Source organism: Longimicrobium sp. (assembly GCA_036389795.1).
In the GTDB taxonomy this organism is placed as follows: Bacteria; Gemmatimonadota; Gemmatimonadetes; order Longimicrobiales; family Longimicrobiaceae; genus Longimicrobium.
The window spans coordinates 57,121-106,970 of sequence record DASVWD010000070.1 but is presented as its reverse complement, the minus strand read 5'-3'; the positions used below and the strand labels follow the sequence as shown (position 1 = coordinate 106,970).

44 protein-coding genes and 1 tRNA gene (1 of these 45 running past the window's edge) are annotated in these 49,850 nt (G+C 68.3%); 16 read left to right on the top strand and 29 right to left on the bottom strand.

All coding sequences use genetic code 11. From position 1 onward, the window contains the following. Positions 1-300: 300 nt before the first annotated feature. The 13 genes from VF746_08975 to VF746_08915 form a co-directional block, all read right to left on the bottom strand. The gene (locus VF746_08975; protein HEX8692537.1) at positions 301-1,593 is read right to left on the bottom strand and encodes an N-acetylmuramoyl-L-alanine amidase; all 1,293 of its coding nucleotides are present in this window, start codon (positions 1,591-1,593) and stop codon (positions 301-303) included. Continuing rightward, positions 1,586-2,071, bottom strand: a complete 486-nt coding sequence (gene smpB / locus VF746_08970) for an SsrA-binding protein SmpB (GenBank protein HEX8692536.1) — start codon at positions 2,069-2,071, stop codon at positions 1,586-1,588. The genes VF746_08975 and smpB overlap by 8 nt, the downstream gene beginning before the upstream one ends. 378 nt (positions 2,072-2,449) lie before the next feature. Continuing rightward, positions 2,450-3,040: a L,D-transpeptidase gene (locus tag VF746_08965; protein HEX8692535.1), complete on the bottom strand. Its 591-nt coding sequence runs from the start codon at positions 3,038-3,040 to the stop codon at positions 2,450-2,452. A 160-nt stretch (positions 3,041-3,200) separates the two neighbouring features. Next, the gene (locus VF746_08960) at positions 3,201-4,109 is read right to left on the bottom strand and encodes a YihY/virulence factor BrkB family protein (GenBank protein HEX8692534.1); all 909 of its coding nucleotides are present in this window, start codon (positions 4,107-4,109) and stop codon (positions 3,201-3,203) included. Positions 4,110-4,243: 134 nt separating this feature from the next. Further along, on the bottom strand, positions 4,244-4,762 hold the full coding sequence (locus VF746_08955; protein HEX8692533.1) for a YtxH domain-containing protein: 519 nt from the start codon (positions 4,760-4,762) through the stop codon (positions 4,244-4,246). A gap of 22 nt (positions 4,763-4,784) precedes the next feature. Further along, entirely contained in the window at positions 4,785-5,213 is a 429-nt protein-coding gene (locus VF746_08950; GenBank protein ID HEX8692532.1) for a response regulator, read from the bottom strand. 252 nt (positions 5,214-5,465) lie between these two features. Continuing rightward, entirely contained in the window at positions 5,466-7,031 is a 1,566-nt protein-coding gene (locus VF746_08945) for an ATP-binding protein (GenBank protein ID HEX8692531.1), read from the bottom strand. A 2,028-nt stretch (positions 7,032-9,059) separates the two neighbouring features. Beyond that, positions 9,060-10,013 carry a site-specific DNA-methyltransferase gene (locus VF746_08940; GenBank protein HEX8692530.1) on the bottom strand — a complete coding sequence of 318 codons (954 nt, stop codon included), beginning with the start codon at positions 10,011-10,013 and terminating at the stop codon, positions 9,060-9,062. Positions 10,014-10,298: 285 nt separating this feature from the next. Then, entirely contained in the window at positions 10,299-12,350 is a 2,052-nt protein-coding gene (htpG, locus tag VF746_08935) for a molecular chaperone HtpG (GenBank protein HEX8692529.1), read from the bottom strand. 373 nt (positions 12,351-12,723) lie between these two features. Continuing rightward, a tRNA-Pro gene (locus VF746_08930) sits at positions 12,724-12,797 on the bottom strand. A 67-nt stretch (positions 12,798-12,864) separates the two neighbouring features. Beyond that, a complete protein-coding gene (locus tag VF746_08925; protein ID HEX8692528.1) occupies positions 12,865-14,670 on the bottom strand; it encodes a PDZ domain-containing protein in 1,806 nt (601 codons plus the stop codon). Continuing rightward, positions 14,667-15,728: a proline dehydrogenase family protein gene (locus VF746_08920; GenBank protein ID HEX8692527.1), complete on the bottom strand. Its 1,062-nt coding sequence runs from the start codon at positions 15,726-15,728 to the stop codon at positions 14,667-14,669. Before VF746_08920 ends, VF746_08925 begins: the two co-directional genes overlap by 4 nt. 37 nt (positions 15,729-15,765) lie before the next feature. Beyond that, the gene (locus VF746_08915; GenBank protein HEX8692526.1) at positions 15,766-16,140 is read right to left on the bottom strand and encodes a hypothetical protein; all 375 of its coding nucleotides are present in this window, start codon (positions 16,138-16,140) and stop codon (positions 15,766-15,768) included. A 162-nt stretch (positions 16,141-16,302) separates the two neighbouring features. Between VF746_08915 and VF746_08910 the strand changes: the two genes are divergently transcribed. Both VF746_08910 and VF746_08905 read left to right on the top strand, forming a co-directional pair. Further along, positions 16,303-17,328, top strand: a complete 1,026-nt coding sequence (locus tag VF746_08910) for an ADP-ribosylglycohydrolase family protein (GenBank protein ID HEX8692525.1) — start codon at positions 16,303-16,305, stop codon at positions 17,326-17,328. Positions 17,329-17,428: 100 nt separating this feature from the next. Next, a complete protein-coding gene (locus VF746_08905; protein HEX8692524.1) occupies positions 17,429-18,454 on the top strand; it encodes a zinc-binding dehydrogenase in 1,026 nt (341 codons plus the stop codon). Positions 18,455-19,769: 1,315 nt separating this feature from the next. On the opposite strand, the gene VF746_08900 is transcribed toward VF746_08905, so the two are convergent. Together VF746_08900 and VF746_08895 are read right to left on the bottom strand one after the other, a co-directional pair. Further along, positions 19,770-19,988, bottom strand: a complete 219-nt coding sequence (locus tag VF746_08900; GenBank protein ID HEX8692523.1) for a cold shock domain-containing protein — start codon at positions 19,986-19,988, stop codon at positions 19,770-19,772. A 114-nt stretch (positions 19,989-20,102) separates the two neighbouring features. Further along, positions 20,103-20,963 carry a metallophosphoesterase gene (locus VF746_08895; GenBank protein HEX8692522.1) on the bottom strand — a complete coding sequence of 287 codons (861 nt, stop codon included), beginning with the start codon at positions 20,961-20,963 and terminating at the stop codon, positions 20,103-20,105. A gap of 189 nt (positions 20,964-21,152) precedes the next feature. Here VF746_08895 and VF746_08890 point away from each other — a divergent pair, with 189 nt between their 5' ends. The 3 genes from VF746_08890 (at position 21,153) to VF746_08880 (ending at position 25,236) form a co-directional block, all read left to right on the top strand. Continuing rightward, a complete protein-coding gene (locus tag VF746_08890; protein ID HEX8692521.1) occupies positions 21,153-22,625 on the top strand; it encodes a class II fructose-bisphosphate aldolase in 1,473 nt (490 codons plus the stop codon). 356 nt (positions 22,626-22,981) lie between these two features. Beyond that, positions 22,982-23,740: a histidine kinase dimerization/phospho-acceptor domain-containing protein gene (locus VF746_08885; protein ID HEX8692520.1), complete on the top strand. Its 759-nt coding sequence runs from the start codon at positions 22,982-22,984 to the stop codon at positions 23,738-23,740. A 131-nt stretch (positions 23,741-23,871) separates the two neighbouring features. After that, on the top strand, positions 23,872-25,236 hold the full coding sequence (locus VF746_08880) for a sigma-54 dependent transcriptional regulator (protein HEX8692519.1): 1,365 nt from the start codon (positions 23,872-23,874) through the stop codon (positions 25,234-25,236). 494 nt (positions 25,237-25,730) lie between these two features. Here the strand turns inward: VF746_08880 and VF746_08875 are convergent, their stop codons facing one another. From VF746_08875 to VF746_08865, 3 genes are all read right to left on the bottom strand, one after another. Then, positions 25,731-26,162, bottom strand: a complete 432-nt coding sequence (locus VF746_08875) for an HD domain-containing protein (GenBank protein HEX8692518.1) — start codon at positions 26,160-26,162, stop codon at positions 25,731-25,733. Positions 26,163-26,241: 79 nt separating this feature from the next. Continuing rightward, a complete protein-coding gene (locus tag VF746_08870) occupies positions 26,242-26,865 on the bottom strand; it encodes a hypothetical protein (protein ID HEX8692517.1) in 624 nt (207 codons plus the stop codon). A 125-nt stretch (positions 26,866-26,990) separates the two neighbouring features. Next, positions 26,991-27,233, bottom strand: a complete 243-nt coding sequence (locus tag VF746_08865) for a hypothetical protein (protein ID HEX8692516.1) — start codon at positions 27,231-27,233, stop codon at positions 26,991-26,993. A 257-nt stretch (positions 27,234-27,490) separates the two neighbouring features. Here VF746_08865 and VF746_08860 point away from each other — a divergent pair, with 257 nt between their 5' ends. After that, positions 27,491-28,399 (top strand): hypothetical protein, encoded by a 909-nt coding sequence (locus VF746_08860; GenBank protein ID HEX8692515.1) that lies wholly within the window; start codon positions 27,491-27,493, stop codon positions 28,397-28,399. A 239-nt stretch (positions 28,400-28,638) separates the two neighbouring features. Next, positions 28,639-28,947, top strand: coding sequence for a hypothetical protein (locus tag VF746_08855; protein HEX8692514.1), 309 nt, complete (start codon positions 28,639-28,641; stop codon positions 28,945-28,947). 15 nt (positions 28,948-28,962) lie between these two features. Here the strand turns inward: VF746_08855 and VF746_08850 are convergent, their stop codons facing one another. From VF746_08850 to VF746_08800, 11 genes are all read right to left on the bottom strand, one after another. Next, a complete protein-coding gene (locus VF746_08850) occupies positions 28,963-29,610 on the bottom strand; it encodes a hypothetical protein (protein ID HEX8692513.1) in 648 nt (215 codons plus the stop codon). A gap of 117 nt (positions 29,611-29,727) precedes the next feature. Beyond that, complete coding sequence (locus VF746_08845) at positions 29,728-30,402, bottom strand: SOS response-associated peptidase (GenBank protein HEX8692512.1); 675 nt, start codon at positions 30,400-30,402, stop codon at positions 29,728-29,730. 184 nt (positions 30,403-30,586) lie between these two features. Further along, complete coding sequence (locus VF746_08840; protein ID HEX8692511.1) at positions 30,587-30,988, bottom strand: VOC family protein; 402 nt, start codon at positions 30,986-30,988, stop codon at positions 30,587-30,589. A gap of 315 nt (positions 30,989-31,303) precedes the next feature. Beyond that, complete coding sequence (locus VF746_08835) at positions 31,304-32,338, bottom strand: alpha/beta fold hydrolase (protein HEX8692510.1); 1,035 nt, start codon at positions 32,336-32,338, stop codon at positions 31,304-31,306. 205 nt (positions 32,339-32,543) lie between these two features. Continuing rightward, positions 32,544-32,981 carry a VOC family protein gene (locus VF746_08830; protein HEX8692509.1) on the bottom strand — a complete coding sequence of 146 codons (438 nt, stop codon included), beginning with the start codon at positions 32,979-32,981 and terminating at the stop codon, positions 32,544-32,546. 323 nt (positions 32,982-33,304) lie between these two features. Further along, positions 33,305-34,609, bottom strand: coding sequence for a serine hydrolase domain-containing protein (locus VF746_08825; protein ID HEX8692508.1), 1,305 nt, complete (start codon positions 34,607-34,609; stop codon positions 33,305-33,307). A 264-nt stretch (positions 34,610-34,873) separates the two neighbouring features. Beyond that, positions 34,874-35,338, bottom strand: a complete 465-nt coding sequence (locus VF746_08820) for a glycine-rich domain-containing protein-like (protein HEX8692507.1) — start codon at positions 35,336-35,338, stop codon at positions 34,874-34,876. A gap of 339 nt (positions 35,339-35,677) precedes the next feature. Further along, positions 35,678-37,300: a hypothetical protein gene (locus tag VF746_08815; protein HEX8692506.1), complete on the bottom strand. Its 1,623-nt coding sequence runs from the start codon at positions 37,298-37,300 to the stop codon at positions 35,678-35,680. 219 nt (positions 37,301-37,519) lie between these two features. After that, entirely contained in the window at positions 37,520-37,918 is a 399-nt protein-coding gene (locus VF746_08810) for a hypothetical protein (protein HEX8692505.1), read from the bottom strand. A gap of 887 nt (positions 37,919-38,805) precedes the next feature. After that, positions 38,806-39,648 carry a helix-turn-helix domain-containing protein gene (locus VF746_08805; protein ID HEX8692504.1) on the bottom strand — a complete coding sequence of 281 codons (843 nt, stop codon included), beginning with the start codon at positions 39,646-39,648 and terminating at the stop codon, positions 38,806-38,808. A 356-nt stretch (positions 39,649-40,004) separates the two neighbouring features. Further along, positions 40,005-41,291: a hypothetical protein gene (locus tag VF746_08800; GenBank protein HEX8692503.1), complete on the bottom strand. Its 1,287-nt coding sequence runs from the start codon at positions 41,289-41,291 to the stop codon at positions 40,005-40,007. Between the two features lie 368 nt (positions 41,292-41,659). On the opposite strand from VF746_08800, the gene VF746_08795 reads away from it, so the two are divergent. The 9 genes from VF746_08795 to VF746_08755 all read left to right on the top strand — a co-directional run. After that, positions 41,660-42,115, top strand: a complete 456-nt coding sequence (locus VF746_08795; GenBank protein HEX8692502.1) for a hypothetical protein — start codon at positions 41,660-41,662, stop codon at positions 42,113-42,115. 359 nt (positions 42,116-42,474) lie between these two features. Further along, positions 42,475-43,407: a S1/P1 nuclease gene (locus tag VF746_08790; GenBank protein HEX8692501.1), complete on the top strand. Its 933-nt coding sequence runs from the start codon at positions 42,475-42,477 to the stop codon at positions 43,405-43,407. A gap of 119 nt (positions 43,408-43,526) precedes the next feature. Next, the gene (locus VF746_08785) at positions 43,527-45,146 is read left to right on the top strand and encodes a DUF5995 family protein (protein ID HEX8692500.1); all 1,620 of its coding nucleotides are present in this window, start codon (positions 43,527-43,529) and stop codon (positions 45,144-45,146) included. A 416-nt stretch (positions 45,147-45,562) separates the two neighbouring features. Further along, positions 45,563-46,720 (top strand): class I SAM-dependent methyltransferase, encoded by a 1,158-nt coding sequence (locus VF746_08780; GenBank protein HEX8692499.1) that lies wholly within the window; start codon positions 45,563-45,565, stop codon positions 46,718-46,720. A gap of 337 nt (positions 46,721-47,057) precedes the next feature. Continuing rightward, complete coding sequence (locus tag VF746_08775; protein ID HEX8692498.1) at positions 47,058-47,648, top strand: hypothetical protein; 591 nt, start codon at positions 47,058-47,060, stop codon at positions 47,646-47,648. Between the two features lie 95 nt (positions 47,649-47,743). Then, a complete protein-coding gene (locus VF746_08770; protein ID HEX8692497.1) occupies positions 47,744-48,487 on the top strand; it encodes a hypothetical protein in 744 nt (247 codons plus the stop codon). After that, positions 48,457-49,260: a M90 family metallopeptidase gene (locus VF746_08765; GenBank protein HEX8692496.1), complete on the top strand. Its 804-nt coding sequence runs from the start codon at positions 48,457-48,459 to the stop codon at positions 49,258-49,260. The genes VF746_08770 and VF746_08765 overlap by 31 nt, the downstream gene beginning before the upstream one ends. A 180-nt stretch (positions 49,261-49,440) precedes the next feature. Continuing rightward, positions 49,441-49,818: a hypothetical protein gene (locus VF746_08760; protein HEX8692495.1), complete on the top strand. Its 378-nt coding sequence runs from the start codon at positions 49,441-49,443 to the stop codon at positions 49,816-49,818. After that, positions 49,808-49,850: the 5' end (the start) of a hypothetical protein gene (locus VF746_08755; protein HEX8692494.1), read on the top strand. 1,103 nt of this gene lie beyond the right edge of the window; only the first 43 of its 1,146 coding nucleotides appear in the window; the start codon lies at positions 49,808-49,810; the stop codon falls past the right edge of the window. The genes VF746_08760 and VF746_08755 overlap by 11 nt, the downstream gene beginning before the upstream one ends.

The following is a 49,850-nucleotide window of genomic DNA, read 5'->3' as shown; positions in this document are numbered from 1 at the left end:
GCACCGCGCAAGGAAGCGGCCGACCGGTATGGCGGCAACGGGGGGCCACAGGGCAGAATTGGGCAGTCTGCCCCCGGGGATGATTTGCCCGGATCGCCCGGAGCTTGACAACGGTGGCCTCATAGAAGGGATGCGCGCCCGGAGGGCCGGAACGCCGCCGCGACTCGGGGTATCGTCGCGGCGGTGGCCCGGCGCCGTTGGGCACGGTCGTATCGTGCCCTACGGCGCGCGCAGCCCGGCCCGGAGCGCAGCGGAGGGACACGCCCAAACCGCAGTGCGAAGTGCGAAGTGCGAAGTGCGTCAGTGGTCGGAGGCCGGGCGGACGGCGGGGCGGTCGAAGTAGTCGCGGACGGCGCGGGCGAGCTGGCGGGCGAAGCGCTCCTGCGCCTCGTCGTCGGTGAGCAGCGCCTCTTCGCCGCGGTTGGAGATGAAGGCCATCTCCACCAGCACCGACGGCATGAAGGTGCCGCGCAGCACCGCGAACCCGGCCTGCTTGACGCCGCGGTCGGGGCCGGGGTGGATCTCGCGCAGGCGGTCCTGGATGATCTGCGCCCAGTCGCTGGACTCGCGCAGGTAGTGGTTCTGCCGGAGGTCGGCCAGGATGAAGCCCAGCGCCCCCTGCGGCGGCGCCTCTTCGTACTGCACGGCCGAGTTCTCGAACTGCTCCACCCGCCGGGCGTCGGCGGTGCGCGCCTCGGAGAGGAAGTAGGTCTCGAACCCCTTCTCGGAACGGCTCTCGTTGGCGTTGCAGTGGATGGAGATGAAGACGGCGGGCTGGCCCTCGCCCTTCCAGCGGTTGGCCAGGCGGGCGCGGTCGTGCAGCGCGATCAGCGTGTCGCGGTCGCGCGTCATGCGCACGTCGAAGCCGGGGTCGTCGCGCAGCAGCGCGGCCACGCGCCGGGCCACGCGCAGCGTGACGTCCTTCTCGCGCGCGCCGTTGGGCCCCCGCGCCCCGGGGTCGCGCCCCCCGTGCCCCGCGTCGACCACCACCAGCCGCCGCGCCGGCCGCGCCGACGCCGGCACGGCGACGGGGCGCGCGGGCGCGGCCGCGGGCGGCGCTGCGTCGGACGGAGACGGCCCGGCCGGCGCCGTGATGCCGGCTGTCCCCTGTCCCCTGTCCCCCGTCCCCTCGCGGCTCGCGAGCGCGGGGGGCGGGGCGACGTTGCCGACGCGGCGGACCACGCGGTCCGCGGGCTCCACCTCCAGCGCCCCGCCGGAGGCGTCGGCCAGGAAGCGCCGGAAGAAGTCGGCGGGGACGTACACCACGCCGTCCTCGGCGTAGACGGGGTTGGAGAGGGTGTGGGGCGCCGCGCCGATCCTCACCTCGGCCGAGCCGGGGCGGAAGCGCACCTCGGTGGCGGCCAGGCGGGCGACCACCTCCTCGCCCTCGTACGCCAGCTCGGCGCCCAGGCTCACCAGCGCGGAGGCCGGGAGCGCCGCGTAGCCGCGCGTGGCGGTCTCGGCCACGCGCACGGGCTCGAGCCCCGCCTCCAGCCGCCAGGCGGCGCCGCGGGACTGGGCGGAGAGGGTGGGGACGGTGAGGGAGAGGGCGGCGAAGAAGAGGAGGGCGGGGACGGCTCGCATCTCACGCATCGCGGTAGTCCTTGAAGCCACGCTGCATCTCGCGCTCCTGGTCGCGCTGGCGGAGGGAGTCGCGCTTGTCATGGAGCTTCTTGCCGCGCACCAGCGCCAGGTTCACCTTGGCGATCCCGCGGGTGAAGTGGATGTCCAGGGGCACCAGGGTGAGCCCCTGCTGCTCGACCTGCCCCACCAGCTTGCGCAGCTGGTTCCTGTGCATCAGCAGCTTGCGCGGGCGCAGCGGGTCGTGGTTGAAGCGGTTGCCGTGCTCGTACGGCGAGATGTGCAGCGCGTGGAGCCACAGCTCGCCGCGGTCGAACAGGGCGTAGGCGTCGGCCAGGTTGGCCTTCCCCTCGCGCAGCGACTTGACCTCGGTCCCCTGCAGCGCGATCCCCGTCTCCCACGTCTCCAAAATGTGGTATTCGTGGCGCGCCTTGCGGTTCTGCGCGACGACCCTGTCGCCCGAGCCCTGCTTTGTCGGTGGATTCACCATCTATGTATGACGTGTGGAAGCCGCGCAGTCAATGGTGGTGAATGCTACGGCGTCGTAAATCAGTGCGAAAGTGCGAGAGTGCGAAAGTGCGAGAGTACGGGGTACGGAGTACGAGGTACGGGGACGACATTGCCGCGAAACGCCAGCAGCAGCACCAATCTAGCGTCAAAGACGATGTCGTTCCGAGGGAGCCGCGGCGCGTGAGCCGTCATCACATCGATGCCGGGCGGCTCCCGAGGAATCTACTCACCCCCGCCTGGCGGCCTGCCGTCCACGACGACGGCGAGGCGGAGGCATCCCCAATCGCTGAGGCCCCGTGCGGCCCCCCTCCCCGGCCCTCCCCCCGCTGCGCGGTGGGAGGGAGAACGGCGGGCAGCTTCAGTAGATGAAGACGGGGGTGCCGACTTCGACGTCGTGGTAGAGCTGGCGGGCGGCCTCGTTGGTCATGCGGATGCAGCCGTGCGAGACGTCCTGGCCCAGCAGCTCGGGCTTGTTGGTGCCGTGCAGGGCGATCCCCTCGCCCAGGAAGAGCGCGGTGGTCCCCAGCATCCCCTCCTCCCAGCGCCGCGGGTCGTCGCGGTCGGGGATCCGCTCGCCGCGCTCGATGTAGGCCCAGTCGGGCACGTACCACCTGGGGTTCTTCTCCTTGCGCTGCACGCGGAACATCCCGCGCGGCGTGGAGAAGTCCCACTTCTGCCCGGCGCCCTCCAGCCGCGTCCCCGTCCCCGTGCCCACCAGGGTGGACCAGAGCACCCGGCTGTCCTCCATCACGTAGAGCCGGTGCTCTTGGAGCGAGATCACGATGTAGCGCCCCTCCACGTTCACCGGCGGGTCGCGGTAGCGCTCCGTCCCCTCCCCCTCCACCCCGTGCTCCAGCGCCAGCGGGCTCACCGGCAGCTGCGCCCGCGCGCTGCCCGCCGTCCCCGCCACCGCCAGCATCGCCGTCACCAGACCCAGCAACCGCCGCATATCCCCTCCGTGGTTAGCTCGCGAGCGCCTGAAGACGCCCGCTGGAACTACGGGAAGCCCTCCGGGCTGGGAAGGCTGCGTTCCGCGTCTGCACTTTCGCACTTTCGCACTTTCGCACTTTCGCACTTCCGTACCCCGTACTCCGTACCTCGTACCCACCCTACTCCAGCAGCTCCCGCTGCATCCGCCGCACCCTCAGCAAATCGTACACCTGGGCGACTTCGCCGCCCAGGATGAACACCACGCACGCGTAGTACACCCACAGCACCACCACCACCGGCCCCAGCGCCGCCCCCCAGGTGCGCCCCAGGTTCGGCGCGTTCTGCAGGTACAGCGCGAAGAGGTTCTTGAGCAGCTCCCACCCCACCGCCGCGAAGCCGGCCGCCACCAGCGACATCCTGAGCGGGGTGCGGCGCTTGGGGAGGAAGCGGTAGATGAGCAGGAACATCACGAAGATGGCCGCGAAGGCCAGGAACTGCGCCCACGCCCGCTGCGCCGTCTCCACCCACGCCGCCCCGCCCAGCCCCAGCCACTCGGTCCCGTAGCGCTGCGCCCCCTCCAGCACCACGCTGATCCCGGTGTTGGCGAAGAACAGCGTCCCCGCCATCACCACCATCTGCAGGTCGAACACCTTCCCCTCCACGATCCCGCGCTCCTCGGGGAGGTCGAAGATGGTCCGGAGCGCCGCCCGGAGCGTGCCGAACAGCGCCGTGGAGCCCCAGACGAAGAAGAGGACGCCGACAACGCCGAAGCCGGTGCGCCCGCCCACGATCTCGCCCACCAGCTCGCGGGTGAACTCCGCCACCTGCTGAGAGGGCGACAGCACCCGGAACACGTAGTCGACCGCCGCCTGCTGCGGGTCCTCGAACTGCGCCTTCAGCACCGAGCCGAAGACGGCGATCAGCATCAGGAGGAAGGGGACGGCCGCCAGGACCACGTTGTAGGCGATCCCCCCGGCCAGGAAGAAGATGTCGTCCTCGCCCGCCTTCACGTAGAGCCGCGTGACGAACTCCCCGCCGCCGCGCAACATGCGACGGAGGGCCGCACCGGCGGCCCTCGGGACGTTCACCGCGCGCCTCCACCGCCTGCGTTCGGTCATGCCCCTAAACTTATAGGGAACAGGGAACAGGTTACAGGGGACAGCCTGCAACTGCGCTCACGTGGCCGGCTGTCCCCTGTTCCCTGTCCCCTGTCCCCTGGGGTTCAGGCCAGGTCGCCCGCGTCCTCCTGGGTGGAGACCTCCTCGACCACCACCTCGGGGGCGGCGCCGTCGCCGCCGCGGCGGCGGGAGAGGCCCTCGCGGTAGGTGCGCTTGGCCTCGTCCACGCGGCGCTGCAGGTCTTCGCGGGCCTCGCGCGCGGCGCCGCGGCCGGCCTCCAGCGCGGCCTTCGCCTGGTCCACCCGCGTCTCCACCCGCTCGCGCACGGTGCCGATGCGATCCTCCACCCGGCCGCGCGCGCGGTCGATGCGCCCGGTGACCCCGGCGCGCGCCTCGCCCACGCGGCCGGCCACGCTCCGGCGGGCGCCGGTGACGCGCCCCTCCACGTCGTCGCGCAGCCGCCGGGCGGCGCCCGCGATCTCGGCCTGCGTCTCGGCGCCGCTCCGGGGGGCCAGCAGGAGCGCGGCGGCGGCGCCCACCAGCACGCCCAGCAGGAACGCGCCGGTGCCGCCCCCGCTCGTCTCGATGATGAAGGTGGGGGTGTCGTCGTCTTCGTAGCGCATGGGCGGGGGTCCGGTCCCGGGGTCAGTGGTGTGGCCGCAGCGCGTCCTTCACGTTGGCCAGGGCGCCCTTGCCGCCGCTGGCCAGCGCGCTCCCGATGCGCTGCAGCGCGCGGCGGAAGCGCGCCAGGTCGAGCGGCTTCTGGAAGAAGAAGTCGGCCTCGCGCTGGAGCTGCGACTCGGCCTCGGCGCCGCCGCACCCGGCGGTGATCACGATGAACGCCACCTCGCTCCCCGCCCGGTCGCGCACCTGCCGCAGGATCTGCAGCCCGTCGGTGTCGGGAAGGTAGAAGTCGCAGACCACCGTGTCCGGGCGGAACTCGGAGAGGCGCTTAAGGCCCTTCTCGCCGTTCTCGGCGGTGGCCACGGTGTAGCCCTCCTCCGACAGCAGGCTCTGCAGCGCCTCGCGCGCACCCGGCTCGTCCTCGATGACCAGAATACGTTGTGCCGCCATTGGCCTGCAACTCCCCCGATGCGCGGCGCGCCCGGCGCGCCGACGTGGACCCTCGCCTTCTGGCGGCGGGGCAATCGGCATGCCACGGGGGGAGGGGGAGCATCGGGAAAAGCATTTCGCTCCGAGTTCAGAGGCAGACGCTATACATAGCTTCGACATTGGGTTACGCGCGCGCCAGCCCGCCTTCGGATTACCGAGCAACTGTCGGCAGGAGCTTTAATTCGGCAAAGTTACCAGGCCCGCTCGCAAGTTTCACATGCGACGGAGGAGCTGATCCTTCACTCTAAGGAACGTATCTGCGCAATCCCCTTTGCCAAGGTTCGTGAGTATGTGGGCCGTCATCGCATCGTGAACACAGTTGCGGATGTGCTCTTGGTATCGTTCAGCTCTGCCCTCATCAACGTCCAGATCACCGATATACGGATGATTGTCGTTGATGAAGATGTCGACCTTGTCCTTCCCGGCTGCTTGAAACTTCATGTATTCCTGCTCTGCCTTCATACCTATGGGATGATAGATAGCGAAAGTCTTATCCCGTAGCTGAACCACTCGTGGTTCAAATGGCTGATCCCGAAGTACGTCTGCTTCTGCCTGCTTTACTTCTTCCTCGGGAAGCGGCGGAGGCCCCATCGCCTCCAGAATTTCGATCTCTGTGGCGAGGGCATCGCTATCGAGTGACTCGGCCACATCGTCGTTCGCAGCATACACAATTGTCGGAGGGACCCTGCCGTCACCTCCTTCCTGTGATGGACGGTATTTCTTCGCGAAGTTCACATAATCCTCAGCAGCTTTCTTTAGCTTTGCGTCAAATTCCTCTCTCCAGCCTTCCCATTGGAAATCGGATTTGAGATGGTTCACCGGGAACTCATCAAGGTGTAGTTCGCCGAATAACCGCTGGTTCAACAAGTTATTCGGTGCATCGGTCCCGAAAATCCCCTGCGGGCGATATCCTAGAGGACGCCCGAGAATCACGCGTCCGCGACGGAACAGATCGAAACCGGCTTTGTTTCGACCACCCGGCACCATTACCGCAATCCACCCCTTAACCTTGCCTGTCGCCCCAGTCTCACTGTCAATCTCAACATCGAACTCGACTTCTCGCTTCCAAGTATTGGTAACCTCGATCGTATTCCCATTCTCATCCTTGGCTTTGACGACGGTCTGCAATGGCGTGAGAACGGGGGGTTGGAGAATGTCTGTATTATACCTAAGTGTAAGCTGGCCGGACTCGATGTCCTTACGGTAAATCTCAGCCAAACGCCGCTTTAGCGTGCTGATGGCCGGACCTTGGAATTCCTGCCGAACCTTCTTGACTGTTAGGACTGTGTAATGTGCATCGACATCATCCACTTCCTTCACGGTGATAGGAAGTGTCTGTTCAGTCGAAATTGAGTGTTCGGGAATATTGATGAAGAAGCTGTACTCGTGTCTATCCCCGAGCTTCTTCGTCCGCACTCCCCACTCAGAGCCAAGCCAGCTGCACGCTGTCTTCATTCCCATTCCAAATTCGGAACGCCCCGACCTGTTTTCCGGTGGTTCTGCCAGCAGAACCGCTCGGCTTAAAGTCGGAAGGTCCATCCCAATCGAGTTGTCGGCGACTTCCAGTATCCGGGTGTCCGGATCAAACACAATGGAAACCTCCAGACCAGACCCTTCGCGCTCATAAACCTCATCGAGTAGCTCTTTATTGTTAAAATATTCCTGAGTACTGTTGTCTACTAGCTCTGCAACAGCATACCAAGCTTTATATGGATAGTTTTTGTAGGTCGACCAAATGCGATTACCAGTTGTGAACGGTATCTTGACCTGCTCAACCATGGATCATCCTCCGAGAGTGGGAAGTGGGTTCAGACACGCCGGCTGGTTCTGTTCGAACCGTAGCACGTAGTAGGACTGGCGACCAAGAATCTCGTAGAACTCCTCTGGGCCGAGAGAGAGCACCAGCCCTTGAAGATTGCGTTCGATTCGGCAACGAACAAGACGAGATCCGATCAACACTTGGTCTGTGTCCGCAGGAAGTGTAGAAGTTTCGAGAGAGCTCAGCCGAACCACAAAGGGATCATCCCGCATCTCCAAAACAATCCCTGTGGCTCGCGATCGAGCTCTGCGCGAGGGGAAGAATCCCTCGGCCGCTCCTGCATATAGATGTGCTGGAGTGCCGGACAGAAACGGTAAAACGTAGAGCACTTCGAAATCGTTTTCCTCAGCAACATTACGGATCAACGTTGAGCGATCATCTACTACCACCAGAAAGTGTGGCCGTACGTACTGCATGCGATCAAATAGGTCTACGTCTGCAGGATAACTCGAAGTCAGATATGCGCGTGAGGCGGTTGCGTAGATTCCATTCCGGAGTCGCTGTAGCTGAGACTCGACGTGGGACTGAATAGAGTGCCGCGCAAGCTCAATCTCAACGACCCACCATTCATCTCCGTCAGCGGATATTAGGGCCGCATCGGGATGAACAACGCCCTCAGGACTAAGGATCGCCGGCTTGAACGGGTACCAGCGATAACCGGGGAAAAGCTGAGGTGCCCATGCCCGCAGCAAGTTCTCGTAGTCAGCCTCGCTGAGCTCTACCCGATTGTAGAGATTGCGATGTGTCACCAGGTTTTTAGGCATTCTTGCGACCAGCCTCAAACCATCGAATTCGAGCTACTTCGCCAAGGTGTTTCGCTTCCTTCTCAAGTTGCCGCTGCTCTGCCTCTGTCGCGTAGAGTGTTATTACTGTGGCAGTTTTTTGTGGGTTCGATGCGCGCAGGACTCGTCCTAAACGCTGGATACGCTGACGTGTGCTTCTGCTGGAGGCCACCAGCATAGCGATAGATGCGTCGGGGACGTTCAGTCCCTCGTCGAGAGAGCGACAAGTAACCAAGGTGTCATATATTCCCATCCGAAACTGTCGCAAGCGCCCACGTCGCGTGGGGCCATACACCCGGGAGTGATATGTCGTAGAACGACGATTCCGCTGATTGAGGAGATGAGAGATCTGTTCTGCTGCCTTAATGCGTTCATGAAACACGATCGCTTTTCCGCGGGCCCGCTCTAGTGCAGCTACGGCGGTGGGAACACGCCACTTAGCAGACAGCGAGACACCTGCCCGCTTACGCAGAAGAGCCTCAATACCGTACTGCGACTCTTCAGAGGGTTGCCGCTGATGCCTCGCATATGCCCGCCTGACCCGGCGTGATAACTCCTCGTATTCACTCCGTTCCGAGTGTGTCAACGGGAAGCGGATGTTGTGAAGTTCAAACGATGCTATAACCCCATCTCGCCGCGCATCAGCATAGTCATACTCGAATATGACCGGGCCAAGCGCGGGCTCGATATATTCCGAGAACCCCTCGTCGTACTCGCGCTGAGGCGTTGCACTCACGCCAAGAGTGGCGACAAACTGCCCTTCCAACGCTTTCGCGTTGACAGGTGAGCCCACACGATGACATTCATCTACCACGAGCATCCAAGTACCGGTTTTTGTTAGCTCATGCACGAGTGTCCGGGCCGTATTCAGCACAGCGACATTTGCAACCGCGGGTTGCTGCGCCCGACTCTCGCCACTGTAGGTGCCAATCTGCTCAGGCCGCAGTCCTAAGTCGCACTCCAGCGTGACTACCCATTGGTCAAGGAGTGCGAGTGTAGGAACTATCACCAAGAGTTTTGAGCTAGGATACCTGTCTCGAAAACGGTCGAAACAGTAGATAGCAAATATCGTCTTCCCGCCGCCCGTGACAACGGAAACGATCCCGCGTTTGGATTCCCACCACTTCTCAAACGCTTCCTCTTGCCACTGTCTCAGTGAAACCATAGGTCCTCAGCTTCAGGAGTCCGTCAAAAATATCCGACAGATCAGGCCTGGAAAAGTTCAATCTCTGCCGTGAGACGGGCCCTCGTTAGACCGGTAAATCGTCCCACCCCCGATGCAGCGTAGCTCTCATTCGCTTCAATCGAGATCCACTTTCTACCTAGGCCTTCGGCTACCGCACCAGTAGTATTACTTCCGGCAAATGGGTCGAGCACCAAGTCACCTTCTTCTGAACACAGATTTATGAAGAACTCCGCCAACTCAGACGGCATACGAGCGGGATGCGGAGTCAGTCCATGTTCTTTACAATACTGCTGATATGGGTCATTGTTTCTCGTGTTTGAACCGACAAGAACGCTGTCCGGTAAGTGCTCTGCTTTGATTACGTTTGGCGGAATCGCGCCTCCATTGTCCGATAAGAACGAACTTTCTCCAATGCTGTGCTCTGAGGGACGCTTGCCTGCATTATACTTCTGGTTCTTCAGCAGGCTCTTCATGGAGCGACTATAGGGAACAAGCACTCTCTGATTGTCGGCCTTGGGTTTCGGATTAGGACTTAGCCACCAAAGACGGGTGAAAGAGTCTTTCACTCGAATGCGTTCCACCGTTACCCACTGAGCCGGAGTCGGGAGCTTGGCAGGGTTATGCCAAATAAATTCTTGACATAAATATAGGTCGGCAGCATCACGGAAGGCCAGAAGACTCTCAATCGCGAGCGTCGACATAACGGGTAGCCCGGGTTCCCACGCGTTCCCGACTTCAACCACGATTGAGCCGTCGGGTCGAAGGACCTCACGTAGGAGAGGGGCGAACTCCTTCAGCCACTCCTTGTACGCCTCGCCCTGTTTATTGCCATACCGTTTCTTGTTGTTAAGAGGGAACGGCGGAGAGGTAAATACAAGCTGTACTTGCTCCCTTAGGTCTTGTCCTGCTAAGCCTGACAGAATGGTCTCGCTGGTGCTCACCACTGATGCGCCAAGGTCAGTGGTGTACTGCACGGCGAGTTTATCGCGGTGGGTGTGCGCCCAGCCGCGAGGATCGAGCTTTGGAGTTAGCATGCGATAGTAGGTTGCGGCGGGTGATTCGTGGAAGCAACAGCGAAGGTACAAAACCCGCGAGACTGAGGCAAGATGCCAGGTCCACGATGCGCAGTAGCCGAGCGGTCAGGCCCTCGTGGCGGGCGCTCCGGGACCAGATCGGCGTAACGTAAGCAAACGAAGCCCTCCCACCGCGCCGGAAGAGGGCTTCGCGCTGTCGTGCGTAGGGCGCACCGAAGACCGACGTCAGTCCCCGCTCGTTGCGGTGGCTTCCTCGGTCGTCTCCTCAGACGGGCCGGAAGCGTCGGGCGGCGCCAACGCATCCGAGGACTCCGGCGCATCCGCTGCCTCTTGCGAAGCGGACGCCGACGACGACTCCGCCCTCGCCTCCGCCGCCTCGAGCCCCGTCTCCATCAGCCCGGCGACGAGCTGCGTGAAGCGCGCCGGGTCGTGCAGCTCGGAGCCCTCGGCCAGGAGCGACCACCCCAGCAGCAGCTCCGCGTAGTCGCCCACCACGGGGTCGCTCGCGTCGGCGTCGAAGCGGCGGCGGAGCCCCTGCACCAGCGGGTGAGCGGCGTTCAGCTCCAGGATGCGGCGCTGGCGGACGCCGCCGCGCCCCGCCGCCAGCAGGCGCTCCAGCTGCGGCGAGTAGTCGTGCTCGGCCACCACCAGCACGGCGGGCGAGCGGGTGAGCCGCCCCGAGAGGCGCACCTCCTTCACCCATTTCTCCAGGCGCTTCTGCAGGGCGCCCAGGAACGGCTCGAACTCCTTCTTCCGCTCCTCGGCCTCCCCCTTCTTCTCCCCCTCCTCCAGCTCCACCGCCCCCTTCCCCGCCGAGCGCAGCCGCTTCCCCTGGAACTCGGTCACCGACTGCACCACCAGCTCGTCCACCGGGTCGGTGAGGTAGAGCACCTCCCAGCCGCGGTCGCGGAACGCCTCCAGCGCGGGCGAGCCCTCCACCTGCTCGCGACTGGCGCCGGTCAGGTACCAGAGGTCGGCCTGCCCCTCGGGCATCCGCTCCACGTACTCCTGCAGCGTGGTGAGCGCCTCCGGGTCGCGGGAGGAGCCGAAGAGGACGAGCCCCAGCAGCGCCTCGCGGTTCTCGAAGTCGCTGTCCACCCCCTCCTTGACCGCCCGCCCCAGCTCGCGCCAGAACGCCTCGTACTTCGCCCGGTCGCCCTCCAGCATCCGCTTCAGAGCGTCCAGCACCTTCTTCGTCAGGGTGCGGCGGATCTGGCGGACGTGGCGGTCGCTCTGCAGCATCTCGCGCGAGACGTTGAGCGGCAGGTCGGGCGAGTCCACCGCGCCGCGCACCCAGCGCAGCCAGCGCGGGAGGAGCTCCTCCGAGTTCTCGCGCACCAGCATCCGCTTCACGTACAGCCGCAGGGAGGGCTTGAAGCCGGGGTAGTACAGGTCCACGGGCCCGCGCGAGGGGAGGAAGAGCACGGCCTGGAACTCCACCAGCCCCTCGCCGCGGGTGTGGATCGTCTCCAGCGGCTCCGACCAGTCGTGCGAGATCTGGCGGTAGAAGTCGGCGTACTCCTCCTTCGTCACCTCGGCCGGCGGCCGCGTCCAGATCGGCTGCATGGAGTTGAGCGGCCGCTCCGGCTCGGGCGTCTCGCCCTCGGGCACCTCCTCGGGCTTCTCGGCCGGCAGCAGGATCGGGTAGGTGATGAAGTCGGCGTGCTGCCGCACCAGGCGCGAGAGCACCCAGCGGTCGGTGTAGTCCTCGATCCCGTTCTCGGGGTCCGCTGGCTTCAGGTGCAGCGTGACCGTGGTCCCGGGGCGGTCGCGCCCGGCGTCCTCCACCGTGAACGAGCCGTCGCCGGACGACGCCCAGCGCACCGCCTGGTCGGCGCCGGCCCGGAGCGTGACCAGCTCCACCCGGTCGGCCACCATGAACGACGAGTAGAAGCCCACCCCGAACTGGCCGATGAGCTGCCCGGCCCCCTCGGCGGCCGCCTGCTTCAGCTGCTCCAGCGCCTCGCGCGTCCCCGAGCGGGCGATGGTGCCGATGTTCTGGACCACCTCCTCGCGCGTCATCCCGATCCCGTCGTCCTCGATGGTGAGGGTGCGCTTCTCCCGGTCGGGCAGCAGCCGGATCTTCGGGTCGAAGCCCTCCGGGAGGAGCTCGGGGCGGGTGAGCGCCTCGAAGCGGAGCCGGTCGATGGCGTCGGAGGCGTTGGAGACCAGCTCGCGGAGGAAGATCTCCTTGTGGGTGTAGAGCGAGTGGACCACCAGGTCGAGGAGCCGCTGCACCTCGGCCTGGAAGGCGAACTGCTGCGCCTGCTCGGGCACGCTTCCCTCCTGTCTCTGCGAATGGGTGGTTCCGGTCGACGATCAGCCGCGGCGCGCGGGGCGCCACGCGGCGAGGGCGGAAAAATAGTAAGCCCGCGGCGGGGACAACAAGTGGCGGGAGCGGGGTGCGCGAGGAGCGCCGGAGAGCCCAGGGGACAATGTACGTGCGGCGTCGCAGACGCCCGAAAGTCGGACAGGTGCGCTCGCGCCGTTGCCGAACACTGAAGAGACAAGAGTGCCGATGGACGGAGATGCTCTCCACCGGCTACGGACAGACGGCGGACCGGACCTGTAGCAGAACCTGTATCGGGACGGGCTGCAGAAACGAAGACGCCCTGCACGTAAACACGTGCAGGGCATCAACTTGGAAGAGTCGGGACGGCCGGATTTGAACCGGCGACCCCCTGAACCCCATTCAGGTGCGCTACCGGGCTGCGCCACGTCCCGAAAACCGGTGTCTCCGCCGTGGATCGAGCCCGCGCCGAAGAGCGGGAAACTTAGCGGAATCGGGCGTTTACGTCAACCCCGGCGGGCGGGGGCCGGGGACGTCCTCGCGCAGCCAGTCCTCCAGCACGGCGCGCTGCGCGGGCGTCGGCGCCTCCACCGGGCGCACCAGGAAGCGCGTGGGCGGGCCGGTCTCCACCTCCAGCGAGAGCGTCACCAGCTCGTCGCGGCGGAAGACGGTGAGCTGGGCGCGGCTCCCGGGCGGCTTCTCCTGCAGCCGCGCCACGAGCGTCTCCCCCCCGATGCGCATCCCGTCCAGCGCCACCAGCTCGTCGCCCGCGTTCACCCCCGCGCGCCAGGCGGCGCTGCCGGCCAGCACGTGCGCCACCAGCGTCCGCCACCCCTCCAGCTTGAACTGCAGCCCCGTGCGCACCTCGGTGCGCAGCCGCTCGGCCGAGGGGTCGCCCACCGGCCCCGTGGGGGCGGGCGCGCCCGGCGGCGGCGCGTGCGCCGGGCGCAGCGCGAGCCCCGCCGCCGCGAGCGGCTCGTCGTACTCCAGCTCCTCGGTCGAGCGCAGCGCCCGGTCGAAGAACGCCCGCAGGTCGGCGCCCGCCACCTCCTGCGCCACCTCCTCCACCGCGCCCTCGGGGAAGCCCCGGTCGCAGGCGCCCCAGCGCTCCCACAGCGCGCGCATCACGTCGTCCAGCGAGCGCCCGTTCCCCGTGGCCGCGCGGATCCTCAGGTCCAGCAGGAGCGCCACCAGGGCGCCCTTCTGGTAGTACGAGATGGTGGCGTTGGGGGTGTTGGCGTCGGGGCGGTAGAACTTGATCCAGGTGTCGAACGAGGCGTCGGCCAGCGGCTGCACCACCCGCCCCGGGAGCGTCTGCCAGCGAGAGATCATCTCCCCCAGCTTCTCCAGGTAGCGCGCCTGCGAGATGAGCCCGGCGCGGCGCAGCAGCAGGTCGGTGTAGTAGGTGGTGAGCCCTTCCACCACCCACAGCTCGCGCGTGTACGCCTCGCGCGTGTAGTCGAAGGGCCCCAGCACCGCGGGGCGGATGCGCTTGCCGTTCCAGGCGTGGAAGAGCTCGTGCGCCGCCAGCCCCAGGAAGCTCTCGTACGGCGGCCCCCGGAAGCTCCAGCGGTCGGCCAGCAGCTGCGTGGAGGCGCGGTGCTCCAGCCCCCCCGCCCCGCCGGGGGTGAGGTGGACGATGAAGGTGTAGTCGCGGTACGGCAGCGTGCCGAAGAGGGCGTGCTCGGCCCGCACGATGCGGGTGGTGTCGGCCACCAGGCGCTCGCGCTCCCAGTTGCCGCGCCCCCAGACGGCGTAGCGGTGCCGGCGGCCCTCCACCTCCCACTCGATCAGCTCGTGGGTGCCGATCTCCAGCGGCGAGTCGACCAGCTCGTCGTAGTCGGCCGCCAGGAAGGCGTTCGGCGCGCCGTCCTCGGCGAGCGAGGTGGTGGTGCGCCACCCCGGCGGCGCCTCCACGCCCAGGCGGTGCGGGGCGCTCTCGCGCCCGGCCAGGTACGGGAAGACGCTGGCGCCGTTGATGGAGGCGTGGGTGGCGTCCAGGTGGCTGGTGCGCACCGTCAGCTCGTCGGCGTAGACGATGAGCCGGGCGCGCAGCAGGCCGTCGGGCGGGGCGTCCACCAGCCAGGTGTTCTTGTCGGTCTTGCGGGAGGGGAGCTCGCGCCCCGCGCCGTCGACGGCCACGAAGTGCACCACGTTGCGCGGGAACTCGCGCATCAGGTACGACCCCGGCGTCCACGACGGCATCACCACGCGCGCGGGCTCCCGGACCTCCTCGGCCGTGAGCACCACCTCCAGGAGGTGCGTGTGCGGCTCCGGCATGCGGAGCCGGTAGGAGACGCCCGTCACCGGCGAGGCCGTCCGCGCCGTGCGCCGCCGCGGCGGCGTTTGCCCCGGCCGGTCCACAGGAAGGTGCCCACCGCCCCCGCGGCGATCCCCACGGCCGCCGCCGCCGGGCTCAGGAAGCGGCGGGCGCCCGACTCCTTCAGCACGCTCCCCGCCATGAAGAGCATGTTGGCGGGCCGCTCGGCCAGGCGCCGCATCAGGTACGGGTACCAGCTGTCGCCGAAGGGGACGTAGACGCGCACGTTGTACCCCTCCTCGCGCAGCCGCTGCTGCAGGTCGCGCCGCACCCCGTAGAGCATCTGGAACTCGAAGCTCTCCTTGCCGATCCCCCGCTCCCACACGTAGCGCCGGGCGTGGTCGATGATGGCCTCGTCGTGGGTGGCGATGGCCGGGTAGACGCCCGCCTCCAGCAGCCTCTCCATCTCCTGCACGTACGCCCGGTCCACGTCGTCCTTGTCGGGGTAGGCCACCGTCTCGGGCTCCATGTAGGCGCCCTTCACCAGCCGGATGCGCGAGCCCAGCGCGATCAGCCGCTCCAGGTCGTCGGGGGTGCGGCGGAGGTACGACTGGAGGACCGTCCCCGTGTTGCGGAAGCCGTCGGCCCAGAGCCCCTCCACCAGGGCGATGGTGCGCTCGGTGTAGTCGCTGGACTCCATGTCCAGGCGCACGAAGACCTCCCCCTCGCCGTCGCCCAGCTCGCGCGCCCGCTGCAGCACCAGCTCCACGTTGTCGCGGCAGAACTCCTCGTCGATGTCCAGGCCCAGCTGGGTGGGCTTGAGCGAGATGTTGGCGTCCACCCGCTCGCGGGCGATGCGCTCCAGGATGCGGATGGCCATGTCGGCGGCGGCCTCGGCCTCCTCGCGGCTCCCCACCGACTCGCCCAGGTAGTCGAGCGAGACGGAGAGCCCGGCGGCGTTGAGGGAGCGCGCGGCGTCGATGGCCTCGTCGAGGGTGTCGCCCGCCACGAAGCGGTGGGCGATGGCGCGCGAGACCGGCACGCGGGTGATCACCTTGCGGGCGGTGGGGCTCTCGCTGAGGAGGAGGAGGCTTTGCTTGAGCATGAACGCCGGGGTCGAGGGTCGGGTCGGTGGACGCGCCTCAGGCGTCGGCCTGGTCCGCGGCCTTGCGGCGGATCGTCTCGTCCAGGATCTCGCGCACGCGGGCCAGGGGGAGCTCCTCCAGCGCGGCGCGGGCCTGGTCTTCGGTGGGGGCGGTGGCCAGGTCGGGCGTCTCCAGGTGTCCCATGATGGCGGTGCCGGTCTGCGCCCAGCGGACGAACACCAGGTACGCCGACCAGGGGGCCGCGGGGTCGTCGCCAGGGTCGATCTCCACCGCCACGGTGTACGGCTCGCCGTCGCACCCCTGGAACGCCGCGGCCCGGCCGTGCACCGCCAGGTACCCGCCCAGCGTGGTGTCGGTGACCCCCTCGGGGGTGATCGGGTTCAGCCGGTCTTCCGCGCTGGCGTACTTCATGGGCGCCCAAAGTAAGTGCGAGAGTGCGAAAGTGCGAGAGTGCGAAAGTGGTGCCGGGGGGAAACGGTGCGAAGTGCGAGGTGCGAAGTGCGAAGTGCTGCTGGCCGATTGCTGATCCTCCCCTGGCCGTCTAGGTTGCCGCGGGAATCGAGGAGGGGGGCGATGGCGGACGTGCTGGGGCTGCTGCTGGCGGGGCTGGCGGCGGGGGACTCGCTGGGCTCCACGTCGGAGTTCTGCGACCGGGCGGGGGTGCTGGAGGCGTACCGTCGCCACGCGGCCCGCGGGTGGCCGTTCGCGCAGGCCGGCGGCGGGGCGTTCGGCCTGGCGCCGGGCGCGCCGACGGACGACACCGAGCTGGCGCTGTGCCTGGTGCGGAGCTTCCGCGAGCACGGCCGCTTCGACGGGGACGACGTGGCGCGCCGCATGGTGGCGTGGCTGCGCGCGGGGCCGCCGGACGTGGGCGGCACCACGCGGCGCGCGCTCGCCGCGGTGGCCGGCGGCACGCCGTGGTACGCGGGCGGCCGCGAGCGCTGGCGCGACGATCCGTCGTACGCGGCCAACGGCTCGCTGATGCGCAACGGGGTGGTCCCCGGGACGGCGGCGTCGCCGCACGAGGCGCTGCGCATCAGCGTGCTGCACGGGATCATCACGCACTACGCGCCGCTGTGCGTCCTCTGCTGCGCGGCCCAGTCGTGGCTGATCGGCGACGCGCTGGCGGGCGGGGCGGCGCGGCGCGGCGGCGGGGGTGCGTGGGTCCCCCATTTCCTGGCCGCGTGGGAGGAGTGGCGGGAGCGCTGCGGCGACGAGCACGTGCGCGGCTACCTGGCCGACGAGGGGGTGGAGCCGGCGCTCCGCGCGGCCGAGCGCACGCTGCGCGAGACGCCGTTCGGGCTCGACGGCTTCGACCCGTTCCGCGCGGAGTACGAGGGGCGCGAGGGCTCGGTGCTCCTCACGCTGCAGGTGGCGGTGTGGGCGGCGGCGATGAGCGTCTCCGACCTCCCCTTCCCCGCGCCGCCGCGGCTCCCGGCGGAGGTGTTCGAGCGCCGCGGTCCGTGGGTGCTGGGCTGGGTGCCGATGATCGGCTACGACAGCGACACCTACGCGGCCACCGCGGGCCCCCTGATCGCCGCGCTGCACGGCGGCCTCCCGGAGCCGCTCACGCGCGGCCTGCACGCGCTCGCGGAGTGATATCGAGCGTGGACCCGCGCCGGACGGAGCGGCACCGACGCACTAACGCACTGGCACTTCGCACTTCGCACTTCGCACCTCGCACTCCGCACTCGCAGTCATGAGAGCCGCCATCTTCCACTCGCACGGCGGACCCGAGGTGGTCCGCATCGAAGACGTCCCCCGGCCCCGGCCCGGCCCGGGCGAGCTGCTGGTCGAGGTGAAGGCCGCGGCCATGAACCACCTGGACCTGTGGATCCGCCGCGGGCTCCCGATCGACACCACCATGCCGCACGTCGGAGGCTCCGACATCGCCGGCGTCGTCGCCGAGGTGGGCGAGGGGGTGGACGCGGCGCGGATCGGCGAGCGGGTGGTGGTGAACCCCTCGCTCTGGGACGGCGCCTGCGAGTGGTGCCGCAGGGGCGAGGAGTCGATGTGCGTGGCTTTCAGGATCATCGGCGAGCACACCGACGGCGGCTTCCGCGAGCTCGCCCCCGTCCCCGCCGACCACGCCTACCGCATCCCCGACGAGATGCGCTTCGAGGACGCGGCGGCGCTCCCCATCTCCTACATGACCGCCTGGCGCGCCCTCACCTCCCGCGCCCGCCTCCAGCCCGGCGAGAGCGTGCTGGTGATCGGCGCCTCGGGAGGCACGGCCATCGCCGCGGTGCAGATCGCCCGGCTGATCGGCGCGCGCGTGCTCGCGGTGACGAAGGGGGCGGAGAACGTGGAGCGGGTGAGGGCGCTCGGGGCGGAGTTCGTCTACGACCGCGCGGAGGAGGACTGGTCGAAGGCCGTCTACCGCGACACGGGCAGGCGCGGGGTGGACGTGGTGGTGGAGAACGTGGGGGCGGCCACCTGGGCGGGGAGCGTGCGGGCGCTGGCGCGCGGCGGCCGCCTGGTCACCTACGGCGCGACCACCGGGCCGCAGGTGGAGATCGACCTGCGCCAGGTCTTCTGGAAGCAGCTCGCGGTGATCGGCACCACCATGGCCTCGCGCGCCGAGTTCGAGCAGATGCTGGAGGCGGCGTTCAGCGGCCGCCTGCGACCGGTGATCGACTCGGTGCTGCCGCTCGACCGGGCCCGCGAGGCCCACGAGCGCCTGGAGGCCGGCAGCCAGTTCGGGAAGATCGTCCTGGTGCCGTGACGCACGTCACACTCTGAAGCGCGGCCGTGCCGGGGTCGCGTCCAGCGCCAGACCGGGTGATTACCGGGTTCAAGAGACTTTCTCACGCACCGTCAGCAGAGTTGACAGAAGGGTCCTCTGCTGACTCTGCGACAGCAGGCCGCGTACCCAACGCGGCCGGTGCCATGCTGCGAAACAGAGCCTCAGCAGCAGTTTACGCCAGGCGGTGGGCGTGTTTGCCGGACGGGATAGAGAGTGGGAATAGGTTCACGCCGCGAGCGCATCCGGGCGTTCTGTCTCCTGCAGGTAGTTACTGTTGGTGGTCAAAACCGGTGATCCCGCCCCCCGCCCATGCGTGGGCGGGGGGCGCCGTATCGCCAAGCGGGCCGCCCGACGCATTGCCGGAGCGGCCGTGCTCTTCAGGAGTGGTTACGCCACAGATCCGTCGTTGCGGGACCCTGCTTCAGCACGGGGCGTCCCCGCACATCCTGATGTAGCACTGGCATCCGTACTCGGTGCACCTGCCGTAGTCGCCCCAGCCCATCATAGCGCAGTATTCGTTGCACGCGGCGTGGTCCGCCAGTGTGCACGCTAACGCCGCGTTCTCAGCAGGGGCGGCAGTGGCCTCCTTGATCCCGAAGATGAGGACTGCCGTGATCGCAAGGACGTACACCGGTGTCAGATCGAGGTGGAGACGACGAGTCATGGGAGGCCTCCGAACGAGAGAAGGTGAGCTGGAGCGTTCATGATAAGTCCCAAATGGCACGATTTGCAAGGGGCGAACCACGTCTCCGGGACGTTCGGCGGCCGGAACGGTTCACATGCGACGCGGACGCAAGCCTCAACGGATGCTCGATACGCGAGGAGGATAATTTACCAGACGCAACTCACATCAGCGAACAGATGCATACCTTGGCTCGGACCCATAACGGAGTAACAAACCGGCTGGGAATACCAGCGGGCCACGGTAGGTTCTCCGTGTTTGAGGGTGAATTTCAACGCCGCCGGTGTGTGATCATCACACTCCGGTGCCTTTGCAGGTCGGTAGGATCTGGGATAGGTTGGCCAGCAGAGTGGGGCATTTTGCCTGTAAGAGCCCGGCAGACCCTTTCCGGAACATCAAGTTATTCACATCGACTTACCGCGCTCTCTCTGATTCGATTGCTGACTCTGCTGAGGCCTGATGTTCGTCCGATCTGGTATCAGACCGGGGGATTGGACCCCGACCCAACGCCATCCGTTTACAAACCTTTTGCAAGCCCGGACAGACGAATCGGCGCCGCCCCCACGCGGGGGGGAGGCGCCGATCCGACCTCCATGCGGACGGGGGATGCGCTCAGGCGTCGTCGACCCTGCGGACGTCCTGCGCCCGCGGCCCCTTGGGGTCGTCCAGGATCTCGAACTCCACCCGGTCGCCGCGCTTGAGCGACTTGAACCCCTCCATCACGATGGAGGAGTGGTGGACGAACACGTCCTTGCCGCCGTTGTCGGGACGGATGAACCCGAACCCCTTGTCGTCCTTGAAGAACTCCACGATCCCGGTCTGCCTGGCCATTCTTGCCTCCGCTTGAGACGGTACCGGTCCCTTGGCATGCCGGCGCGTCGTCCCGTCCAACTCCGCTCCGGTCCAGTTTCGGCCCGGACCCCCCTCCGCAAAAGGTGTTCCCGCTCAGGGTTTCCGCGGCGGGCGCGGCTTCCCGGTGAGTTCCAGCACCGCCACCTCGGGGCGGCAGAGGAAGCGCACCGGCAGGTGCACCGTCCCCACCCCGCGCGACACGTACACCTGCGTCCAGGGCCGCCGCCGGAGACCCTCCTCGTACAGGTCGTCGCGGACCGCCGGGTTCTTCACCGCGCCCACGAACGGCAGCCGCACCTGCCCGCCGTGCGTGTGCCCGCTCACGACCAGGTCCACCGCGTCGTAGCCCCGCCGGGCGCGCTCGGCCTGGTCGGGGTCGTGCGCCAGCAGCAGGGTGAAGTCGCGCTCCTCGGGCGGCGGGAGGGCGTCCAGCGAGGGGTCGCCCTCGGTGAAGTCGTCCACCCCCGCCACGCAGAGCCGCGCGCCGTCCACGTCCAGCACCACCGCCCGGTTGGTGAGGTCCTCGACCACGGGGTGCGCGGCCACGTCGCGGTGCCACTTCCCGATCCCCACGATGTGGTCGTGGTTGCCGGGGACGGCCCACACCCCGTACGGCGCGCGCAGGCAGGCGAGCGCGTCCAGCACCCGCCGGAACCCCGGGGCGTCGTCGGCCGCGAAGTCGCCGGTGAGCGCCACCAGGTGCGGCCGCTCGTCCATCGCCGCGCGGCACGCCCGGCGGACGACGGACAGCGGCGTCCCCGCGCCCGCGTGCATGTCGGTCAGCAGGGCGACGCGGAAGCCCTCCAGCGCCGGGTGCAGCCCCCGCGCGTGGATCTTCGTCCGCGTCACCTGCAGCCAGCGGGGCTCCACCAGGAAGGCGTACGCCGCCCCGAGCGCCCCCGCCGCGGCCACCCCCGCCGCCGCCCACCCCAGCCTCCGTTCGTCCGTTCTCATGCCCGGCCGCCCGGAGCAAGCGCCAGACCAGAGGGAGGGAGGGGCCGCGGCGAAGTGTCCCGGGTCACCGCGCTCCCCGCGGGGACGCCCCGCCTTGCCGGAGCACGCCCTTTGCGGCACATTGGCCCCCGCCTCGGGGTGACCGACGGCGCTTCGCATGATAATCAACAAGGACAGGAGACTTCGATCGTGGCTACCGTCGCGCCCGCCGTCGACGACCGCGCGCTGCTCGCCGGCGCTCCCGTGCAGGCCCTGCTGGAAGAGGTCCGCGACTCCGTCCGCGTCGCGGACGACGGCGCGTTCCACCTCGTGGACGAGGAGGCGCTCCGCTCCCGCGGGATCGAGCGCCTGGCGCACGCCGCCGTCTTCGCAAGCGACGCCGACGTGCGCGACACCGCCCGCTGGCTGATCGGCGAGGCGGGGCGCGCGGTGGGGGTGGCGCCCGCGTCGATCCACGAGCTGTACCTGGCCCGCGGCCGCGGCGAGGTGTCGGGCTTCACCGTCCCGGCCATCAACGTGCGCGCCTCGGCCTTCGACACCGCGCGCGCCCTCTTCTCCGCCGCGCGCGAGCTGGACGTGGGGGCGCTGATCCTGGAGATCGCCCGCAGCGAGATCGGCTACACCGACCAGCGCCCGGCCGAGTACGTGGCGGCGATGACGGCGGCCGCCGTCCGCGAGGGGTGGAGGGGGCCGCTCTTCGTGCAGGGCGACCACTTCCAGGTGAACGCCAAGAAGTACAGGGCCGACCCCCACGCCGAGGTGCAGGCGGTCAAGGACCTGATCCGCGAGGCGCTGCACGCCGGCTTCTACAACATCGACATCGACACCTCCACGCTCGTCGACCTCGCGCAGGACGGGCTCGACCGGCAGCAGCATACGAACTACCGGCTCTCGGCCGAGCTGACCTGCTACGTGCGGCACTACCAGCCCGAGGGCGTCACCGTCTCCATCGGCGGCGAGATCGGCGAGGTGGGGACCGAGAACTCGACGCCCGAGGAGCTGCGCGCCTACATGGACGGCTACAACCGCGAGCTGGCGCGCCTGGGCGAGCGCGAGGGGCCGCAGGCCGGGCTGTCGAAGATCAGCGTGCAGTCGGGCACCACCCACGGCGGCGTGGTGCTGGCCGACGGCTCCATCGCCGAGGTGGCCATCGACTTCGAGACGCTGCGCACCCTCTCCGAGATCGCGCGGAAGGAGTACGGGCTCTCGGGCGCGGTGCAGCACGGCGCCTCCACGCTGCCGCAGAGCGCCTTCGGCAAGTTCCCCGAGGTGGAGACGGCCGAGATCCACCTGGCCACCAACTTCCAGAACCTGCTCTACGACCACCTCCCGTCCGGGCTGCGCGAGCGGATGTACGAGCACTGCCGCCAGAACTTCCCCGACGAGCGCAAGGCCGGCGACACCGACGAGCAGTTCATCTACAAGGCGCGCAAGAAGGCGCTGGGCGCGTTCAAGCGCGAGCTGTGGGAGCTCCCCGGGGGCGACCGCGAGACGGTGCGCGCCGTGCTGAAGGAGACCTTCTCCTTCCTCTTCACCCAGCTGCGCGTGGCGGGCACCGCCGAGACCGTGCGGCGGCACGTCTCCCTCCCGGAGGTGCGCCGCGCCGGCCCCTCCGCCATGCGCTTCCAGGCCGCCCAGGACGACTGGGACCTGTCGGACTGAACAGATCGGACAGCTCGATCCCGGGTGCCGAGGATTGGCTCGGGGGACGGGTCCTGAATGATCTCACGCAGAGACGCAGAGACGCGGAGAACTTCTCTGCGTCTCTGCGTCTCTGCGTGAGAATCTGCTTTGAACCGAGCCACGGAATCGGCAGACTCCGTCGACTCCGTGTGATTCTGTCGTTCGGGCCACAGCCGAAGAGGACCGGCGGCCGGTCCGTGGCGCTATGGGAACGGAATGTGCTGGTGCCCCGAACAGCGCCCGGTCCCCCATCCCGGACCGGCGCCGCGGATTCGGTCTCCGTAACCAGATGCGACCCTTCCGGCCGCGCCCCCAGGGGCGGCGGCACGGGAAGGGTGTACCCCCGAGCCGACGTGATCACCGAGAGCCCCAGCCTCGAGACCTCTCCCGCCGGCACCGCCGAGGCGGACGCGGCGCGGGACCCCGCCCCCCACGGGACGGGCGCCCTGTCGCTGCGCGCCAACAAGCTGGACCTGCTGGAGCGGCTCGCCGACGACCTGGCGCACGAGATCAAGAACCCGCTGCACTCCATGGTCATCAACCTGGAGGTGCTCAAGCGGCGGGTGGGGCGCGTGGACCCGGCCGGGCAGGAAGAGGTGCAGCGCTACCTGGGCGTGCTCACGGGCGAGCTGGAGCGCGTCAACCGGCGCATCGAGCTGCTGCTGCGCCTCTCACGCCCGGGGCGCGGCGCCGAGACCACCACGCTCAACGAGCTCACCGAGGAGCTGATGGAGCTCATCCAGCTCGAGGCGCGCCAGCGCGAGCTGGAGGTGGACTACCGCCCCGACGCCCGCATCGCCCGCGTGTTCGTGGCGCGCGAGCCCACCCGCCAGGCCATCCTGAACCTGGTGCTGGAGAGCATCGACCGCCTGCGCCCGGGCGCCACGCTCCAGATCGGCATCGACGAGCGCGACGGGTGGTCGCGCATCGCCGTGGGCGGCCAGGGGCTCACCCCGGCCGAGGCGGGCGGCGTGCGCGTGGCGGTGGCGCGCGAGCTGGCCGGGGCCGTCGGCGGGCGCGTGGAGGAGCGCGCCGCCGACGATGCCGGGGGCGGCCCCGCCCTGGTGCTCTCCATTCCCGTGGCGCGCGGCTGAAACGGCGTCCCCGCCCCAGCCGGCGAGCATACCTGCAGGTGGAAGCGGCGCAACGGGTTGACCCTTTGCGCCGCTGGCGGGTATACTACCGCTTCCTGCGTCTTTCCACGATCACCGGCAAACCGGGCTCCATGGCAGAGAAGATCCTGGTGGCGGACGACGAGCGCCACATCGTCGAGGGGCTGCAGATGCTCCTGGCCGACGACGGCTACGAGGTCGACACGGCCACCGACGGCAAGAAGGCCTGGGAGATGGTGAAGGAGGGCGTCTACGGCGTGGTCCTGGCCGACCTGCGCATGCCCGAGATCGACGGCCTGGAGCTGTTCAAGAAGATGCGCGACTCGGGGGTCCCCTCGGAGCTCATCATCATCACCGGCTCGGCCTCGGTCGACACCGCCGTGCAGGCGATGCGGCAGGGGGCGTACGACTACCTGGAGAAGCCGCTCAAGATGGAGCGGCTCAAGGCGCTCTTGCCGAAGGCGCTGGAGGCGTACCGGGTCAAGCAGGCCAACAAGCAGCTCGAGGAGAAGCTCAAGAACCTCACGCGCTTCGGCGACCTGATCGGCCAGTCGGAGGAGATGCGCGAGATCTACTCCATGATCGAGGCGGCGGCCCCCAGCAGCGCCAGCATCTTCATCGTGGGCGAGAGCGGCACCGGGAAGGAGCTGGTGGCGCGGGCGATCCACGAGAAGAGCGGGCGCGCCAGGGGGCCGTTCGTGGCCATCAACTGCGCCGCCTTCCCCCGCGAGATCCTGGAGAACGAGCTGTTCGGCCACGAGAAGGGCGCCTTCACCGGGGCCATCAACGAGAAGGCGGGGTGCTTCGAGCTGGCCGACGGCGGCACGCTCTTCCTGGACGAGGTGGCCGAGATGGAGCCCGACATCCAGGTGAAGCTGCTCAGGGCGCTGGAGCAGCGCTCGTTCCGGCGCCTGGGCGGGAAGAAGGAGATCCACGTGGACATCCGGGTGGTCTCCGCCACCAACAAGGTGATCCAGAAGGCGCTGGAGGACGGCCACCTGCGCGAGGACCTCTACCACCGCCTGGCGGTGATCCCGCTGCAGCTGCCGCCCTTGCGCGAGCGGCGCGGCGACCTGCGCATCCTGGCCGAGCACTTCCTCCGGCGCTTCGCCGAGGAGAACCAGAAGACGCTGAAGGGCTTCTCTCCCGAGGCGCAGGAGTTCATCAACACCTACCGCTGGCCGGGCAACGTCCGCGAGCTGAAGAACGCCATCGAGCGGGCGGTGATCCTGGCCCGCGGCGACCAGGTGACGCTGGCGGATCTGCGCGCCCACGAGCTGATCCAGAGCGACGACCGCGAGGTGCGCTTCCCGGTGGGCAACACCACCATCGAGCAGGCGGAGCGGACGCTGGTGCTGAAGACCTTCTCCTTCGTGGACGGCGACCACCAGCGCGCCGCCAGGGTGCTGGGGATCGAGCCCGACGACCTGCGCGAGCGCCTGAACCGCGCCGTCGCCGGCGAGGCCGTGACCGCGTAGTCCCCCGCGCGACTCCCGAAAAGACGGAGGGCTGCCTTTCGAGCACGGAAGACAGCCCTCTCTCTATTTCCAACATTCTCTGAAACATCAGGCCTCACGCAGGGTCAGCAGAGTCAGCAGAGAAACCACGCCCGGCGGTGAGTTCTCTGCTCACTCTGCTGGCTCTGCGTGAGAAAAGTCGATTCCGCTGTCTCACACGAAGGGAACGGGGTCAATGGAGATACGAGATGTTCTCCGTTTCCTCCGTTGACTCCGTGTGATACCATTTCGCAGGGAATCGTTCGGGTATCAGCCCTGAAGAGGTCTCACACAGAGGGCACAGAGAACACAGAGGAACAGCGGAAGAGATTGAAGTTCTCTCCGTGTCCTCCGTGTCCTCTGTGTGATGCCAATCTGTTTCTCGCGAACCAGAACAATGCTCGGAAACGTGTATGAGACATTCAGTTATGGATCTCGATCCCGAACGATCCTCTGCAAAATGGGTATGAGCGCCGTCACCCGGCCGCGTCGGAGGTGAGGCGGCGCCAGGCGCGGTGGTAGCGGGTGAGGCGCTCGGTGTCCTTCTGCGTCACCTCGCCGGTGCGGCGCACGTCCATGTTGTCTTCCAGGTCGGCGATCTTCACCCGGCGGGCCACCGGGTGGCGGGCGGCGCGCTCCACGAATTCGTCGTAGCTCTCCCCCTCGCGGCGCGTCAGGTGGTCCACCGCCTCCACCACCTCGTCCGCGAAGCCGCGCTCCCGCAGGTCGTCCAGCGTCCAGCCGGTGTCCTCCACCACGTCGTGCAGCACGGCGGCCATGCGCTCGGCGTCGGTCTGCATGCGGAACATCATCCTCAACGGGTGCAGGATGTACGGCGCCCCGGCGCGGTCCTTCTGCCCCCGGTGCGCCTCGACGGCGATGCGGATGGCTTCCTCGAGGTCGGCCATGGAAGTGCGAAGTGCGAGGTGCGAAGTGCTGAGTCCTGAGTCCTGAGTCCTAAGTCCTTAGTGGCGGCGATGCTCGTGATCAGCTCGCGGCGAGCGCGGCGATGCGGGACTCCAGCACCGCCAGGGTGGTCTCCGGCATGGGGACCATGAACCGCGCCGTCGCGGCGCCGGCGCTCAGCTCCAGCGCGCGCGGCGTGGCCTTCAACAGCGGGCCGGCGGTGCGCGGCGGCGCGAGCTCCACCCGGCGCGCCCGCAGCGCCTCCACGGGCTCCAGGATCACCGGGGCGCGGTGGCGGCGAACGTTGCGGCGGTGCGGCTGGAAGACGGCGCCCTGCGGCCCCAGGTACAGCACGCCGCCGACGGCGATCCGCCCCGCGAGCATCGCGCACGGGAGGCGGTAGAGGTACTCGCGCCCGGGCGGCGGCGGCGGCGCCACCTTCGGGTCGCCGGCGTAGACGCGGTCCACGAGATTGCGGAGGAGGCGGCGCATGAGCCAGATCCACGCCGCGCCGAAGAACAATCCACCGACGAGCCACGTCACCACCGTGGCGACCATCGCCGGCACCGAGCGAGGGACCGGCTGCTCCAGCAGCGTGAGCAGCGCCATCAATCCCCCGCAAAATACGCCTATCAGCACCGCCAGGCGCACCCATTGGCCGGGCTCGATTTCGTCGTAGGCGGCGCGGGGGGCGAGGGTCTCCATCGCGGGCGGGAATCGGGGTGACGGTAAACCGGGGCGGGAGAGAACCTAACTACCCCCGGGGCGGACGCAAAACGGGCGGCGGGGCACGTGCCCCGCCGCCCGTCCGCTCACCCCCCGAGCCGATGTCAGTTCCCGTTGGGCTTCTGCACCGGGGCGGCCCCCTGCAGGAGGGCCAGCAGCTCCTCGTCGCTGGACTCCAGCCAGCGCTCGGGCGGGTTCACCAGGCGCCGCTTGTCGCCGTCGTTCTCGAAGCACAGCCACCCCCGCGCCAGCTCCGGCGAGCTCGCCCGCAGCACCTCGCTCTGCGGCACCACGTGCCAGACCCGCCAGCTCCGCCCCTCGGCATCTCGGAAAGTGCGTATCCCCATCGAGTTATCCTCCCGTTCGGACCCGCGCCAAAGGCAAGTACCGGGCCAGCTGCCGGACCGTAATCCGGTGCTCCGGAACGAGTTGCGCTCCTCCGCCGCGGACGGCGGTGGCCGGCTCCCCACGCGCGCCGGGCGTACACGGGAGACACGTTTACGGAGAGCACACCTTTGGGGTCACCGACTGTGGCGGAGATGGTTTGTTCGGGATATATTCGGGCGAGATGGTCCCCGGCAGCCTCTGGCCAGCTACCCGGTGCATGCTTCCGCCTTCCCTGCAGCCGCAGCTCCTGACCTCCGCGCGCGCGGCCCCGGTCGGGGACCGGTGGATCCACGAGGTGAAGTACGACGGCGTGCGCCTCCTCTGCCGCGTGGAGGGAGGGCGGGCGCGGCTGCTCACGCGCGGCGGGCAGGACTGGACGGCGCGCGCGGGGAGCGTGACGGCGGCGGTGGAGGCGCTGGGGATCGACGGGGCGTGGCTGGACGGCGAGCTGGTTGCGCTCAGGCCCGACGGGCTCCCCGACTTCGACGGGCTGCACGCGGCGATGCGCGGCGGCCGGGGGGCGCCGCTGCTGGCCTTCCAGGTGTGGGACGCGCCCTGGCTGGACGGGCGCGACCTGTCCGCCCTCTGCGTGCTGGAGCGCAAGGCGCGGCTGGAGGAGCGCGTGCGCGGCCGCTCGGCGGGCGGCGTGGTGCGCTACTGCGACCACCTGCGCGGGCGCGGGCCGGTGTTCTTCGCCCACGCCTTCCGCGCCGGGGTGGAGGGGATCGTGAGCAAGCGCGTGGGGAGCCCGTACCGCCCCGGGGTGCGCTCGCGCGACTGGCTCAAGGTGAAGTGCTTCCGCACCTTCCGCGTGCGGGTGGCCGGCTGCACGCCCAGCCTGGAGACGGTCTTCGCCGGCGAGGTCGGCGAGGGCGGGCGGCTCGCCTTCGCCGGGCGGGTGCTGGGCTGGGGCCCGATCGAGGCGCGCCGCGAGCTGCGCGCCGCGCTGGCCGGGCTGCGCCGCGACCGCTGCCCGCTGCACCCGCCGCTCCGGCTGCGCGAGGAGGTGTGCTGGGTGGAGCCGGTGCTGGAGGTGGAGGTCACCGCGCTCTGCCGCGCCCCGGGCGAGAAGCTCCGCCACGCCGTGCTCAAGCGGGTGGTCGGGATCGCCGAGGTGGTGGGGTGATGGGGATGCGGTGCGGGGATCTGTCGTAGGGGCGAGCATGCGAGTCCGAGCACGGGCGGCGTCGGCGCGAGAGGCCGCCTGCCGCGCACGGCCTGGCATCGCCGGTCGAGGCATGCCTCGCCCCTACGAACGAGCCAGCGGATTCGCGATGTAGGCGGCGTGCATCGATGGGAGGCCGGAAGATTGCGAGGGAGCGCCCCCCGGTCTGGATGGCCGGGACGCTTCACGCGAGGGGTGACATGGGCGAGACGGTCTGGTGCGTGTTCCAGAAGCTGCCGAACGAGAAGTGCCCCACGCTCTCCGCCGTCTGCCGCACGCACGCCGTGGCCGAGGCGGTGTGCGAGAGCAGCCGGCGCGAGGCGCAGGGGTCCGGCGAGCCCGAGGGCGAGTGGCTGATCCGCGAGTGGAGCGTTCTCGACGCCGAGGCGGAGCGCCGGGCCGAGGAGGCCGACCAGATCAGCCACGTGCTCGACCCCATGCGCGCGGGCGTCGCCGTGTCCGAGGCAGATGCGGACGCGGAGGCGGGCGAAGCGGAGTCTCCCCGGTGAGGAGGACGACGGCGCTCAGTTCTCGTCGACCTGCGCCTGGTCGAACGTGACCCCGACCACCACTCGGAAAGGAACCTGCAGCAGCTGCCCGGGCCCGTGCTGGACCACCACCACGCCTCTCTGCCAGATCCGCTTCCAGTCGAACACCACCCGGAGCCGCGTCCTCGCCGGGACCTCAAGGGTGATCTCCTCGGCGTAGACCTGCCTGGCTTCCTCCGTGATCGAATACCGCTGCTTGAGATTCGACTCGGCGGTCGCCTGGAAGCCCAGCGCATCGCCCGCGCCGATGGTGAGCTGGGTTCCGTTCTGCTGCGCCTTCTCGTACTCGAGCACGTAGCTCTGCGACCACTCCTTGCTCAGGGAGAAGCGGCGGGTCAGCGTGATCGAGCTCTTCGAGTTGTCGATGATCCGCTGCTCCTGCCCCAGGGGCTCCTCGACCCGGTCCGTTTCCACGAAGCTCACCAGCGAGGTGGCCTGCGGCTCTCCGGCCGGGTCGCCGTCGGCGAACACCGGCCACGTGTGATTGCACTTCGGGCATTCGGCGACGGCTGCGCGGTCCCAGAACGGCAGCGGCTTCAGCACGGGGGGCGCGGTTCCGTCCGGCTCCCGGTAGCGGGGCTTGAGGATGAAGTCGCGGCAGAACGGGCAGCGGCTGCCGAGCATGAATTTCGTCTGTGGCTCCGACAACCCGAACATCGCATCACCTGGAATCGAAGGGCGGAACTTTCGTGGCCGGGCGGGAAGGACTGCCGTGGACGGCGGCTGCCAAATATCGCGCGCCTACTCCGCCAGCGCCACGATCAGGTCGGGGCCGTCGTAGCCGGGGCGGTTGACGGCGGTGGAGACGGGGTGCGCGCGCAGGGTGCCATCGGGCGCGGGGCGCAGCAGCGGCGCCAGGTCGTCCGCCTTCGCCGCGGGGTCCAGCCACCCGTCGCGGTCGTCCGGCGCCACGATCACGGGCATGCGGTCGTGCAGGGCGGCCACGTCGCGGCTGGGGGTGGTGGTGAGGATCACGAAGCTGTGCACCGGCCGCCCGTCGGGCCCGCCGCGCCAGCTCTCCCACAGCCCGGCGAAGGTGAGCGTGCTCCCGTCGGCCGGGTGGATCCAGTGCGGCACCTTGCCGCCGGGGCCCTTCATCCACTCGTAGAACCCGCCGGCCGGCACCAGGCAGCGCCGCCGCTGGAAGGCGGCGCGGAACGCCGGCTTCTCCAGCACCGTCTCGGCGCGCGCGTTGATCATCTTGTTGCCGATCCTCGCGTCCTTCGCCCACGCCGGGATCAGCCCCCAGCGGAAGACGTCGAGCACCCGCCGCCCGTCGTGCCCCAGCAGCACGGGCGCGTCCTGCGTGGGCGCGATGTTGAAGCGCGGCAGCTCGGGCTCGGGGCAGCTCCACGTCGCCTCGAGGGTGGCCGCCAGCTCGGTGACCGAGACCGGGTTGCCGAATCGTCCGCACATCGCCGTGCTCCGTTCGTGTAAATAGTGCCAAGTGCCAAGTGCCCAGTGCCCAGTGCCCAGTTCCCAGTCCTGAGTGCTCAACCCACACTCTTAAGATGGATGATCTGCGGACTCAGAACTAAGGACTAAGGACTCAGGACTAAGGACCCAGAACTAAGGACTCAGGACTAAGGACTTCTTTTCCTCAGACGTGGGGGAAGCCGGGGTTCCAGGCGACTTCCCACAGGAAGCCGTCGGGGTCGGCGAAGTAGCCGGTGACGCCGCCCCAGTCGGCGCGGTGCGCGGGCTTCAGCACCCGCCCGCCCGCGGCCTCCACCTCGGCCAGCAGCGCCGCCACCTCGTCGCCCGAGCGGACGTTGTGGGCCAGCGAGAAGCGCGGGAAGCCGGTGCCGCCGTCGTCGGGCACCCCCGCGTCGGCCGCCAGCAGGTGCCGCGGCCAGAGCGCCAGCCACGTCTTCCCCAGCTCGAAGAAGGCCACCTCGGGCGGCGTGGGGAGGCGCGGCAGCCGCAGCACCTCTTCGTAGAAGCGCGTGGCGCGCTCCAGGTCGCTCACGCCGAGGGTGACGAAGCTGAGCCGTGGCTCCATCGCCTGAACTCAGGGAACAGGGGATAGGGAACAGGGGACGGCCTGCGACCGCACCGCCTCCCTCTTTGCTTTGCTACATGGGCGCGGCGTCCCCGAAATATAACCGAAACGACGTCGCCGCGCACGCGTCTCGTACGCGGAGCAGAACTCCGAACCGCTGCCTTGAGAACAGCGATCTCACGCAGAGGAAGCAGAGGTAGCAGAGAACTTCGGTGGCGGCCTGACGCCGAGTCCAGCCGCGGGGCGGCGCGCGGGGAGCTATGGATGCTGAGGACGCATGCGCCGCCCCGTCAGCTGCAACGACTCGTCAGGCAGCTAACGCACCGAGGCTCGCGCCGCCGCCCGCCGTTGGATCCACCGTGCCTGCGACTCGAAGAGCTCCTTCACGAATCCGCCCGTCGGCTCGCGCATGAGATGGTCGGCTTCGGGGAGCACCGTGACGCTCACCGCCGCGTTCCCGCCGGCGCGCAAAGCCCGCTCGAGCCGCACCCGGCTGTCGGTCGAAATGATGGGGCGGTCACGGCCGCCGTAGATCGCCAGGACGGGCACCTGGACGCGGGCCCAGGCGGTGTCCGGATCGAAGGTGACGATTTCGCGAAAGTGCTGCCAGGACCAGTGTCCCTCGGGGGGAAGCGCCTTGATCGGGAAATCGGGGAACCAGCGAGCCGACTGCGCTCGGGCGAACACCCGCTCCAGGCTGTCGCGTCCCTGGCCGGTCCGTGCGACCTGAACTCCGAGGCGGTACAGGGCGAGGGCCTCGCGCACCTCCTCGTCCGGGTGTCCACGCGCCCGCAGCGCGTCGGTTATGCCGTCGGCGTCCAACTCGGCAGCCGGGAGCGCAGGACCGGAGACGACGACCACGAACGCAGTGGCCGGGTCGCGTGTCGCAACGAGTGGTGCCGTGAACGCGCCACGACTCAGAGCCCAGACGCCGACGGCGCGTGGGTCGATGTCTGGCCGAGACCGGAGGTACCGTGCCACGGCGATGGCGTCCGACGCAAGATCGCCGAAGGTCGGTAGCACAGGGTTGCCGGTAGATGCGCCGACGCCGCGCATGTCGTAGGCTAGAACAGCGATCCCGTGCGCCGCTAGACTGTCTGCGTAGGCGCGGTAGTCGCTCCGCCGCTCCAGGCCGGCCGCGTGCAGCATCACCACGGCGGGGGCGCGCCCCGGCGCATCGGGGCGGCTCAGCGTCGCGGCGAGCGATGCCCCGGCGGCCTCGATGCGCACGGTGTCGTGGACCACCCCGCGCGCCGAGTTGGCCTGCGGCCCGCCGCGCGCGAGGGATGTGCAGCCGCCGGTGACCGCGGGGATGCACAGGGTAAGCACGAAATGTAAACTGGGTCGCATCTCCCTCCCGTGAGGGCCGGTGACTGCCTAACGACACAAGGGCAGGGGTGCGGGGCCGCCGCGCAAGACTTTCGTCCGCTGAAAGCATGGAAGGCCCCGCATCCCCTGCAGCCGATTGTCAGGCCTGGTGGGGACCAGCATTGCACTTCCAAGTTGAACCTGAGCCGCTGTTGTCACAGGGTTTGTGTCAAGTCTTGTGCAGGCCCTACCTGAGTTCCTGGGCGAGCCCGATGAGAATTCCCTCAGGCCCCCGGATGTAGCACAGCCGATACGCGTCTTTGTACTGGACCACTCGATCCACGAGCTCCGCGCCGCGATTGCGGAGTCGGCCGAGGGTATCCTCGAGGTCCACTACGGTGAACATGACGCGGAGGTAACCGAGAGCGTTCACCGGCGCCTTGCGGTGATCGGCGATCACCGGCGGCGCGAGGAATCGGGATATCTCGAGCCGGCTGTGCCCGTCCGGTGTACGCATCATGGCGATCTCGACGCGCATGTCGCGCAGCCCGGTGACGCCCTCTGCCCAGTCTCCTTCGATCGGGGCGCGCCCTTCGAGCTCGAGACCGAGCTCGGTGAAGAACTCGATGGCGGCATCGATGTCTTCCACCACGATGCCGACGTTGTCCATTCGCTTGACCGTCATTGACGTTCCATTCGTTGCGGCCTTTCGAGGGCGTGAGCGACCGTGCCTGGTCCGAGGTCCGCGAGGCCTGCGGTATGAGCAACCAGAGGCCTGACACCAGGTTCAGCCGCGCCGGGCTGCACCGCTGCCTGCATCTGCACCGTCACTCAGGCCCGGCGTCCGCTGCAACGCCTGGTTCGGCGGCGTAGGCGCCGACACAAACCTGGCGAGCCGCATGGGCGAGCGCCTGCCTGCGCCGCCGGCGCCAGATCAGGGCAACCGATCCCACGAGGATGAGAGCGGAAACGCCGCTCACCGCCTCTCGGACGCCTCTGCGCCTCACGTCATCGGAAGGTCGAAAACAGGTCGTGCGTCGGAAATGAGGTGACGCCCGCAAGCGCATTCCATAGTGCGGCATCGAGCTCGGCGTCGAAGTTGGTTCCGGAGCGAGCGTTGAACAGCGCGACCCACGAGAAGTTGTGATACGAGCGCACGAGAATGCTCGTCGTGCCGGGCAGCGATCCCCCGTGCGACCAGGTCGCGTCGCCCTGGGTGGGGCGAACCAGCCATCCACCTGCGTAGTAGCACGCGCCGGCACATAATGCGGGGCCGTTGCTGGTCATCTCCGCGACGAGTGCAGCGCTGAGGATGTCCGGACGATCGGCGCGGCCGTCGACGCCGGCCACGAATCGCAAAAGATCGACGGTCGACGAGACCCAGCCGCCGTGTGAATCCATCGCTTCGAGGTAGTAGCCCCCGTAGTTGATGGGCACCGTGCCTTCGCCCGGGAAAACGGATGGCACCAGCGGCGCGGTCAGGCCCATCCCGGGTTCCTCCGGTAGATAGTACTTCACCTCGTCTGCGAGCGCGTCGCGCATGCGCGTCTTGCCCAGCCGCGTGCGATTGGCCCCCACGGGCTGCAGCACGCGTGTGCGCACGTAGTCCTCGTACGGCATGCCGCTCAAGCGCTCGATCACGCGACCGAGAATGGCATAGCCAAAATTCGAGTAGACGAACTTCTCGCCGGGATTGAAGTCGAACGGCATTCCCTTCATGTAGCGGATCACGGTCTCAGCGGACGCCGGCGCGGGCGCGTTGACCGCGGCTGCGGCGATCGCCGGCCGAAACATCGGGTCGAATCCGCCATTCGGCTTGTCACGATCCCAGCCCCCGGTGTGGTTGAGCAGCTGCCGGATGGTGATCTGCTCCCACCGCGGATCGACGGTCGCTCCCTGTGCAGGGGCGAGGTGCGCGATGAACGGCGCAACACGATCGTCGAGCTTGAGCTTGCCGTCTTCGACGAGCTTCATGATGGCGACGCTGGTGATCGGCTTGGACACGCTGGCGATCCGGAACAGCGCGTCGGGCTGCACCGGCGTCTTGTTCTCGACGTCCGCGTAACCAAAGCCGCGCGCATAGATCAGCTTGCCATCGCGCAGCACGGCAACCGCGCCACCGGGAATGGCGTACTTCCGCATCAAATCGGGGATGATCTGATCGTAAGACCCCATTCCCGGCACAGCAGCACCGCTGATCGGAATCTCCGCGGGAGGCGTAACCGGAGGAGAGAAAGGCGGCGGGTCCTTGTCGCATGCGACGACCGACGCAGCCACCAACAATCCAGTCATCAACGCTCTTGCGCGTTTCATAAGCACTTTCCGATCGCGGTTGTGCGTGCGGAGTCGCCTCGTGGGACGACCGAACCCGGCACGATCGGGGCCGGAGCAGGAGGCTTCGGCCCAGCATGCGGCTGCCAGCCGACCGAGGGCGTGAAGGAGGGTAGCCGCCGAACGACACAAGGGTCAGGGGTGCGGGGCCGGCGCGCAAGCCTTTCGTCCAGCCGAAAGCATGGACGGCCCCGCATCCCCTGCAGCCGATTGTTAGGCCGCGACTGCACGTGTATTCAGGGGTGTCTACTTTTTACAGGCATGCCAGCAACGGTTCACGCAATCACGCTTGCACTTCACCCCTCGTGAGTCATTCGACGTATACGGCTCACCAAACTCTTTCTCCCACAACTCAGCAGTGTGCTGGAACGTCGCAGCGAGCACGGGAGCTTCGTCTTCCTCGGCTCCAAAGCCTCCATCGTGATCTATGATCTCACCGAAGTTAGCAATACAGTCGCGATAATACGCGACGGGGTGGAGCATATGCGCATGCCACATCTCGTCTATGTCGCGAGTGGGTGCTAGGGACGTTTGCGGGTAGCGCTTGATGAGCGTGAGAAACCTGAGGTAGCGAGCAGCCGATTCGACGGCCTCAGCTTCTGGAAGATTGGAGAAGAAGCCGTTCTCCGCCTTTCGAACGGCAGCAGCCAAATTCACGGAGATGGTTACGTCGTCACCGTGCACCGTACTCGCACTCGTCGTCTCAAGCATGATTTCCTCCGGATGTGAAGTGAAGGTAACAGGGAGAGGTTGGGCGGACACGACTGGAACGAACGCCGGGATGGTTTACAGCGGCCTAACGATACAAGGGTCAGGGATGCGGGGCCGGCGCGCAAGACTTCCGTCCGCCGAGAGCATGGGCGGCCCCGCATCCCCTGCAGCCGATTATTAGGCCGCGTCTGCGCTTAAGCATCAGGTTTCGACTCCCATTCTTCGGGTGAGACTGACATTCTTCATTGGTGGCGACAATCTGCCTCCAGCCCGTTGTCTACGTCATCTTGCATGCGAGTTGGACCACCCGTAACCAACCGGGCGTACTTCCCTTGCTTGTCAAACACCAGTCTGCGCGATTTCGCCATCGTCTACAAGCCTTTGAATTTTTGCGTCGTGCTCGTCAGGATCCGCGCCACTCAACCGCTCGTGACCGAGGCTCTTTGTGAAGGAAAAAAATGGGAGCATAAAACCGTAATCAAACACGTATTGACTGAACACCTCCCCTGGCCGTTCGGCAGATACCACCACGCGTCGAGTAACATGGAGAAGACGTGAATCTAACAACCGTTGAATCACTGGTCTCGATTGGCTTTCTGCACCTAAGTAGAAGTCACGCCTTTTTGCTTCGGAAACCAGTACCCGTACGATGTGCTGCATAACGAACCGGAGATCACTCGGCACGTTAGGAAGCTTGTGAAGGTATGTGTAATCAACGGCAGCCTTTCGCGTCGCCTCGAGACCGATTCCCTGCGTTCGCCTGGGCCCCGACCTTTGGAAAGCATCTGCAAACACCTGAATGAAATCGCGCAGGTTGCCTTCTGACGCATGGACAAGTTCCGCAAATACGCTCCCGCTCTCAAAGAGCGCGTCCACCAACCCAGAAGGCGTTGTTATATGATGCCTCGATTCCAAGTATCCGTCCGGTAATTCAGACCGTAGATGGTGCAACAAAACATCCGCGAAGGTGGCCACGAGACCTTCTGGGTTCATCTCAAACGTATAGAAGTCGTCCAGGTGTCGGGCTGCAGCGATGTCAGCGCCGAGTTCAAAGCCTATTTGTTCGTTGCCTTCAAACTTGAGGAACACAGACCGGTGCTCTAGAGCGGCAATTTTGAGAACTGCGATTGGGAGCGGCATTATACTACGCTTCAGAAATTCGGCGAGATAGGGCTGCAACTCGGGCGGCAGTGAAGACCACTCGTCAAGGAAGATTACCAACTGGAGGCCAGCGGCGTCGAGCACGCTCCTAAGCGATTGGCCAATCATTGGAAAGTGGACCTTATCGTGTTGCACTGCTTGATATTCCTGTGTCACCTCACGTGAATTCGACCCTGTGCTCCCAAGTTTTGCGGTAATTTTGGGGCGGTTATCGAACTCCGCAGATACCTCTCTACTCTTACCCCCTTCACTGCGGCTGACATTGGTGTATGAGGTCGGAAGAAACTCTGTTACTGGCTCTGCAAACGCCGTATCCAACGCTTCAAGGCCTTCGATCGCAACATCTGAGTGCAGGTTTCCATGTTCACCAATATGGCGAAGGATTCCGTTTCTGACGGCAAACAGAATGTCTCGGAACAGGGCAAGACAACGATCGTGGATGCTAGCTTTAGGATCTGTGAACTGTGGTGAACTTCCCAGCGTTCGCACATCGATCAGCACGGGACAGATTGCCTCGTGCCGCGCCAGCCGCGACGCTTGGTACGTGAACACGTGGGTCTTCCCCGTGCCGCGTCTGCCGTGGATTATCTGGTCATTCGCATTGTCCAACTGCTGTAATACGCCAGTATCCACGAAAACATCAGAGAGCTTGGTAGGGTCCGGTTGATCGTCGGCGCGTATCCGGATATTGGTAACCGCCCGCGCGACCACAGGATCGGCTAAAAGCATTCTGTCCCCTTGGAGAACGATGTAAGAAATTTCTGAGCGGACCTCAGGTGCCCACCTCAGCACATCTTTCATTAAGCGAGCGTGGACACAAGGAGGGTGGCCAAGCGGCCTAACGCCACAAGGGTCAGGGGTGCGGGGCCGGCGCGCAAGCCTGTCGTCCGCCGAAAACATGCCCGGCCCCGCATCCCCTGCAGCCGATTGTTAGGCCGCGGGCGCCCTCACTGATGGGCGCCCCTCCGTCGGTCTGCAGCGGCTCGTTAACCAGACCTGTGATTGCACATCGCCGGACCCCTAGAGCGCCCTACCCTCGGCCTTGTACAACACCGCGATGCCGTAACCTACGCAAACGGCCGACGCGACACCGAGCCCGACGAGTCTGACGATCAACCAGCCAGTTGGGCCGCCCACATCTTCCGGTGACAGGACCAAGCCTGCGAGCCCCATTAGCACAAAGAGGGCATACACGATGCCTGCTATCGTGGCAACACCTCCGAACAGTTTCTGATGCGCCGTGGAGCCGTCCCAGAGCGCTGCGGTTGCCGCGCCGCCTGCTACTGTTGCGACGCCAAAGCCGAAAGAGCCACGAGCGACTTTATCTATGGGGTTCCCATACCGCGCTAACGTCACAAAGAGGCCGGCCGCGAACGCGACAGTTAGCGGGAAGGTGAGCCAACCGAGAAAAGTTCTCATTAGAACCTCCGGAATCAGGAGCGGGGTCTTTCGTAGGCGGCAGCGCGTTTCAGTAGAATTGCAGAATGGTTTCGCCGTCGCCGGCAGTCTGTTCGGACATCAATCGCGGCAGGCGACTAGCGATCACCAGACCGATGGTTGGTCGGCCTAACATCATAGTAGACCGCGCCCCGCAGCATATCCGCAGATACGCAGCGGGCTATACGCAGCGTAGCGCTCTTGCGATCCGAATAAATGGACTAACTTACACGGCCATCACCTCTCCCTCCGCAGGATATTACGCCGCTACACCGCACCCATCAAGACGAATGTCGGAACCCAGGCTGCTGGACCGTGTCCGCCGAGCAGGCGTACGTCCACTGGGTGCGCCGCTACGTGATCCATCACGGGAAGCGGCACCCGGCCGAGCTCGGCGCCGCCCACGTCTCCGCGTTCCTCGCCCACCCGGCGACGAAGCAGGACGTCGCCGCGTCCACGCAGAACCAGGCGCTCAACGCACTCGTCTTCCTCTACCGGCACGTGCTCGCGCTTCCGCTTCCCGAGCTGGACGGGCTGCTGCGGGCGAAGCGGCCGGCAAGGCTGCCGGTGGTGTTCACGCGCCGGGAGGTGAAGGCCGTGCTCGCCGGGCTGCATGGCACCCATGCGCTCATCGGCGGTCTGCCTGGTGCAGGTGGGCTCGGAGCGCAACCTGGCGCGGCTGGAGGGGGCGAGTGGGATGGATCGTGGGATGACTCCGGCGGCAAAGTCCGGCATTCCGGCTGCTGGAATCCGGCAGGCTCTTCCGGAACATCCAGGATTTGCAACGTTTTCGGTACTCTCTCGGATTCCGTTGCCGACTCTGCGTGGGAATGCTTCTGGAATGGTGATCGGGGTGAGTCGCGGCGGGCTCAGGCGGGGCCGTCGGGCCGCGCGCGGGCGGCGCGGGGCGGGGCGCGGCGCACGTCTTCGCGGCGGCTGCGCAGCTCGGCGTTGAAGCCGGCGGCGGTGCGCTCGAAGGCGCCCTCGCGGCGCAGCTCGCGGCTGCCGGCGCCCAGCAGCGCGCCCAGCGCCCGGCGCAGCGAGCGGTCGGTGGCGTAGCCGCAGGCGGCGGCCGCGGCGCGCAGCGTCCGGCCGCCGTCTTCCAGCAGCAGCGCCGCCAGCAGCAGGCGCATCCACACCTGCAGGCGCCGCGGCCCGGGGAGCGCGGCGGCCTCGCACCACCGCCCCAGCGTCTGCTCGGAGACTCCCAGCCGCGCGGCCAGGTCGGGGACGCTCCCTCCGTCGGCTGCCACCTCGGCGGCGGCGCGCAGGAGCACGCGGGCCTCGGCCGAGGTGAAGCGCGAGAGGGCGGCCTCCAGGCGGCGCTTGAGTGGCCGGGCGTGCGCGGAGGCCAGGACCCGCGCGGCCGTCTCGGGCGGCTCGCGGCCCAGCCCCAGCAGCTCGCTGGCGCCGGCGGCCAGGAGCGCGCGCGCGTGGCCGACGGCTCCGGGCACGATTTCCAGCGCGGCGACCACGGTGGCCGAGGGGTAGCGCCCCAGCAGGCGGAACAGGCGCGGGTCGGGCTCGCCGCCGCCGGGGCAGGCGTCCACCAGCACCACGGCGCTGGGCGGGGCGCGCTCCACCGCCGCGAACAGGCGCTCCCAGTCCGGCAGCTCGGCCACGGCGAAGGGGCCCGGCCGCTCCACGTACGGGCGCAGGCGCTCGGAGCGGAGCACCAGCAGCGGCCGCGCCGGTGGTCGCGAAGCGGTCATTTTCAGCGTGTTGATGATTGGGCGTCCATTTTACCGGAGGAACATGATGGAGGGCTCACCCGCCGGTCAACCTCTGTCGCGGAGCCCTTCCCATGAAACGGTGCGTCCTTCTCCTGCTCGCCGCCCTCGCCGCCTGCGCTTCCCCCTCTGCGGTGCCGGACGAGCCGGCCTTCACCGACCTCCCCGGCTCGGCGCGTACGGACGAGGTCCCGCAGGATTCGTCATCGGCGCGCGGTGGCAACATGATGGGGTCCGGCCGCACGAGTTCCTCTTCCGAAGACCGCGGCGGCAACATGATGGGCGGGGGCTGAGTACGGCGGTTCACTCTGGAGGAAGGAAATGCGCCTCATCTCAGATCAACTCTGCTTACGGGCTAATTCTGTGAGCGCGACGACGAATCGCTGCGCAAGCTGTTCGGCGGGTTGCTGACTCACGGCTAATGCGGCCGGTCGAATGATGTTATCGGCGTTCCGGCGGCTGCGGGCTGCGGACAGATAGTCCTCCGCCCGCACTTGAATATCGGCCTGCCCGTATTCACGGCTCGCTTGAATCGCCTCGCAGAAGGCATCTTCGGCCCGTTGCCACTCACCGAGATGTGCGGCACCAAGGCCCAGGTCGAGGAGTGCAGCCGCGAGTGTCGTTCGGACCGGAGAGGACGCCAGCAAGGTGAAGGCATCTTGCCAGGCTCCCTCGAAGGCGACTCGATCATCCGCCGCACCCGCTGCGCGCGCGGTGGCTGAGAGCACCTGAATGCGCTGGGCAGGCTGCGGAAAGTGCGGAACGAGACGCTGGAACACGGGGAGCGCGCGCCGAGGATATCCTCGTGAAAGCCAGTAGTAGGCGAGGTCGTAAGCCAGCGCGGGGAGCCTGTGATGGTGGGGTAAAAAGCGTTCGGCCGCACCGCGTGCGTACTCCTCGGCGATCTCCATCTGTTCGGTGGTTACCGCGAGTACGAACAGGTTGTGGAGTGCTTCACCTTCGAGCGTCCGTAACTTGTGTCGGCTGGCGACCCGGCGCGCTTGCCGGAGCGTGGTCCAGGCTTTCGGTATCGCACCCTGCTGCCAGAACACCATCCCCAGGCTGTTGAGGCTGAGCACCAGGGATTCCCAATCGTGCTGGCGGCGGCTGACGATGCGCGCCCGGCGCAGCCAGAGCACGGCGTCGCGCATGCGGCCGTGGGTCTTGTACGTGCGGCCGGCGACGAGCGCCCAGCGGCCGCTGGCGGGAGCGCAGAGGGCGGCGGCCTCGGCGAAGACGAGGGCGGTGTCGGGGGCGTCGTGGGCGAGCGCCCAGTCGGTCACGTGCAGGCAGGCCCAGGCGAGCTTCCCCGGGTCGGTGCGCGCGGGGTCGGCGATCTGCCCCAGGATCACGGCCAGCGGGTCGCGCAGCGCGGGCTCCAGCGCGCTCCGCAGCACCTCCTCTTCGCGCGCCCGGAGCTGTTCGGTGAGCGGCCACGACTCGCCCGGCGGGTGGCCGGCGAAGAGGAGGACGGTGCGATAGACCTCGAAGAGCGGCACGGCGCACGCGGGGTCCACCTCGCGCAGGATCGGCTCTCCGCCCGGCTCGGCGGTGGGCAGGACGGTGCGGTCGAAGAACTCCAGTGCGGGGGGGCCGCGGCGGGGGCCGGCGGGCTCTCTCGTCATCGGGGGCGGGGGCGGTCGGTTCCCGGGTGCCGGGGCGCGCCCGGGGATGGGCGCCCGCGGCGCATTGTAAACGGGCCGTGGATGCCCGTCCACACGGGAAAATGACCGCTTCGGGAATGCGCCCGGGCCGCACCCCGGCCGCCGCCGCGGTCCGGCGCCGCTGGGGGATGCGCGGGTCCGGCGCGCAATGTCCGCTTGGGCGACGTTCGCCCGCCGGAAAGGAGAGGGCGCGCCCCCGCAAAGTGCGTATTCGTGCCGCGGAAGCATATATTGTCACCCGTCGTCACGCCCCGGCCCGCGCGCGCGTTCTTGCAGCGGAGCCGGCGGTATGCACCGCGACCCCGCAACCCGTCGCGACGAGGAAGACGATGAAGAAGCTCGCCCTCACCACCGTCCTCGTGCTCGCTACCGCGTGCGGCAGCAGCAGCGGCAGCAGCGTCCCCACCCTGAGCTCCGAAGACAACGGCGGCGCCTTCCAGCTCGGCTTCGACTGGCGCCAGGAGGCCGGGCCGTACCGGTCCCAGCCGGTGGTCACCGCCGCGGGTGGGGCGAGGGAGATCGTGGTCGACGCTCACCTGAGCGCCTCCTCCCCGTGCCACAAGCTCACCGCCGACGCCCGCTCCAACGACGGGCGGACGGTGGAGCTCGAGGTGCGCATCCTCTCCGACGCTCCGGTCTGCGCCGCCTCCATCGGCAACTTCGGGTACACGGCGCGCATGCGCGGCCTGGCGCCGGGCACCTACACCGTGCGCGTGCGGCACCTGTATCCCGGCACCGGCTGGCCGAGCGGGACGGTGCTGGAGACCCCCGTCACCGTGCGGTGAGCGGAGGAGCGCCGGCGGATTGACGCAGCCGGCGTTCGGAGTACATTGGAAGCAATTGAAGCAGGCGTTTTTGCGCGGTCGGGAGCGGGCTCGGTTCGCGAGCCCCAGCGAGCACAGGTTCGCCCCGACCGCGCCTGCTTTTCATGGTCTCGAATCGAGCCGTTGTTGAAGCCTCGCGCGGTTGCGAGGCTCTCCGCCGTTCCAGCCGCGGGTTCACCCGCATTCCCCCGCGCGTCATCCCATCCCTTCCCGCGTTTCCAGCGGTGCGCCGCGTCGGGCACGGTTGACGCCGGGCGGTCCGGGCGCGAAGCTGTCCGCCTGTCGTGGGGCAGACGTTCACCTGTGCCGCAAGCCGCAGAATGCCGAAGCCGAAGACCGTCCTCGCCGCCCTGGCCGCCCTCGTGGCCGTGGCCGGCTCCGCCGCCCCCGCCCGCGCCTGGGACGAGCTGGGCCACCGCGTGGTCGCGCGCATCGCCTGGGAGAACATGACGCCCGAGGCGCGCGCCGCGGCCGTCCGCCTGCTGGAGAACGGGCCCCTGAACGCCGGGCTGCGCGAGCTGCTCCCGGCCGTCGGCACGCCCGAAGAGCGCCAGCGCGAGCTGTTCGTGATGGCGGCGTACTGGCCCGACATGATCCGCGGCCGCGAGCACCCGGGCTACCGCTTCGCGCACTCCGACTGGCACTACGTCAACTTCTTCTGGGAGCAGAAGCCCGACGGCTCGAAGGTCGACCGCGACGACCTCCCCCGCGCCGGGCTCCTGCTGGACCAGCTGCAGCGAATCCGCACCGGGCTGGCCGACGCCTCGCGCCCCGACTCGCTGCGCGCGGTGGACCTGGCCTGGGCGCTGCACCTGGTGGGCGACGCGCACCAGCCCCTGCACAACAGCGCGCGCATCACGGCCCAGGACCCCGAGGGCGACCGCGGCGCGAACTCGTTCCTGCTCAAGGGAGTCTACCCGTTCAGCAACCTGCACTCGTACTGGGACGGCCTGGTGGGCCTCTCCGTCCCCTGGGCCGCCGGCGACCGCGGCGAGGCCGACTACGTGGGGAGCATCGCCCGGCGCGTGATGCTGGCGTACCCGCCGCGGCGGATGGACGGCCGGCTCTACCCCGGCGAGTTCGAGCGCTGGTCGCGCGAAGGGGTGCGCGTCGCGCAGAACGTCGCCTACACCACGCTGCGGAACGAGCGCCCCTCGCTCGCCTACCGCGACCGCGCCTGGGCCGCCGCCGAGCCGCGCGTGGCGCTCGGCGGCTACCGCCTGGCGGAGCTGCTGAACCGCGCGCTGGGCTGAACCGCCAGGGAACAGGGGACAGGGGACAGCCAGCACCCCGCTTCCGCCGTTGCCGGCCGTCCCCTGTCCCCTGTAACCTGTCCCCTGCCGTCGTCTCCTCCTCTTCCCCGAAGGCCCGCATGCCCGCGTCCGCCCTGATCGCCCTCCTCGACCAGCCCTGGCAGACCATCGACGACGTGGTCGACGGCCTGATGGTGCTGGAGCACTGGCTGCGCGAGCGGCGCGACCGGCGCGCGGTGTTCGCCTCGGCGTACCTCGACATCACCTTGGCCGTGCGGCGCCGCAGCTCCGAGGGCCACTTCTTCGCCGACGACGCCTGGGTGCGCCGCTACGACGTGGCCTTCGCCAACCTGTACCGCGAGGCGCTCTTCGCCTTTGCCCGGGGCGACCACCAGAACGTCCCCAAGGCGTGGCGCTTCTCGTTCGAGACCAGCGCCACGGGCGACGCCCTGGTGCTGCAGGACCTGCTGCTGGGGATCAACGCCCACATCAACCACGACCTGCCGCTGGCGCTGGAGCAGGTCTCCATCGACCCGCGCGAGGGCCGCCTGGCCGACCACACCAGGGTCAACGAGGCGCTCCAGGCCGCCACCGACCCGCTGCAGGACCGCATCGCCGGGCTGTACGCGCCGGCGCTCCGGGTGCTGGACCGCATCGCCGGGCGGATCGACGAGGACATCGCCGGCTTCAGCGTCCGCAAGGCGCGCCAGGCGTGCTGGGACAACGCCGTGCTCCTGGCCGAGGCGGGGAGCGACGAGGGCCGCGCCGCCGTGCGCCGCCGGCTGGACGACTCCTCGGCCGTGCTGGCGCGGCTCATCCTCACCTCGCTCCCGGCCGGCGGCCCGCTCACCCGGGCGCTCAAGGAGATGGAGGAGCACGTCCCCTGGTGGGAGCTGCTCCCGGTGGCCGGCGGCGCCGACGGCGGGGCGGGGCCCGCGCCCGTCGAGCCCGAGCCGCCGCTGGTGGGAAGCCTGGACGAGCTGATCGCGAAGCTGGAGGAGACGGTGCGGCGCTTCGACGCGGCCCGCAGCCGGCTCTCCGTGTACCCCAGCACCTACCTGTTCATGGAGCGGCGCTTCCGGGAGGCGCTCGCCGGCGGCGGCGGCGGCTTCGAGGACCGCGCCTGGGCGGAGCTGCTGGACCGGCACTTCGCCACCCGCTACTTCCGCGCGCTGGAGGCGCACGAGGCCGGGCGCGCCGCCGAGGTCCCCGAGTGCTGGAAGGCCGCCTTCTCCGCGGCGACAGGAGGAAAGACAACGCTGGTGCAGGACCTGGCGCTGGCGGTGAACGCCCGGCTCAACTACGACCTGCCGCTGGCGCTGCTGGCGGCCGGCGTGGGCCAGGGCGCCGAGCGCGAGCGGCGCCGGCGCGACCTGCTGAAGTTCGAGGCGCTCTTCCGGGCGTCGATCGACCCCGTGCAGGACATGCTGGCGGCCAAGTACAGCCCCTTCCTGAAGGTGCTGGACCTGGCGGGCCTCCGGCTCGACGAGTTCCTGGTGGACTTCAGCTACCGCCGCGCGCGCGACGCCGCCTGGGACAACGCCGTGCGCCTGGCCGACTGCGCCAGCCCCGAGGAGCGCGCCCTCCTGGTGCGCGAGATCGACCGCCGCGCCGCCGACGTGGCCAACCGCATCCTGCTGCGCACCGTCATCGGCGGCGGCTGGGTCGCCCAGGCCGTGCGCCAGGTGGAGGACCGGTGGCAGGGGCGGTGGTCGGCGTGGGTGGAGCCGGAGGGGTGAGTGCGTGAGTGCGAAAGTGCGAAGTGCGAAAGTGCGAAAGTCCGCACCCGGTGTCATTCTGAGGCCCGGCCGCGCGGAACCCGCATCGCACGGATGACCGCAGGGCCGAAGAATCTTCTCACCCTGGCAGGTGGGCTGGGCGCGGCAGCGGCACGGATGCCGGCCTGGCACGATCCCGTGACCGCCCGTGGCTCGTCGGTTCCGACGAGCTGCCGCCGGGTGCTCTCCGCGTCTTTTTGTGCCCCTACGGCGCGCGTCGCCCGGTCCCCCAGAGCACAGACAAACTCAAAGTTTGGCCTTGCAATTCAGTTGCAGTTTGGCGGCCGGCCTTTAGACTGATTCCCTCGAAAAGAGAATGGAGTATCGGGTTTCCGTCCATCGTTCCCGCGGGGCCGGGGGAAGAGGAGGAACTGGCGATGGAGAGGGCGTACCGGCGGGTGGTGGCGAAGCTCCACCGGCGCTACGAGGAGTTCGCCGGGGCGTACGGCGGGGCGGTGCCGTTCGCGGTGGAGGCGGGCGGCCTGCGGCAGGTGTTCGGCGGCGGGGAGCCGGCCTTCACCTTCGTGGCGCACGGGCGCGAGGGCGTGGCCGCGCTCGGCTCGCTCGACGGGCTGCTGGTGGGCGAGGCGTACCTCAAGGGCGCGCTCGACGTCGAGGGCGACCTGCTGCGCGTGCTCTCGCTGCGCGACCTCTTCCGCGACCGGCATCCGCTGCTCTGGGCCTGGAAGTTCGTCCGCCCCCTGCTCCGGGGGCAGGTGAGGAGCGACGCCGCCTTCATCGCCGACCACTACGACGAAGACCCCGACTTCTACCTCCTCTTCCTGGACCGCGCCCACCGCTGCTACTCGCAGGGCGTCTTCGCCCATGACGACGAGCCGCTGGAGGCCGGGATCGAGCGCAAGCTGCAGTTCGCGCTGGACTCCGTCGGCGTGAAGGAGGGCGACCGCGTGCTGGACGTGGGCGGCGGGTGGGGGGCGTTCACCGAGTTCGCCGGCAGGCGCGGCGTCCGGGTGACCTCGCTCACCATCTCGCGCGCGTCGGAGCGCTTCATCAACGGCATGATCGAGCGGTTGAGGCTCCCCTGCCGCGTGGCGCGCGAGCACCTGTTCGCGCACCAGCCCGGGGAGAAGTACGACGCCATCGTGAACCTGGGCGTGACCGAGCACCTCCCCGACTACGGGCGGACGCTGCAGAAGTACGCCAGCCTGCTCAAGCCGGGCGGGCGCGTGTGCCTGGACGCCAGCGCCACGCGGGTGAAGTACGCCGTCTCCGCCTTCTTCGAGCGCCACGTCTTCCGCGGCAACGGCTCGCCCGTGTGCCTGCACGACTACATGGCCGCGGTGGCGCGCTCGCCCTTCGCGGTCATGGGCGTCTACAACGACACCCGCAACTACGAGCTCACCACCCGCCGCTGGGCCGAGAACCTGGACCGCCACCGCGCGGAGATCGAGGCGCGCTGGGGGAAGGAGCAGTACCGCCGCTTCCAGGTCTACCTCTGGGGCTGCGTCGACGGCTTCCGCCGCGACGTGGTGCAGGCGTACCGCTGGGTGCTGGAGCTCCGGCACCCGGCCTGAGCGCTCGTACCTTCCGGCCGTAGAGTTCGGACCGCACGCCTTTCGTTCGGAAACGGACCAGGGCGGCGCCATACCACGTTGCCGGGCATTGTTCCGGTTCATCCGAATAATCTCACGCAGAGCAGCAGAGTCAGCAGAGAACACCCGAAGTTCTCTGCTGACTCTGCGTGAGACATTCAGTTCAAATCTGGATCCCGAACAAATCTCGGCAATTCAGGATCACATCACACCTCGTCGGGCGAAGCTGTATCGTCCTTGCTTTCGACTCGTCTCTCCCTCAACGTGAGAAGATCCCTCCTCTGGTTTGATGTCCGTGTCCCGTTCATGCGAGGTCTCCGTGAATCCCGATCTTTCGCTCTACAGCTTTCTGCTCGGTCTCGGCGGGGCGGTCGTCGCGTTCCTCGCCAACGACTACGTGAAGGAGTTCCTGACCGCCCACCGCTACCGCAAGGGCCTGGTCGGCGACCTCGACCTGTTCGTCAGGGAAGCGCGGGGAGCGGTGCGCTTCATGACTAGGCTGTGCGAAGAACTCGATACGGAAGCCGCCGGAGAGCCACGGCCGGCCTTTCTCTGGGCGGCCTCCGTCGATCTGCACCGGGAACTCCACGTCCGCTCCCACTACCTGCGGTCCGACGAGTACCGTGCCTGCCAGGCGGCCTACCAGGCGCTGGCCAGGGTGGGGCAGATCGTCGCCGTCTATAACCAGGCGCTTCGTGACGCGGTGATCGTTCCCGAGCAGCGGGAGGGGGGCATGCGCGTCGCGAAGGTGTGCCGGGAGCTCCTGATCGTCGAGTACGGGCGCGTCGAGGATTTCGGCTCCAGGGCGCTCTTGCTGTTCGCCAGGGGCCGGCCGTTCCTGTTCCTGGACGAATCCAAATACCGGCGGAACGAACTCCCCACGGCAGGGGCAGGGGTGCGCGCGCCGTAGGGAAGCACGCGGCCCTTGACGCGGCGGGGCGCGAGACGAACGTTTCACGCGCTCCGCGCCGGGCCCGGCGCGCCGTCCACCCGCTGGAGACCCTCGTGCGCCCTGCCACGCTCGCGCTGGCCGCCCTGATCTTCCTTCCCGCCGCCGCCCGTGCGCAGGAAGCGGCGGACAGCGCCGCCGCCGTCCGCAACGGCACCCGCATCCGCATCACCGGCGGTGCCGGCGCGCGGGTGGACGGGCGCTTCTGGTTCGCCCGCTCCGACACCGTCTGGCTCACGGGCGTGAGGAGCGACCGCAGGTTCCCGGTGCCGCTCACCGGGAGCGAGCGGTTCGAGGTCACGCGCGGCCGCCGCCGCGAGCTGTGGAGCGGGAGCGGCGCCCTCCTGGGCGCCGCGCTCGGCGTGCTGGTCTCGCAGCTCAACGGCAGCGACACCGGCGCCAACGCCAGCGCCCACAACACCGCAGAAGCCGTCTACGCAGGCGCGGCCGGCCTGATCGGGGGCGGGCTCATCGGCTGGTTCTCGGCCCCGCTGCGCTGGCACCGCGTCCCTCCCCCCGCGCAGATCCCCACCTTCTCCGGCGTCCCGCCCGAGCCGCCCGCGCCGGCCGACTCCGCCGCGCCCGTGGTTCCGCCGCCTCCGCCGGATCCGGCGCCCCCTCCCCCTCCGGAGCCGGCGCCTCCGCCGCCCCCGCCCCCGGCGCCGCCTCCTCCTCCGGAGCCGGCGCCTCCGCCGCCTCCACCCCCGGCGCCGCCCCCGCCCCCGCCGCCTCCGCCTCCGGCGTTCCGGGCCGGCGCGGCCGCGGGCGGGTGCCTCGCGTCCCCGTGTTCGGCTTCCTGAAGCGGCGCAGGCGGGCGCGCCTCCGCGCCCAGCCGATCCCGCCGGAGTGGCGGGAGATCGTCAAGCGCAACGTCCCGCTCTTCCGCCGCCTCCCGCCGGAGGACGGCGAGGAGCTGCTGCGGAAGGTGCGGGTCTTCCTGGCCGAGAAGCGCTTCGAGGGGTGCGGCGGGCTGGAGCTGACCGACGAGATGCGGGTGACCGTCGCCGCGCAGGCGTGCCTGCCGATCCTCAAGCTGGACGACGACTACTACCCGCGCCTGCGCTCGATCCTGGTCTACCCCGACACCTTCGTCGCCCGCCGCGAGCGCCGGGAGGGCGCGGTGGTGCACGAGGGGCACGAATCGCTGCTCGGCGAGTCGTGGCAGGGCGGGGCCGTGGTGCTCTCCTGGGCGAGCGTGCGGGCGGGCGCGGCCAACCCGCTGGACGGCGAGAACGTGGTGCTGCACGAGTTCGCGCACCAGCTCGACCAGGAGGACGGCGCGCCGGACGGCACCCCGGTCCTGCACTCGTGGAGCGCCTACGGCCCGTGGGCGCGCGTGCTGAGCGAGGACTACCTGGAGCTGCGTGAGTCGGTGGCGAAGGGGCGCGAGGAGCTGCTGGACGCGTACGGCGCCACCGACGAGGCCGAGTTCTTCGCGGTGGCGTCGCAGACCTTCTTCGAGAAGCCGGTGGCGCTCGAGCGCGAGCACCCCGAGCTGTACGACCAGCTCCGCGCCTACTACCGCCAGGACCCCGCCGCCCTTCTCAGCGCGCGGCCCGAGAAGGACGCGTAACCGTCGCCCCGCCGGTGCGGAGCCCGCCCCCCGCACCGAAGCCGCGTCTGCACCGACGGAGGGCAACTCGACTCAGCCGTAACGACAGTCACTTTGTCTCTCCTCGGAAGGTACACACAAGGTTCGAACCCAGTACCAATGGATGAAAACCGCCACAACCGAGGAAAGGAGTATCTCATCATGCCAGCAATGCTCTCCGCCAGCGACGTAAAGGATGTTCTGTTCGCGGTTTGGCCTGCGGAAAGCGATGCCGTCGGACCGGAGCTCATTGAGATGATCGCAGAAGGTGAGACAAACTTCGAGTATGACGAGGGTGGTTCTCACCTCGATTTCGGTGCGATGATCGAGCTTTTGAAATTGAGTGTCGAAATGATTTCGATCGGACTTACCGTCCGGGAGATCGTTCAAGGACTTAACGCTCCTCGGCGAAACGCGTTCATTACGATGTTCGAGCAGTTCCTGCAGTCCGAGTTCGAGCGAATTCCTCCTGAGAAGCGTCGGGCCCTCCTCGACGAGGCCGTGCGGCGCGCAGAGACCGGCTCTCTCCATGATACCTGACATAGTGAAATGGGCAGTTGACCGCCTCTACC

Excerpts from the sequence above, each read along its gene's own strand:
- VF746_08975 (HEX8692537.1), bottom strand. The coding sequence starts at position 1,593 with ATGCGTGAGATGCGAGCCGTCCCCGCCCTCCTCTTCTTCGCCGCCCTC.
- smpB (HEX8692536.1), bottom strand. The coding sequence starts at position 2,071 with ATGGTGAATCCACCGACAAAGCAGGGCTCGGGCGACAGGGTCGTCGCG.
- VF746_08965 (HEX8692535.1), bottom strand. The coding sequence starts at position 3,040 with ATGCGGCGGTTGCTGGGTCTGGTGACGGCGATGCTGGCGGTGGCGGGG.
- VF746_08955 (HEX8692533.1), bottom strand. The coding sequence starts at position 4,762 with ATGCGCTACGAAGACGACGACACCCCCACCTTCATCATCGAGACGAGC.
- VF746_08950 (HEX8692532.1), bottom strand. The coding sequence starts at position 5,213 with ATGGCGGCACAACGTATTCTGGTCATCGAGGACGAGCCGGGTGCGCGC.
- VF746_08945 (HEX8692531.1), bottom strand. The coding sequence starts at position 7,031 with ATGGTTGAGCAGGTCAAGATACCGTTCACAACTGGTAATCGCATTTGG.
- VF746_08920 (HEX8692527.1), bottom strand. The coding sequence starts at position 15,728 with ATGCTCAAGCAAAGCCTCCTCCTCCTCAGCGAGAGCCCCACCGCCCGC.
- VF746_08915 (HEX8692526.1), bottom strand. The coding sequence starts at position 16,140 with ATGAAGTACGCCAGCGCGGAAGACCGGCTGAACCCGATCACCCCCGAG.
- VF746_08910 (HEX8692525.1), top strand. The coding sequence starts at position 16,303 with ATGGCGGACGTGCTGGGGCTGCTGCTGGCGGGGCTGGCGGCGGGGGAC.
- VF746_08905 (HEX8692524.1), top strand. The coding sequence starts at position 17,429 with ATGAGAGCCGCCATCTTCCACTCGCACGGCGGACCCGAGGTGGTCCGC.
- VF746_08900 (HEX8692523.1), bottom strand. The coding sequence starts at position 19,988 with ATGGCCAGGCAGACCGGGATCGTGGAGTTCTTCAAGGACGACAAGGGG.
- VF746_08895 (HEX8692522.1), bottom strand. The coding sequence starts at position 20,963 with ATGAGAACGGACGAACGGAGGCTGGGGTGGGCGGCGGCGGGGGTGGCC.
- VF746_08880 (HEX8692519.1), top strand. The coding sequence starts at position 23,872 with ATGGCAGAGAAGATCCTGGTGGCGGACGACGAGCGCCACATCGTCGAG.
- VF746_08875 (HEX8692518.1), bottom strand. The coding sequence starts at position 26,162 with ATGGCCGACCTCGAGGAAGCCATCCGCATCGCCGTCGAGGCGCACCGG.
- VF746_08870 (HEX8692517.1), bottom strand. The coding sequence starts at position 26,865 with ATGGAGACCCTCGCCCCCCGCGCCGCCTACGACGAAATCGAGCCCGGC.
- VF746_08865 (HEX8692516.1), bottom strand. The coding sequence starts at position 27,233 with ATGGGGATACGCACTTTCCGAGATGCCGAGGGGCGGAGCTGGCGGGTC.
- VF746_08860 (HEX8692515.1), top strand. The coding sequence starts at position 27,491 with ATGCTTCCGCCTTCCCTGCAGCCGCAGCTCCTGACCTCCGCGCGCGCG.
- VF746_08855 (HEX8692514.1), top strand. The coding sequence starts at position 28,639 with ATGGGCGAGACGGTCTGGTGCGTGTTCCAGAAGCTGCCGAACGAGAAG.
- VF746_08850 (HEX8692513.1), bottom strand. The coding sequence starts at position 29,610 with ATGCTCGGCAGCCGCTGCCCGTTCTGCCGCGACTTCATCCTCAAGCCC.
- VF746_08845 (HEX8692512.1), bottom strand. The coding sequence starts at position 30,402 with ATGTGCGGACGATTCGGCAACCCGGTCTCGGTCACCGAGCTGGCGGCC.
- VF746_08840 (HEX8692511.1), bottom strand. The coding sequence starts at position 30,988 with ATGGAGCCACGGCTCAGCTTCGTCACCCTCGGCGTGAGCGACCTGGAG.
- VF746_08835 (HEX8692510.1), bottom strand. The coding sequence starts at position 32,338 with ATGCGACCCAGTTTACATTTCGTGCTTACCCTGTGCATCCCCGCGGTC.
- VF746_08830 (HEX8692509.1), bottom strand. The coding sequence starts at position 32,981 with ATGACGGTCAAGCGAATGGACAACGTCGGCATCGTGGTGGAAGACATC.
- VF746_08825 (HEX8692508.1), bottom strand. The coding sequence starts at position 34,609 with ATGAAACGCGCAAGAGCGTTGATGACTGGATTGTTGGTGGCTGCGTCG.
- VF746_08820 (HEX8692507.1), bottom strand. The coding sequence starts at position 35,338 with ATGCTTGAGACGACGAGTGCGAGTACGGTGCACGGTGACGACGTAACC.
- VF746_08815 (HEX8692506.1), bottom strand. The coding sequence starts at position 37,300 with ATGAAAGATGTGCTGAGGTGGGCACCTGAGGTCCGCTCAGAAATTTCT.
- VF746_08810 (HEX8692505.1), bottom strand. The coding sequence starts at position 37,918 with ATGAGAACTTTTCTCGGTTGGCTCACCTTCCCGCTAACTGTCGCGTTC.
- VF746_08805 (HEX8692504.1), bottom strand. The coding sequence starts at position 39,648 with ATGACCGCTTCGCGACCACCGGCGCGGCCGCTGCTGGTGCTCCGCTCC.
- VF746_08800 (HEX8692503.1), bottom strand. The coding sequence starts at position 41,291 with ATGACGAGAGAGCCCGCCGGCCCCCGCCGCGGCCCCCCCGCACTGGAG.
- VF746_08795 (HEX8692502.1), top strand. The coding sequence starts at position 41,660 with ATGAAGAAGCTCGCCCTCACCACCGTCCTCGTGCTCGCTACCGCGTGC.
- VF746_08790 (HEX8692501.1), top strand. The coding sequence starts at position 42,475 with ATGCCGAAGCCGAAGACCGTCCTCGCCGCCCTGGCCGCCCTCGTGGCC.
- VF746_08785 (HEX8692500.1), top strand. The coding sequence starts at position 43,527 with ATGCCCGCGTCCGCCCTGATCGCCCTCCTCGACCAGCCCTGGCAGACC.
- VF746_08780 (HEX8692499.1), top strand. The coding sequence starts at position 45,563 with ATGGAGAGGGCGTACCGGCGGGTGGTGGCGAAGCTCCACCGGCGCTAC.
- VF746_08760 (HEX8692495.1), top strand. The coding sequence starts at position 49,441 with ATGCCAGCAATGCTCTCCGCCAGCGACGTAAAGGATGTTCTGTTCGCG.